Origin of the sequence: Hymenobacter cellulosilyticus (assembly GCF_022919215.1) — a bacterium.
Lineage (GTDB): Bacteria > Bacteroidota > Bacteroidia > Cytophagales > Hymenobacteraceae > Hymenobacter > Hymenobacter cellulosilyticus.
Genome location: NZ_CP095046.1, coordinates 2578997 through 2634305, shown reverse-complemented (window position 1 = coordinate 2634305; position 55309 = coordinate 2578997). Strand labels below are relative to the sequence as shown.

At 59.5% G+C, this 55309-nt stretch carries 58 protein-coding genes (2 of these 58 cut by a window edge); 34 read left to right on the top strand and 24 right to left on the bottom strand.

The features are described from left to right. Together sppA and MUN79_RS12915 are read right to left on the bottom strand one after the other, a co-directional pair. Positions 1-170, bottom strand: the 5' portion of a protein-coding gene (gene sppA, locus MUN79_RS12920; protein WP_244678026.1) for a signal peptide peptidase SppA. It extends 1591 nt beyond the left edge of the window; only the first 170 of its 1761 coding nucleotides appear in the window; the start codon lies at positions 168-170; its stop codon lies off the left edge, out of view. Positions 171-369: 199 nt separating this feature from the next. Continuing rightward, entirely contained in the window at positions 370-1707 is a 1338-nt protein-coding gene (locus tag MUN79_RS12915; RefSeq protein ID WP_244678025.1) for a replication-associated recombination protein A, read from the bottom strand. A 133-nt stretch (positions 1708-1840) separates the two neighbouring features. Between MUN79_RS12915 and MUN79_RS12910 the strand changes: the two genes are divergently transcribed. The 4 genes from MUN79_RS12910 (at position 1841) to MUN79_RS12895 (ending at position 4949) form a co-directional block, all read left to right on the top strand. Then, on the top strand, positions 1841-2770 hold the full coding sequence (locus MUN79_RS12910) for a DMT family transporter (protein ID WP_244678024.1): 930 nt from the start codon (positions 1841-1843) through the stop codon (positions 2768-2770). Between the two features lie 74 nt (positions 2771-2844). Continuing rightward, entirely contained in the window at positions 2845-3798 is a 954-nt protein-coding gene (locus MUN79_RS12905) for an energy transducer TonB (RefSeq protein ID WP_244678023.1), read from the top strand. Positions 3799-3888: 90 nt separating this feature from the next. Continuing rightward, positions 3889-4431, top strand: coding sequence for a hypothetical protein (locus MUN79_RS12900; RefSeq protein WP_244678022.1), 543 nt, complete (start codon positions 3889-3891; stop codon positions 4429-4431). A 68-nt stretch (positions 4432-4499) separates the two neighbouring features. Continuing rightward, the gene (locus MUN79_RS12895) at positions 4500-4949 is read left to right on the top strand and encodes a hypothetical protein (RefSeq protein ID WP_244678021.1); all 450 of its coding nucleotides are present in this window, start codon (positions 4500-4502) and stop codon (positions 4947-4949) included. A 106-nt stretch (positions 4950-5055) separates the two neighbouring features. Here MUN79_RS12895 and lpdA read toward each other — a convergent pair whose 3' ends face one another. Next, the gene (gene lpdA / locus MUN79_RS12890; protein WP_244678020.1) at positions 5056-6450 is read right to left on the bottom strand and encodes a dihydrolipoyl dehydrogenase; all 1395 of its coding nucleotides are present in this window, start codon (positions 6448-6450) and stop codon (positions 5056-5058) included. A 237-nt stretch (positions 6451-6687) separates the two neighbouring features. On the opposite strand from lpdA, the gene MUN79_RS12885 reads away from it, so the two are divergent. Both MUN79_RS12885 and MUN79_RS12880 read left to right on the top strand, forming a co-directional pair. Beyond that, positions 6688-7335, top strand: coding sequence for a tetratricopeptide repeat protein (locus MUN79_RS12885; protein WP_244678019.1), 648 nt, complete (start codon positions 6688-6690; stop codon positions 7333-7335). Between the two features lie 187 nt (positions 7336-7522). Next, complete coding sequence (locus MUN79_RS12880) at positions 7523-8293, top strand: tetratricopeptide repeat protein (RefSeq protein WP_244678018.1); 771 nt, start codon at positions 7523-7525, stop codon at positions 8291-8293. A gap of 248 nt (positions 8294-8541) precedes the next feature. Here MUN79_RS12880 and MUN79_RS12875 read toward each other — a convergent pair whose 3' ends face one another. After that, positions 8542-9786: an NAD(P)/FAD-dependent oxidoreductase gene (locus tag MUN79_RS12875; protein WP_244678017.1), complete on the bottom strand. Its 1245-nt coding sequence runs from the start codon at positions 9784-9786 to the stop codon at positions 8542-8544. 216 nt (positions 9787-10002) lie between these two features. Between MUN79_RS12875 and fabG the strand changes: the two genes are divergently transcribed. From fabG to MUN79_RS12860, 3 genes are all read left to right on the top strand, one after another. Then, positions 10003-10752, top strand: a complete 750-nt coding sequence (gene fabG / locus MUN79_RS12870; protein ID WP_244678016.1) for a 3-oxoacyl-[acyl-carrier-protein] reductase — start codon at positions 10003-10005, stop codon at positions 10750-10752. A gap of 341 nt (positions 10753-11093) precedes the next feature. Next, entirely contained in the window at positions 11094-11741 is a 648-nt protein-coding gene (locus MUN79_RS12865; protein WP_244678015.1) for an HlyD family secretion protein, read from the top strand. Between the two features lie 95 nt (positions 11742-11836). Further along, positions 11837-12535 carry a YiiX family permuted papain-like enzyme gene (locus tag MUN79_RS12860; RefSeq protein WP_244678014.1) on the top strand — a complete coding sequence of 233 codons (699 nt, stop codon included), beginning with the start codon at positions 11837-11839 and terminating at the stop codon, positions 12533-12535. A 17-nt stretch (positions 12536-12552) separates the two neighbouring features. On the opposite strand, the gene MUN79_RS12855 is transcribed toward MUN79_RS12860, so the two are convergent. Beyond that, the gene (locus MUN79_RS12855) at positions 12553-13347 is read right to left on the bottom strand and encodes a hypothetical protein (protein ID WP_244678013.1); all 795 of its coding nucleotides are present in this window, start codon (positions 13345-13347) and stop codon (positions 12553-12555) included. Between the two features lie 643 nt (positions 13348-13990). Then, positions 13991-14491 carry a hypothetical protein gene (locus tag MUN79_RS12850; protein WP_244678012.1) on the bottom strand — a complete coding sequence of 167 codons (501 nt, stop codon included), beginning with the start codon at positions 14489-14491 and terminating at the stop codon, positions 13991-13993. Positions 14492-14689: 198 nt separating this feature from the next. On the opposite strand from MUN79_RS12850, the gene MUN79_RS12845 reads away from it, so the two are divergent. Together MUN79_RS12845 and MUN79_RS12840 are read left to right on the top strand one after the other, a co-directional pair. Next, a complete protein-coding gene (locus tag MUN79_RS12845) occupies positions 14690-16732 on the top strand; it encodes a VWA domain-containing protein (protein ID WP_244678011.1) in 2043 nt (680 codons plus the stop codon). Positions 16733-16855: 123 nt separating this feature from the next. Then, positions 16856-17257: a hypothetical protein gene (locus MUN79_RS12840; RefSeq protein WP_244678010.1), complete on the top strand. Its 402-nt coding sequence runs from the start codon at positions 16856-16858 to the stop codon at positions 17255-17257. 17 nt (positions 17258-17274) lie between these two features. On the opposite strand, the gene MUN79_RS12835 is transcribed toward MUN79_RS12840, so the two are convergent. After that, positions 17275-17967 (bottom strand): ABC transporter permease, encoded by a 693-nt coding sequence (locus MUN79_RS12835; RefSeq protein WP_244678009.1) that lies wholly within the window; start codon positions 17965-17967, stop codon positions 17275-17277. Between MUN79_RS12835 and MUN79_RS12830 the strand changes: the two genes are divergently transcribed. The 6 genes from MUN79_RS12830 to dnaK all read left to right on the top strand — a co-directional run bounded on the left by MUN79_RS12830 (position 17896) and on the right by dnaK (position 25346). Then, the gene (locus MUN79_RS12830; protein WP_244678008.1) at positions 17896-18630 is read left to right on the top strand and encodes a sensor histidine kinase; all 735 of its coding nucleotides are present in this window, start codon (positions 17896-17898) and stop codon (positions 18628-18630) included. The two genes, MUN79_RS12835 and MUN79_RS12830, sit on opposite strands and share 72 nt — an antisense overlap. A 1-nt stretch (position 18631) precedes the next feature. After that, on the top strand, positions 18632-19366 hold the full coding sequence (locus MUN79_RS12825; RefSeq protein WP_244678007.1) for a LytR/AlgR family response regulator transcription factor: 735 nt from the start codon (positions 18632-18634) through the stop codon (positions 19364-19366). 223 nt (positions 19367-19589) lie between these two features. Next, complete coding sequence (locus MUN79_RS12820; RefSeq protein ID WP_244678006.1) at positions 19590-20420, top strand: pseudouridine synthase; 831 nt, start codon at positions 19590-19592, stop codon at positions 20418-20420. 135 nt (positions 20421-20555) lie between these two features. Next, complete coding sequence (locus MUN79_RS12815) at positions 20556-22190, top strand: S1C family serine protease (protein WP_244678005.1); 1635 nt, start codon at positions 20556-20558, stop codon at positions 22188-22190. Positions 22191-22194: 4 nt separating this feature from the next. Then, complete coding sequence (locus MUN79_RS12810; protein ID WP_244678004.1) at positions 22195-23178, top strand: alpha/beta hydrolase; 984 nt, start codon at positions 22195-22197, stop codon at positions 23176-23178. A gap of 233 nt (positions 23179-23411) precedes the next feature. Further along, positions 23412-25346, top strand: a complete 1935-nt coding sequence (gene dnaK / locus MUN79_RS12805) for a molecular chaperone DnaK (protein WP_244678003.1) — start codon at positions 23412-23414, stop codon at positions 25344-25346. A 72-nt stretch (positions 25347-25418) separates the two neighbouring features. On the opposite strand, the gene MUN79_RS12800 is transcribed toward dnaK, so the two are convergent. Beyond that, positions 25419-25721, bottom strand: coding sequence for a hypothetical protein (locus tag MUN79_RS12800; RefSeq protein WP_244678002.1), 303 nt, complete (start codon positions 25719-25721; stop codon positions 25419-25421). Between the two features lie 332 nt (positions 25722-26053). Here MUN79_RS12800 and MUN79_RS12795 point away from each other — a divergent pair, with 332 nt between their 5' ends. Next, positions 26054-27199: an FAD-dependent monooxygenase gene (locus MUN79_RS12795; RefSeq protein WP_244678001.1), complete on the top strand. Its 1146-nt coding sequence runs from the start codon at positions 26054-26056 to the stop codon at positions 27197-27199. Here the strand turns inward: MUN79_RS12795 and MUN79_RS12790 are convergent, their stop codons facing one another. Continuing rightward, positions 27200-28366: an endonuclease/exonuclease/phosphatase family protein gene (locus MUN79_RS12790; protein ID WP_244678000.1), complete on the bottom strand. Its 1167-nt coding sequence runs from the start codon at positions 28364-28366 to the stop codon at positions 27200-27202. A 47-nt stretch (positions 28367-28413) separates the two neighbouring features. Further along, positions 28414-28965, bottom strand: a complete 552-nt coding sequence (gene purE, locus MUN79_RS12785) for a 5-(carboxyamino)imidazole ribonucleotide mutase (protein ID WP_244677999.1) — start codon at positions 28963-28965, stop codon at positions 28414-28416. A gap of 156 nt (positions 28966-29121) precedes the next feature. Between purE and MUN79_RS12780 the strand changes: the two genes are divergently transcribed. The 3 genes from MUN79_RS12780 (at position 29122) to hemE (ending at position 32222) form a co-directional block, all read left to right on the top strand. Further along, positions 29122-29739, top strand: a complete 618-nt coding sequence (locus MUN79_RS12780; RefSeq protein ID WP_244677998.1) for a MarC family protein — start codon at positions 29122-29124, stop codon at positions 29737-29739. A gap of 127 nt (positions 29740-29866) precedes the next feature. Then, positions 29867-30919, top strand: a complete 1053-nt coding sequence (locus MUN79_RS12775; protein WP_244677997.1) for a UDP-glucose--hexose-1-phosphate uridylyltransferase — start codon at positions 29867-29869, stop codon at positions 30917-30919. 253 nt (positions 30920-31172) lie between these two features. Beyond that, entirely contained in the window at positions 31173-32222 is a 1050-nt protein-coding gene (gene hemE / locus MUN79_RS12770) for a uroporphyrinogen decarboxylase (RefSeq protein ID WP_244677996.1), read from the top strand. Positions 32223-32414: 192 nt separating this feature from the next. On the opposite strand, the gene MUN79_RS12765 is transcribed toward hemE, so the two are convergent. The 3 genes from MUN79_RS12765 to MUN79_RS12755 all read right to left on the bottom strand — a co-directional run bounded on the left by MUN79_RS12765 (position 32415) and on the right by MUN79_RS12755 (position 37024). Beyond that, complete coding sequence (locus MUN79_RS12765) at positions 32415-33434, bottom strand: bifunctional heptose 7-phosphate kinase/heptose 1-phosphate adenyltransferase (protein ID WP_244677995.1); 1020 nt, start codon at positions 33432-33434, stop codon at positions 32415-32417. Between the two features lie 207 nt (positions 33435-33641). Beyond that, complete coding sequence (locus MUN79_RS12760) at positions 33642-34865, bottom strand: pyridoxal phosphate-dependent aminotransferase (RefSeq protein WP_244677994.1); 1224 nt, start codon at positions 34863-34865, stop codon at positions 33642-33644. Positions 34866-35023: 158 nt separating this feature from the next. Beyond that, positions 35024-37024 (bottom strand): glycosyltransferase family 2 protein, encoded by a 2001-nt coding sequence (locus MUN79_RS12755; protein WP_244678328.1) that lies wholly within the window; start codon positions 37022-37024, stop codon positions 35024-35026. Between the two features lie 199 nt (positions 37025-37223). Between MUN79_RS12755 and MUN79_RS12750 the strand changes: the two genes are divergently transcribed. The 5 genes from MUN79_RS12750 to MUN79_RS12730 all read left to right on the top strand — a co-directional run bounded on the left by MUN79_RS12750 (position 37224) and on the right by MUN79_RS12730 (position 41782). Beyond that, positions 37224-38003 (top strand): sporulation delaying protein family toxin, encoded by a 780-nt coding sequence (locus tag MUN79_RS12750; protein WP_244677993.1) that lies wholly within the window; start codon positions 37224-37226, stop codon positions 38001-38003. A 209-nt stretch (positions 38004-38212) separates the two neighbouring features. Continuing rightward, entirely contained in the window at positions 38213-39010 is a 798-nt protein-coding gene (locus MUN79_RS12745) for a sporulation delaying protein family toxin (RefSeq protein WP_244677992.1), read from the top strand. A 118-nt stretch (positions 39011-39128) separates the two neighbouring features. After that, entirely contained in the window at positions 39129-39920 is a 792-nt protein-coding gene (locus tag MUN79_RS12740; protein ID WP_244677991.1) for a sporulation delaying protein family toxin, read from the top strand. A 345-nt stretch (positions 39921-40265) separates the two neighbouring features. After that, positions 40266-40811 carry an SdpA family antimicrobial peptide system protein gene (locus tag MUN79_RS12735; protein ID WP_244677990.1) on the top strand — a complete coding sequence of 182 codons (546 nt, stop codon included), beginning with the start codon at positions 40266-40268 and terminating at the stop codon, positions 40809-40811. Between the two features lie 8 nt (positions 40812-40819). Beyond that, positions 40820-41782: a sporulation-delaying protein SdpB family protein gene (locus MUN79_RS12730; protein WP_244677989.1), complete on the top strand. Its 963-nt coding sequence runs from the start codon at positions 40820-40822 to the stop codon at positions 41780-41782. Between the two features lie 11 nt (positions 41783-41793). Here MUN79_RS12730 and recR read toward each other — a convergent pair whose 3' ends face one another. Together recR and MUN79_RS12720 are read right to left on the bottom strand one after the other, a co-directional pair. Further along, the gene (recR, locus tag MUN79_RS12725; RefSeq protein ID WP_244677988.1) at positions 41794-42402 is read right to left on the bottom strand and encodes a recombination mediator RecR; all 609 of its coding nucleotides are present in this window, start codon (positions 42400-42402) and stop codon (positions 41794-41796) included. Between the two features lie 91 nt (positions 42403-42493). After that, entirely contained in the window at positions 42494-42775 is a 282-nt protein-coding gene (locus tag MUN79_RS12720; RefSeq protein WP_100334938.1) for an ATP-dependent Clp protease adaptor ClpS, read from the bottom strand. A 232-nt stretch (positions 42776-43007) separates the two neighbouring features. Here MUN79_RS12720 and MUN79_RS12715 point away from each other — a divergent pair, with 232 nt between their 5' ends. The 4 genes from MUN79_RS12715 (at position 43008) to MUN79_RS12700 (ending at position 46078) form a co-directional block, all read left to right on the top strand. Continuing rightward, the gene (locus MUN79_RS12715) at positions 43008-44396 is read left to right on the top strand and encodes a DPP IV N-terminal domain-containing protein (RefSeq protein WP_244677987.1); all 1389 of its coding nucleotides are present in this window, start codon (positions 43008-43010) and stop codon (positions 44394-44396) included. A 50-nt stretch (positions 44397-44446) separates the two neighbouring features. Then, on the top strand, positions 44447-45229 hold the full coding sequence (locus MUN79_RS12710; RefSeq protein ID WP_244677986.1) for an alpha/beta hydrolase family protein: 783 nt from the start codon (positions 44447-44449) through the stop codon (positions 45227-45229). A gap of 44 nt (positions 45230-45273) precedes the next feature. Beyond that, the gene (locus tag MUN79_RS12705) at positions 45274-45789 is read left to right on the top strand and encodes a hypothetical protein (RefSeq protein WP_244677985.1); all 516 of its coding nucleotides are present in this window, start codon (positions 45274-45276) and stop codon (positions 45787-45789) included. 133 nt (positions 45790-45922) lie between these two features. Continuing rightward, on the top strand, positions 45923-46078 hold the full coding sequence (locus MUN79_RS12700) for a hypothetical protein (protein ID WP_244677984.1): 156 nt from the start codon (positions 45923-45925) through the stop codon (positions 46076-46078). Between the two features lie 118 nt (positions 46079-46196). Here the strand turns inward: MUN79_RS12700 and MUN79_RS12695 are convergent, their stop codons facing one another. The 4 genes from MUN79_RS12695 to MUN79_RS12680 form a co-directional block, all read right to left on the bottom strand. Continuing rightward, on the bottom strand, positions 46197-46526 hold the full coding sequence (locus MUN79_RS12695) for a DUF7737 domain-containing protein (protein ID WP_244677983.1): 330 nt from the start codon (positions 46524-46526) through the stop codon (positions 46197-46199). After that, positions 46478-47785, bottom strand: a complete 1308-nt coding sequence (locus MUN79_RS12690; protein WP_244677982.1) for a DUF4132 domain-containing protein — start codon at positions 47783-47785, stop codon at positions 46478-46480. The genes MUN79_RS12695 and MUN79_RS12690 overlap by 49 nt, the downstream gene beginning before the upstream one ends. Positions 47786-47949: 164 nt before the next feature. Then, positions 47950-48720, bottom strand: coding sequence for a hypothetical protein (locus tag MUN79_RS12685; protein WP_244677981.1), 771 nt, complete (start codon positions 48718-48720; stop codon positions 47950-47952). Positions 48721-48809: 89 nt separating this feature from the next. Then, a complete protein-coding gene (locus MUN79_RS12680) occupies positions 48810-49205 on the bottom strand; it encodes a hypothetical protein (protein WP_244677980.1) in 396 nt (131 codons plus the stop codon). Between the two features lie 169 nt (positions 49206-49374). Here MUN79_RS12680 and MUN79_RS12675 point away from each other — a divergent pair, with 169 nt between their 5' ends. Further along, positions 49375-49932, top strand: coding sequence for a hypothetical protein (locus MUN79_RS12675; protein WP_244677979.1), 558 nt, complete (start codon positions 49375-49377; stop codon positions 49930-49932). A gap of 155 nt (positions 49933-50087) precedes the next feature. Here the strand turns inward: MUN79_RS12675 and MUN79_RS30045 are convergent, their stop codons facing one another. From MUN79_RS30045 to MUN79_RS12665, 3 genes are read right to left on the bottom strand one after another with little or no spacing between them, the layout of a single operon-like run. Then, on the bottom strand, positions 50088-50264 hold the full coding sequence (locus MUN79_RS30045) for a YceI family protein (protein ID WP_262923062.1): 177 nt from the start codon (positions 50262-50264) through the stop codon (positions 50088-50090). A gap of 35 nt (positions 50265-50299) precedes the next feature. After that, positions 50300-50731: a YceI family protein gene (locus MUN79_RS30040; protein ID WP_262923032.1), complete on the bottom strand. Its 432-nt coding sequence runs from the start codon at positions 50729-50731 to the stop codon at positions 50300-50302. A gap of 48 nt (positions 50732-50779) precedes the next feature. Beyond that, positions 50780-51235 (bottom strand): MarR family winged helix-turn-helix transcriptional regulator, encoded by a 456-nt coding sequence (locus MUN79_RS12665; RefSeq protein WP_311136734.1) that lies wholly within the window; start codon positions 51233-51235, stop codon positions 50780-50782. A 149-nt stretch (positions 51236-51384) separates the two neighbouring features. On the opposite strand from MUN79_RS12665, the gene MUN79_RS12660 reads away from it, so the two are divergent. Continuing rightward, a complete protein-coding gene (locus MUN79_RS12660; protein WP_244677978.1) occupies positions 51385-51975 on the top strand; it encodes a DUF6799 domain-containing protein in 591 nt (196 codons plus the stop codon). Positions 51976-52042: 67 nt separating this feature from the next. Here MUN79_RS12660 and MUN79_RS12655 read toward each other — a convergent pair whose 3' ends face one another. Both MUN79_RS12655 and MUN79_RS12650 read right to left on the bottom strand, forming a co-directional pair. Beyond that, positions 52043-52429 carry a hypothetical protein gene (locus tag MUN79_RS12655; RefSeq protein ID WP_244677977.1) on the bottom strand — a complete coding sequence of 129 codons (387 nt, stop codon included), beginning with the start codon at positions 52427-52429 and terminating at the stop codon, positions 52043-52045. A 19-nt stretch (positions 52430-52448) separates the two neighbouring features. Then, positions 52449-53492, bottom strand: a complete 1044-nt coding sequence (locus MUN79_RS12650) for a dipeptide epimerase (protein WP_244677976.1) — start codon at positions 53490-53492, stop codon at positions 52449-52451. 132 nt (positions 53493-53624) lie between these two features. Between MUN79_RS12650 and MUN79_RS12645 the strand changes: the two genes are divergently transcribed. Both MUN79_RS12645 and MUN79_RS12640 read left to right on the top strand, forming a co-directional pair. Continuing rightward, complete coding sequence (locus MUN79_RS12645; protein ID WP_244677975.1) at positions 53625-55061, top strand: dicarboxylate/amino acid:cation symporter; 1437 nt, start codon at positions 53625-53627, stop codon at positions 55059-55061. Between the two features lie 139 nt (positions 55062-55200). Further along, on the top strand, positions 55201-55309 hold the 5' end (the start) of the coding sequence (locus MUN79_RS12640; RefSeq protein ID WP_244677974.1) for a hypothetical protein. The gene runs 578 nt beyond the window's last position; 109 of the gene's 687 nt are visible here — the first part of the coding sequence; the start codon lies at positions 55201-55203; its stop codon lies off the right edge, out of view.

Genomic DNA, 55309 nt, shown 5'->3' with positions numbered 1-55309 from the left:
GCCACGGGGCGGTCCAGCTTGAGCTCCAGCACCGAGTCTTTGGCTACCGTGGCGGTGTTGTCGCCGCTCACGGCCGACACAATCAGGCCCAGCCCGATCAGCAGGGCCACCACGCCGAACAAGACCAGCCCGGTAAGCGTGGCCAGCACGTACTTCAAAAATTGTCTCATGGAAAAAGGAAAGGAATAGCGAGTTGGATAGTAAGCAAATGTAGAAGGCTTTTGGCACTCCTGCATAGAGGAGAAAAAGCTGGTTAGCGTTGCTTGTACTATAGCTGACGAACAAGCAGGTGAAATGCTTTGAGGTTGGTTGTGACTGTCATGTCTCCCGCTGGTCGACATGACTTTCTTTTAAAACCAGAGCAATTAATTAATATCCATACTTCTCGCCCCACCACTGGCGCAGGCGCTCCTGCATCTTGTGCTCGGCGGGGTTCTGGCCGGGGTGGTAGAACACGGTGCCGCTCAGGGCGTCGGGCAGGAATTCCTGGTAGGCGAAGCTGCCCTCGTAGTCGTGGGAATATTGGTACTGGTTGCCGTAGCCCAGCTCTTTCATCAGCTTGGTGGGCGCGTTGCGTAGCGGGATGGGCACGGCCTGCACGCCCTGCTGCCGCACCAGGGCACGGGCCTCCCGGATACCTTTGTAGCTGGCATTGCTCTTGGGCGAGGTGGCCAGGTACACCACCGTTTGCCCCAGAATAATGTCCGACTCGGGCATGCCGATAACTGTTACGGCCTGAAAGCAGCTCTGGGCCAGCATCAGGGCATTGGGGTTGGCGTTGCCCACGTCTTCGGAAGCCAGAATGAGCAGGCGGCGGGCAATAAACTTGGGGTCTTCGCCGCCTTCCAGCATTACGGCCAGCCAGTAGAGGCCCGCGTTGGGGTCGGAGCCGCGGATACTCTTGATAAAGGCCGAAATGACGTCGTAGTGCATTTCCCCGCCCTTGTCGTAGCGGGCCAGGTTTTGCTGGGCCAGCTGCTGCACCACGGCGTCGGTAATGACGATTTCGCCGGTAGCGGGGTCGGGCCGGCTTGATTCCACCACGATTTCGAGCAGGTTGAGCAGCTTGCGTGCGTCGCCGCCCGAAATCAGGAGCAGGGCTCCGTACTCGGCCACGCGCACCTTTTTCTGCTTGAGCACCTCGTCCTCGGCCAGGGCTTTATCCACCAGCTCGGTCAGCACGTCCTTGCTCAGGGGCTCCAGCACGTATACCTGGGCCCGGCTGAGCACGGCCGGAATGACTTCGAACGAGGGATTCTCGGTAGTCGCCCCGATGAGCGTGACGATGCCCTGCTCCACGGCTCCCAGCAAGGCATCCTGCTGGGACTTGCTGAAGCGGTGAATTTCGTCGATAAACAGCACCGTGCCCCGCTGCCGCTTGGCTTTCTCGATGACGTCGCGCACGTCTTTTACCCCGGCATTCACAGCGCTCAGGGCGGCAAAGGGCTGACCCAGGGCCTCGGCCAGCAGGTGGGCCAGGGTGGTTTTGCCCACACCGGGCGGGCCCCACAAAATCAGGGAAGGCAGGCGCTTGGCGTTGAGGTAGCGGCGCAGCACCCCGTCGGGACCGATGAGGTGCTGTTGCCCGGCGTACTCGTCGAGGGTGCGGGGGCGGCGGCGCTCGGCCAGCGGGGCGCTGGCTGACACGGGCGGGCGGGTGGGCGCTGCGGAAGAAGGTTCGGAGTCGAAAAGGGAGCCGGTAGCCATAAGAAAGGAATGAGGCCTAAAGGTACGGCGCCGGGCGGCGTGGCGTTTGGGACGAGCCCAGAAGAAAACTCCCAAGCCCGGCCGTGGTTACTCGTGCATCTCACGCACGGTTCCTGTTCTACCTTTGCCGCTGATGAAAAATACGCTCCGCGTCCACGCGGCTTTATTCGTGGTGGCCGTCATTTACGCGGCCAACTACAGCTTGTCCAAAGATGTCATGCCGCACTACATGGGGCCCTTCGGCATTGTGACCCTGCGGATTCTGGGCGCGGCCCTGTTCTTTGCTGTCGTCAGCCGGCTGGTGGCACCCCACGACCGTATCGTGGGTCGGGCCGACAACATCCGGGCAATTCTGTGCGGGCTTATCGGCATTGGCGGCAACCAGCTGCTGTTCTTTTCGGGCCTGAACCTGACCTCGCCCATCAATGCCTCCCTGCTGCAAACCATTGCCCCGATTGTGGTGGTCATTGCCTCGGCCGTGCTGCTGGGCGAGAAAATAACCCTGCTGCGGGTGTTGGGCATCGGGCTAGGCGGCATCGGGGCCGCGACGGTGATTCTGAGCCGGGCGGCGGGTGGCATTGTGTACCCGAACGCCATGCTGGGCAACCTGTTTATTCTGCTCAACGCCACGGCTTTCGGGGTGTATCTGGTCATCGTCACGCCGCTGATGCGCAAATACCACCCGTTTACGGTGCTGGCCCGCATTTTTCTGGTGGGCGCTTTCCTGGCCGTGCCCTTCGGCTGGCGTGGTGCCCTTTCGGCCGACTACAGCAGCTTCCCGCTCTACATCTGGGCCGAAATCGTGTACATGATTGTCTGCCTGACCATTCTGGCTTACCTGCTCAACAACTGGGCGTTGAAATATGCTTCCCCTGCCCTGCTGGGCGTCTACATCTATCTGCAGCCCATTCTGGCGGTGCTTATTGCCGTAGGTCTGGGCAAAGACCATTTCACCTGGGCCCGGGCTGGGCAGGCGGCGCTTATTTTCGCGGGTGTGTTTCTGGTGAGTCGCAAGCCCAAACCCGCACCCGCCGCTGTGCCCCTGGAAGCCATGCAGGATTAGACAAGAGTAGTTGGGTAGGTTTGTGTAAATTTGAAGTTACGCTCGGTTTACGGCTCATCTGTAACCTACCATCTATGTTGTCTTTCCGCGGCGGCCTGTTGCTGCTTATTCTCTCCTGCTGCTCGACCTTGACCTTTGGGCAAACCAAACCAGCCAACCCTGCCACGGCGGCCCCCAAGCCTTATACCTACACTGAAGCAATGCCGGTGTTTCCCGGTGGCCAGCCCCGGCTGCTGGCTCTGATTCGCGACAGTCTGCGCTACCCGCCCCAGGCTCTGCGCGACGGGCTGCAGGGCAAGGTTGTGCTGTCTTTTACCGTAGACTCGACGGGCGCATTTACCAAGCTGAAGCTGGACAAAGGCTTGCGGGCCGACTTGGATGCGGAGGCGCTGCGCCTCTTGCGGCAGCTGGCGCCTATCCGCTGGCAGCCGGGCACCCAGAATGGGCGGCCGGTGGCGGTGGTGTACACGGTGCCCGTCACCTTTAGTCTCACCCAGGAGCCCCAGCCCCTAGCCGCCGATTCGCTCGACCTGGCCCCCGGCCGGGCCATTGTATTTCCAACCTCCAGCTGGCCCGGCGGCCGTACTGCCCTGCCCGCCGATAAAGGCGTGATTTACGGCAGTTTCGTGCAGCGCCTAGGCTTCAGCAGCGGCGGCCTGGCCCAGTACGTGCGTCTGCACAACCTGACCACCCATAAAGTAGTCCGCATCCTGGTGAAGCCGGTGATGCGCAGCCGCCAGGAAAACGAGTTCTGCGTGGCCCTGCCGCCGGGCCGCTACGCCCTCTACAGCTATGAGTATAGCTACGGGGTAGAGCAGATACGCAAGCCCCGCAACGGCCCTACCCTATCCGACACTCGCTTTATCTTCGAGGTGCGGCCGGGGCAGCTGCACTATGTGGGCACCTGGAACATGCGCCAGCCCCTACAGCCGGAGTTCAAGCCGGATAAAGCCACCCTGGATCAGCGCCTGCAACCCGATAACCCCGGCCTGCCCTTGCCACAAGCCATAGTGGCCCTGCCCAGATAGCCATTGGTAATAAGCTGGGGTTGCGTTGCTTACCAGACTGCCTTATTTTACGTATAGGGTAAGAAGCAACACACTATTTCGGCTGAAGGCATGAATCTGGACGCGGAATTACAGGGTTTACCAACGCGGGAAGCCGCCTACTACGTGCGCCTCGGGCTCCTGCTGGAGCTATTCACGCTGGCCGAGGTAAGCGACTGGGTAGACGAGGTGCTGTGGCGCGAAGAAGAGCCCGAAGAGTTTTTCATCACCCTCTACGGCTTGCTGCGCACGGGCAAACCCCGGGTGCCAACCTACCTGAAAACGGCCTTTGCTGCCGAAACGTACTCAGCCCGGCCCCTGTTGGGCTGGCTACAGCAGCAGTGGGCCACGGGCCGCTGGCCGCTGAGTCAGCTGATTCGCTCCCTGTACCGCCTGCGCACCCTGGTGCACTCCGACCAGGAAGTGGGCTGGATTTACGCCCTGGCCGCCGACTACGAGCAGGCCGCCGGCGGCCCAGCCGAGGAACTGCTGCCGGTGCAGCAGGAAACCGAAGCCTTTCTGGCCTGCTACCGCGAGTACACCTTCGCCAACCGCGGCAAGTGGCAGCAGCTGGACATAAAAGTGGAAGGTTATCTGGCTAACTTGCGCCAATAGCAGCCGGCGGCTTAGTCCTTGCAAAAGGTTGGGCGCGGGGTTGCCCAGGCAGCTCCAAATAGCCCCGAATGACGCCCGAAGAAGTAACGGAATTTGCGAACAAGCTAGCCGCGGAAACCCCGGCTTCCGAAGCCTATTTTGGCATTTTTCAACAAGGCGACGGGCCCGACGAAAGCTTTATCCGGGCCAACAAGCAGGGCCTGCGTCTTTTTGCCGCCGGGCTCCTGCGCGCTGCCGACCAGGTAGACGAAACGCTGGCCCACGAGACGAAAACCCTAATCCCGCTTGAATTTCAAGAGAATGACTGGCTGGATGGCGACACGTCCATCGACTATGTGGAACCGGTAACCTACAGCGCTGCCTCCCAGCCCCCGGCGGAGCCGAACTCTCTGGCCGATAATCTACAGGCATATAGCTGGCTTGCAGTTGGACTCTTCTTGCTAGTGTCCCTGCTGGTAGGCATTGGCATTGGAATCAAAACCGGTATCGAAACCATTTTCAACTGGTTTTTTGGCTAATCTGCGCTATTTTTCTACTCGCTATTAGAGAGGCCAACGCCATAAAGCAAAAAGGCCCGTTGCATTGCTGCAACGGGCCTTTTTGCTTACGCTGAATACGAAAACCTTACAGGTGAATCACCTCGCCGTAAGCAGCAGCAGCGGCTTCCATCACGGCTTCCGACATCGTGGGGTGCGGGTGCACCGACTTGATGATTTCGTGGCCGGTGGTTTCGAGCTTGCGGGCTACGACTACCTCGGCAATCATTTCCGTCACGTTGGAGCCAATCATGTGGGCGCCCAGCCACTCGCCGTACTTCTTGTCGAAGATAACCTTCACGAAGCCGTCCTTGGCGCCGGCGGCCGAAGCCTTGCCCGAAGCCGAGAAGGGGAACTTGCCCACTAGCACGTCGAAGCCTTTGTCGCGGGCTTCCTTCTCGGTGAGACCTACCGAGGCAATTTCGGGCTGGGCGTAGGTGCAGCCGGGAATGTTCTGGTAGTTGAGCGGCTCGGGGTGGTGACCGGTAATCTGCTCGACGCAGATGATGCCCTCGGCCGAAGCCACGTGGGCCAGCGCCGGGCCGGGCACGATGTCGCCGATGGCGTAGATGCCGGGCACGTTGGTCTGGTAGTAGTCGTCCACAATTACGCGGCCCTTCTCCACCTTGATGCCCAGCTCTTCCAGGCCCAGGTTTTCGAGGTTGGTTACTACGCCAGCGGCGCTCAGCACCACATCGCAGGCAATCTGCTGGTCGCCTTTGGCCGTTTTGATGGTCACGTTGCAGCCTTCGCCGCTGGTGTCCACCTTCGTTACCTCGGCCGAGGTCATAACCTCAATGCCGATTTTCTTGAACGACTTCTCCATCTGCCGCGACACTTCCTCGTCTTCCACGGGCACGATGCGGGGCAGGTATTCCACCACCGTTACCTCGGTACCCATCGTGCGGTAGAAGTAGGCAAACTCGACGCCAATGGCACCCGAGCCTACTACCACCATCTTCTTGGGCAGCGAAGGCAGCACCATGGCCTGACGGTAGCCGATGATTTTCTTGCCATCAATCGGCAACGCGGGCAGCTCACGCGAACGGGCGCCGGTAGCCAGGATGATGTGCTTGGCCTCCACGGTTTCTTTCGAGCCGTCGGCCTTGGTTACTTCCACCTTGCCGGGAGCCAGCAGCTTGCCCACGCCCGCTACGGTGTCGATTTTATTCTTTTTGAACAGGAAGTTGATGCCCTTGCTCATGCCATCGGCCACGCCGCGGCTGCGCTTAATCACGGCCTCAAAGTCGAAGCCCGTTTCGCCTACCTTCAGACCGTAGTCCTGAGCGTGCTGGAGGTACTCATACACCTGGGCCGTTTTGAGCAGGGCTTTGGTTGGGATGCAGCCCCAGTTCAGGCAGATTCCGCCGAGCGACTCCCGCTCTACCACGCCTACTTTCAAGCCGAGCTGGGAAGCCCGAATAGCGGCTACGTAGCCTCCGGGGCCGCTGCCGATAACGACCAGGTCGTATTGCAATGCCATATTAGTTTGTGTTTTATAAAGAATTGTTTTATCCTTACCGGGAGAACAACTCTTTTTGTGGTAACGAAAGAATCTGCCAGCGGGCCTTCAGCGGCTCCCTCTGGTGCGGTAAAGATAAGGAGCGAATCTGTCTTCCCGCACTTGGCCGCTGCTTCATCCTGAGCCGTGAGGTTCGCTACCCGCAGCAACGTTTTTCCTCCGCCTGCTTTCTGCTCTGACCCCAACCGTACCTACCAGATGAAACACTACTACACTTTTCTGATTCTCAGCGCCCTGGCTTTGCCGGCCGCCCATGCCCAAACAGCCGCCCCGGCCAGCGCTACGCCCGTGGTAGCCACCAGCAGCTTCGCGGCGGCCACCCCGGCCAAGCGGCTTTCCAACAGCGAATACAAAGCTCAGATTAAAGCCGCTGATGCCACGCTCAAAACCAAGCCCAAGGACGCCGAGGCCCGCCTGACCCGCGCCACAGCCCACCTTGAGCTCAAAGACTACGAAGAAGCCGTGGCCGACTACACGGCCCTGCTGCGGACCCAGCCCACCAACCAGGAGTGGCTGTACCTGCGGGGCACGGCCTACCTGCGCGGAGAAATGTTTCAGCAAGCCGTCAACGACTTCACCAAGATTCTCAAGGTGGACCCCAAGAACAAGTCCAGCCTGCTCTACCGGGGTGTGGCCCGCATGAAGATGCTAAACTTCAAGGGCGCTATTCCGGATTTCGGGGCCATTATTGAGCAGGAGCCCGAGAATGCCGACGCCCTTGAGTACCGCGGCGTGTGCTATTCCCACGCCGGCCAGGACGCCCTGGCCATGCAGGATCTGGAGAAGGCCGCCAAGCTCAACCCCGAAGCCGCCAAGACGCTGAAGCGCTACCGTCCCTCGAAATAGCCCGCCGCCAGCAGCCTAGTCCATTAAGCGCCCCAACCGGCTTGGTTGGGGCGCTTTTTTTATGAAAAAGCACAACCTCTCGGGCAACTTCACGTCTACACGCTGAGCGCGCGGGAACCCCTCCGTTGGAGGCCCCCGACGCCGCGTTGGTTTGTGAAGTCTCTTCTGACTATCTGCTTTTTACGAAATGAAAAACTTCTTACTCTACTCCATAGCGGGTGCCGCTACGGTTCTGCTTACTACCCAGTGCGCCTCCACCGCCGAGCAGGACACGCCCGGCTCCCGCCGCGCCACTGCTACGGAAACCTCGGCGCCCCGTTTGCCCACGGCTTCGGCCATAACTGATGCTTCAGCCAGTGCCTCGGCTTCGGCCGCTACTCCAGCCACGGGGGCTACGAGCCCCGGCGCGGCGGCTACGGTCCCGGTGGTAGAGCCGGCGGCCCGCAAGAACAACGCCGACTACAAGGCCGACATCCGCACGGCCGATGTGACTCTGAAGACCAAGCCCCGCGACGTGGATGCTCTGCTGCTGCGGGCCAAGGCCAAAAGCCACCTGAAAGACTACCGCGAGGCTTTGGTAGACTACAACCTGGCCCTGCGCCTGAAGCCGACCAACGCGGAGGCTTACTACAGCCGGGGCCTGACGCGGCTCAAGCTCAAAGAATATACGCCTGCCATCAGTGACTTCAGCAAGGCCCTGAAGTACCGCCCCGACGACAAGGAAGCTTATTTCGGCCGCGGGGCGGCCAAAATGCAGCTCTTCAACTTCAAGGGAGCTATTCCCGACTTCACCAAGGCCATTGCCATCGACAGCGCCTACGCCGACGCCTGGGAATACCGCGGCATCAGCTACTCGTCTATCAACAAGCCCAAGGAAGCCCAGACCGACCTGGAAAAAGCCGCCAAGCTCAACCCCGATGCCAACAAGAGCCTGCGTCGCTACGCTGGCAAAGAGTAGATTTTAGTTGCTGGTTGTTAGCATACGACTGTCATCCTGAACTCTGCGAAGGACCTTCCTCTGATGAGTAACAAGGTTCCTTAAATGTAAAAAGCCCTTTACCACCTGCTGGTAAAGGGCTTTTGCACGTTGGCAAGAGCTTTAGCGGGATAAAGGAGGAAGGTCCTTCACTCCACTTCGTTCCGCTCAGGATGACAGACGACACAACAAGGCCTAACAACTGACAACCAACAAAGAACAACTAAACTTTATTTCCGGCCGAAGAGCAGCTTGAGGTAGAAGCTGGGCTGGCGCAGCCGCTCCCGCAGGTCCAGGTCCAGGAACATGCCCGAAATGGTTTCGGCCAGCGTGGGGTTGTTGGCGGCGCGGTTGGCCACGAAGTTGAACAGGGCCGGAAACTGCAGCAGCCGCTGCAGCCAGTGACTCAGGCGCAGCTCCTGACCCAGGCGCCGGTACACAGCCGTATCGTACTGCTGCAAAAAGGCGCCAGAAGTGTCGTTGGCGGCCAGGGCGCGGGTAGCCCAGTCGGCCGCGTGCCGCCCGCTGACCATGGCGTGGCTGATGCCTTCTCCGCTGAACGGGTCAATCAGTGAGGCCGCGTCGCCGAGCAACAGGTAGCCGGCTCCGGAAATCACGCGCCGCTTCGAGCCCAGCGGCAGGCCAAAGCCCTTTATCGGCCCCAGGCGTCTGGCCTCCCGAAACCGCTCTTTCAGGGCCGGGTGGGTTTCGAGCATTTCGGTCATTCGCTCCCGCAGGTTTACTTTTTTGGCCGACACAGCCTTGGTCAGCATGCCCGCTCCCACGTTGGCCTGCCCGTTGGGCAGCGGAAAAACCCAGAGGTAGCCGGGCAGAAAATCCTGGATGAAGTGCAGCTCAATGAAGTTGTCGGGGCTCAGGCCGGTCACGCCTTCGTAGTAGGCCCGAACCCCGGCGCAGTGGTGGGCTGGCTCCAGGGCATGACCGGCAATCTGGCGGGCAAAGGCCGATTGGGCACCATTGGCCACGAGCAGCAACCGAGCCGAGGCTATTTCCCGACCATCGGTGGTGCGCAGCAGCCAGCGGCCATCGGTGGTACGCTCGGGCTGGGCCACGTCGGCACCTTCCAGCAGCTCGATTTCGGGCCGGCGGCGTACTTCCTCCACCAGGAAATTGTCGAAGTCGAGGCGCTTCATTACGTGGCCGGCCGATGCATCCACGGTCTTGTCGTAGTGCGGCTGAAAAGGCACGGCCAGCCGCTGCCCATTGGGCGCGAAAAAGTCGATGCCCCAGGACGGCACCTGCGCCACTGAGGCCGAAAGACGACCGGGCAGGTCGGGGCCCAAACGGCGCAGTTCACTGAGCACCTTGCCGCTGAGCGCGTCGCCGCAGATTTTGTCGCGCGGGAACGTGGCTTTGTCCAGCAGCAGCACCGGCTGGCCCGCGTTGGCTAAGTGGAGCGCGGCGGTTGCGCCACCCGGCCCGGCTCCCAGAATACAGATATCGACGTGGCGCATGGGTGATTTTGGGTATTCGTGGTCGGTTTTTAGAGCGGCAAAGCCAAACCGGGCTACGAAGATGGGAACTTTGCCTTTAATGCGGAGCTTCCCTTAGCATCCGGGGCGGGCCCTAGGCCACTGCTCAGAGGGCCCGGGAAGGGAAACTGTGGGTTAGCCGCCTTGGGTCAGTAGCCAAAACGAATTACCATAACCCAAAAAACCTATCTTCGCCGCATGACGAAACTGCTCGACGGAAAAGTGGCCCTCATTACGGGTGCTTCCAAAGGAATTGGCCGCGCCATTGCGGCGCATTTCGCCCAGCTTGGGGCTAATGTGGCATTTACCTACCTCTCCAGCGTGGAGCAAGGCCAGCAGCTGGAACAGGAGCTGGCGGCCCACGGCACTAAAATCAAAGGCTTCCGCTCCGATGCCTCCGACTACGCCCAGGCCGAAAAGCTGGTGGAAGACGTGGTGGCCGAGTTTGGCAAGCTGGATATTCTCGTAAACAACGCCGGCATTACCCAGGACGGCCTGCTCATGCGCATGAGCGAGCAGCAGTGGGACCAGGTGCTGGCCGTCAACCTCAAGTCGGTCTTCAACCTGACCAAGGCCGCCACCAAGCCCATGATGCGCGCCAAAGCCGGCAGCATCATCAACATGAGCTCGGTGGTGGGCATCAAAGGCAACGCCGGGCAGGCCAACTACGCCGCCTCCAAAGCCGGCATCATCGGCTTTACCAAGTCGGTGGCCCTGGAGCTGGGCTCGCGCAACATCCGCTGCAACGCCATTGCTCCCGGCTTTATCGAAACTGAAATGACCGATGCCCTCGACCCCAAGCAGGTAGACGAGTGGCGCAAGGCCATTCCGCTGCGCCGCGGTGGCACTCCCGAAGACGTAGCCAAAGCCACCGCCTTCCTGGCCTCCGACGACAGCAGCTACATCAGCGGGCAGGTGCTGCAGGTAGACGGCGGCATGCTGACCTAACATCAATTTATTCTTGAAAAGCGTTGCGGGCAGCGCGGAGCTTCGGTTCCGCGCTGCTTTTTTTATGGAGTGCAGTTTCCCGCCGCAGGCGTGTCGGCCCTCAGAGGCTGACCTAGCCCCGGGCCTCGGGGCGCCCAATCCGCGCGGAGCCGAACAATCCTCCTCGGTGGTGGTTAGTAGCCGTCCTGACTTTTCAGGAACGGTTCACAAAAGATTAATCCAGCCTTTTTAAAGTAAAGCCCGTTCTTGTTCGTCTATCTGACTAGCCTTTTCTGGCTAGGTTGAAATACTTTACCGTTGGCTGCCCGACTCCTACCTATTGTGCGCCAACACCCTTGCACATGAAATTTCTGGTATCCTCTATCCTGCTTGCCCTTCTTACCACTGGCCTCGCCTCTGCTCAGCTGCTTCCCCAGACCGCGTATTTAGCCAAGGCCCCGGCGGCGCAACCCATGACCAAGCTGCGGGTGAAGGCCACTCCCCAGACGGCCAGCCGCCTGGTAAGCTTCGTGGCCAGCCCCATTGCAGTGGTGGCACCCAGCACGCTGGTGGAAAGCTACTTTTATGAGGGCCAATACGTGCGGCGGGGTCAGGTGCTGGCCAAACTGCGGGTACGCTCCTCTAACGCCATTGCCTACCTCAACGCCCCACACGACGGGGTGCTGGCCCGGGCCCAGGCCCAGGTAGGCGAAATGCTCACGCCCCAAACGCCCTTGACCACCCTCACCGACCAGACCCGTCTGCTCGTGCGCCTGCACCCGGCCGCGGCCCAGCGGCTGCATCCCGGCGACAGTGTGCAGGTAGCGTTGGCCAACACGCTGGGGGCTGCGGTACGGGGCAAAGTAACGGGCTGGAGCGGGACTACGGCCAAGCCCGAGCTACAGCTGCAGTTGCGCAAATCGGTGATCGGTGCGGCCGTGGGCACCGCCCTGAGCGTAGCGGCCAACCCGGCCGGGACCGCAGCTACGGTGGCCGAGGCACAGAAGTAGAAGCCGCCAAGCACGGCCCGACCGGCGGCTTCAGCGTGACGTTCTTGCCGAAACGCGGGTTTGTAGGTAGGTTTAACGGCACTTCCCCGTTTTGTATGGCCCCTGCTGCCCCGTTGAAAATTACCACCAAAGGCGCTGTAGCTGCCTTGCTCGTTCTTTTGCTAGTGGCTGGGGCCGCCTACCCCCGCGTGGCTCGCCGCCTGGGCCGCTACCAGGCCGCCCGCCGGGCCACTGCCGCCGTGGCTCAGGCAGCGCCTAAGCTTCACGACGGCGACCTTATTTTTCAGACTTCCCAATCGGCGCAGAGCCAGGCTATTCAGCTGGCCACCAAGTCGGCCTACAGCCACTGCGGCATCCTGTTTCGGCGGGGCTCGGAATGGCGGGTGTTTGAGGCCGTGCAGCCGGTAAGCGAAACCTCGCTCACGAAATGGGTAGCCCGCGGCAAGGATGGCAAGTTTGTGGTAAAGCGCCTGCGCGACGCCGAACAGGTCTTGACTCCAGCGACCTTGCAGCGCCTGCAAGCGGCTGGCCGGCAGTACGCGGGCAAAAACTACGACCTCTACTTCGGCTGGAGCGACGAGCGAATCTATTGCTCGGAGCTGCTCTGGAAGATGTATAAAACCGCCACCGGCCGCGAAATCGGCCAGCTCCAAACCCTGCGCGAGTTTGATTTGAGCCACCCGGCCGTGCAAGCCAAGCTGCGGGAGCGGTACGGGAAGACTATTCCGCTAAACGAAAAGGTTATTTCCCCCGTCCGGATGTTGGAAAGAAAGGAACTAGTGACGGTGCGGTAGGCCGGCAGCTCCGCCACCTAGTGGCTGGGTGGGATGTACCAGCCGTACTCGGGCTTGCTCTCGAAGGCCTTTATTTTGAAAACGCCCCAGCGCGTGCCGATGTACAAGTCCGGCCCGTCAATCACCATCGACGACGGTTGCAGCATGCCCCACTTATACGGCCCCCGTAGTACGGTTGTCAGCGTCAGGTCACTGTTTAGAATACCCAGATGTTCGTCGGTTAGAATATAGACCCGGTTGGCAGACACTACCGTAAGCTTGGGAGCCTCGGCCAGACGTATCATGGTTTCCGATTCCCACTGGCCGGTGGCATTCCGGGTAATTTCCAGAATACCGCCGGAGCCCAAGCCTGCACCTGCTCTACCCCTACTATGTATGGCGTATAGCTTCGACTGGAATTCGAATATCCACCGGATTCGGTAGGTGTTAGCCATCCGGTACTGCACTGTAGCATCATTGCTGAGGAACCACAGTCCGCCCCCGTTCTCCCCGTCATCGATGCCGACTAAAAAGCCGTCCGAGACCTTTTTAACTACTTTCACCCCGTATCGATAGTTAATCTCGGGTTTCAGGCGGCCCATAGGGATGGTCAGCGAGTCACCGCGGACGGGCACGTATCTGGCTTTCGGCCGGCTCACCATAATATCGGTGCCGACCTTGCAAACCACCCAGTCGTCACTCGAATAGGTGATGTCAAATACCTTGTCATCAAGAGACCCTGCCTCTTTTTGCCAGGCAGAAAGTTTCTGCTGCTGAGCCCTGGCAAAGGAACTGGCCAAAAGCAACAACGCAATGAGGATCAGTTTACTCATTCTTTAATACTGGCAGATTCGGCCACGGATAATCTATACCGGTGCGTGCTTCCGCTTTTTCTACCTATTTGTCTTTAAATATCTTACGCCTTAGCGGTTCAAACCCACTCCATTCATATCTACTGTCATAGAACACAAATTCCAGATGCTTTCTTGTTCCGGCATATAATCTGACAGAATATATGCTACTCTCGGAGAAGGGCATGCTTAATTTCAAGCTATACGGCAGGAGCTGTTGCATATATCTAACTACAGCAGCTTCATCAGTAAGGCGAAGCGGTACGGAACCGACCAAGACCGGTGGCGTCTTGGTCTTGGTGCCTGGATTCGGACAAATCGTATCCCGAAACAACGTAGCAATTCGGGGCGCCAGATAACCCTGGTCATAACCTAGCCCCTCACTCCGCCCCTGTCTGTAATCTAAATAGATCTTTATAACTTCCCGGCGTCCGCCCCACTCCGTACAGGGTGGCCCTGCCGCGTGCAGAACCAGGGTATCTTCCCAATCCAGGGCCAGAGGGTGCTGGCTCGCAGAAATAACCAGGGGCTTTGGTTCTGTGACAGACAATTTAGCCCAAAGCAACACCAACACGCAGGCAACGACGAACAGCACCGGGAATAATCTCTGCATAGCTCTTTATTCCTAGTGTCGGCGGGCAAAGCGGGCGGCAACCAGACTATCGTACTTTTCGTGAAATTTTATCGGAATTGAGTGCAGCTTGTAGGTTCCCTCATTCGTGACTAGCGTCGCATTATCAAACCCGTCGGAAGCCAGCACCTCGTAGCGGCCTTTATGTAAAGTTATTACCGTTAAGTGCCTGATGTTGGAGTTATACTGGCTATTAATCTTCTTCACCGTGCGGGCCAGTACAACACTATCCAGCTGATCCTGTCCTACGCGTTTTAACTCCTGCACTAACTCTTTTTGAAATTGCGTGGCTATGTGCAGACTCGCCTCGGGCACGCACCAAGTGGCTCCTGGCGGGGGCGGCTCCCGAATAATTTCTTTAGGAACAGTTTCGTACGGACCGGCCAGCCAATTATACTGCATGGCCAGCGCGCCACCTGCTAGGCCCATTACCAGCGCCAGCAAGTGAGTAGTCCAGCGGTTCCAAGTGTGAAGCTTCTTTCTGTTTGCTTCCATAGCTTGCCAACGCACTTTTGCCCAATATAGAAACCGGACGGTACGGAACCCATTCTGTGCCTAACTTCGCCCTGATCTGTTCGTCAGCACGACGCTATGCTGCTTAGCAAGCAACTTCCCGGCTGGTTTTCGGGTTCTTAGTGCTCCATTCTTCGCCCTTCGCCTTTGCTGTCCACCGCTGCTTCTCCCTGGTTAATCTTGCTGTGCCTGGCCGTGGGTGCGGGTTACGCGGCCCTGTTGTACTCGGCTAAGGCTCCCTGGAGCAAGCCGGTAAACTACGCCCTGGCCGCCCTGCGCTTCGTGGTTGTGAGCTTTCTGTGCTTTCTGCTGCTCTCGCCCTTCATCAAAACCACCACGACCACCAAGGAGCAGCCCACCATCGTGCTGGCCGTGGATAACTCCCAGTCGGTGGGCCTGTTTACGCCCCAGCCCGTGCTCAGCCAGGCCACAACGGGCCTGACCCAGCTGGCGGCAGCCCTGCGCGACAAAGGCTTTCAGGTCGAAACCCGGACGCTCAACTCCGGGGCCCGCCCGGCCCGGCCCGATTCCCTGCGGTTTCAGGCAGCGGCCTCCGACCTCGACGGGCTGCTCACCGGCATCGGGGAAAGCTACGACGGGCGCAACTTGGCCGGGGTGGTGCTCGTCTCCGACGGCATCGTGAACCAGGGCCGGAGCCCGGTGTATTCCGAGTTCAACTTCCCGATTTACAGCGTGGCCGTGGGCGACACCCTGCCCAAGAAGGACGCGCGCCTGGCCCAGCTGACTTACAACCGTGTGGCCTTCAGCGGCAACCGGTTTCCGCTGGAGGCCGAAATTGACTACAGCGGCTTTAGCAGCGGGGAAGCTTCGGTGCAGCTGCGCGAAAACGGCCGGGTGCTCGAAACCCGGCGCGTACCACTTACCGGCAGCCGCCGCAGCCAGAAAACGACTTTTCTGCTCACGGCCAATGCCCCAGGCAAGCACCGCTACGAAGTGGTAGTACAGCCCCTGGCCGGCGAGTTTACCACGCTCAACAACAGCAAAAGCGCCTACATCGACGTGGTGAAGGGCAAGCTGAAAGTGCTGCTGGCCGGCGCGGCCCCCCACCCCGATTTGAAGGCGTTGCGGGCCGCCATTCAGCAAAACGACAACTTCGCCCTGACTACCTACCTGCCCGGCATCACGCCCCTGCAGGCCCAGGACTTCGACGTGGCCATTCTGCACCAGCTGCCCGCCCGAGGCGGCGTGGGGGCCGAGGTGCTGGCCGCCGTGAAGAGCCGCAAGATTCCGACCCTCTACATCGTGGGGGCCCAGTCCGATTTCAACGCCTACAACACCTTCGGCTCGGGCCTGACCATCACGCCCCGCGGCTCCCAGACCGACGAGGTAACCCCGGTACTCAACCCCAGCTTTTCGCGCTTCACCTTCGAGGAAGATGCCTTACGACGCTTCGCGGCGTATCCGCCGGCCGCCGTGCCCTTCGGGGATTTGCGGGTAAACAGCGGGGCTGAAGTAGCCTTGTATCAGCAGGTGGGCCGCCTCAAAACCCAGAAGCCCCTGCTGGTGTTGGGCGGCAGTCCGAGCCAGCGCCAGGCTACGCTGCTCACCGACGGCAGCTGGCAGTGGCGCCTGCAGGAAGCCGCCGACCACGCCGACCGGCCCGAGGCCTACGACCGGCTCATCATCCGGACCCTGCAGCTGCTCACGGCCAATGCCAACAAGAAGCGCCTCGACGTGTACCCCACCCAGGACGCCTTCAGCACCGCTGACGACGTGACCTTTGCCGCCGAAACCTATAACGCCATCTTCGAGCGGATTTACGGCCAGCAAATCAAGCTGACGCTAACCGACGAGCAGAGCCGCACCCGCACTTTCAGTTTTACCAACAGTGAGGACGGCTCCCCGCTGCACCTGGGCAATTTGCCCGGCGGCCTATACCGCTACGCGGCCAGCGCCACTCTTGGTGGGCAGGCCCAGCAGGACCGCGGCGAGCTGCTGGTACAGGAGCAGCAGCTCGAAACCCTGGAAGCCCGCGCCGACCACAACCTGCTCTATCAGCTGGCCCGCCGCAGCGGCTCCCGCCTGTATTATCCCAGCCAGTTTGCCCAGCTCACCCAGGATATTCAGAAGGCCAATGCCAAGCCGGTGCTCTACAGTCAGGATGATCTAAAGGATCTGATTAACCTGAAATGGCTGTTTTTCCTGCTGCTGGCCCTGGTTACGGCCGAGTGGGCCACCCGCAAATACTCCGGCGGCATCTAATTCTGTAACGTGAAGCTGCCCTTCGCGGGGCGTTGCCGCGGTTGTTGTAGGCCAAGCAACCATCGTTCAACAGCTCGCGAAGGGCAAATTCGCCTTACTTTTAACGGTACTTTCGCATCTGCTATGAAACACGGATTTTTCCTTTTTTCCGCTCTTTCGCTGCTGGTCGGCTGCAACAACTCCCCGGAAAAGCGCGCTGAATCGGCTGTATCCGAATACGTAAGCAACCGCATGGGCGACCCGGCCAGCTACCGGGCCGGCAAATTCGACACCAAGCCCTATACCCGCCAGGATTCCGTAGCGTATCTGACCAGCCTGGCTCAGCTTAACGCCGACAGCGCTGCCCAGCCGGCCGCCCCTCCCAAAGTAGCCAACGGCGCGGCTCAGATTGGCACCTTCGTGCGCCACGACTACCGGGAGCAAACCAAAGGCGGGGACGTAAGCCGCGACAGTGGCGAATTCGTGGTGTACCCCAGCGGCGACGTGGTACAGCTGATTCCAAGCCACCGGCTCAAGCGACGCTAGGCAATGCCTGTGCTCGGTTAGTCTGCCCGCTGGCGAAATAACAGCAGCGCGTAGCCTACAACTACAGCCGCCGCAAACCAGCCCAAGCTGGTCCACTCGGCTACGCTCACACCGGGTTGAATCAGGAGTGTACCATCGGGCTGCTCACTAATGCCGTGCAGAACCCGGACCGGGGCTGCGTAGGGAACCCAGTCGATGTACTCCCAGCGCAGCAGCGTGAGAGCCGCCACCAGGCCCCCGATTCCCAGGGCCAGCGGTACGGCAAAGCTCCGCCACCACAAAGCCGCCACGTACTGAATACCGAGCACGCCCAGCGTTGCCACAAACGTGTGAGCCAGCAGCAGCAACACGCCAGTTAGGGGTGCGGCGTGTTGCTGAAACAACAGCTCGGGCCGCACCGAGCCCAGCAGCTTACCCGAAGCCAGCAGCAGCACCACGTATACCACCTGGGCCAGCAGGTTCAGTTGCAGCAGCACCAGCAGCTTGCTGCCCAGCACCGCGCCCCGGCCCACCGGCAGTGCATATAGGTGCTTCCAGGCCGTGGCTTTGTTTTCGATGGCCACCAGCAGGCTGGTCAGCAAAATCAGAAACAGCGGCAGCAGCAGCACCGAGGCCGACTGCCAACTCATGTACACGTAGTGCGCCCACGGATTCTGGCCGGGCCGCAGCAGCTTGTCGCCCTTGAAGTAGAAAATCAGAAAGTTGAGCACTACGGGCAGGGCGCCCCCGCCCAGCGCAACCGCCGGGAACTGGAGCGGCAAAACCTGCTCACCGAGCTGGCCTTGCTCAAGGCCCAGGTCAACCCGCACTTTCTGTTCAATACGCTCAACAACATCTATTCCCTAACCAAGCAGCAGTCGGCCCGGGCCCCCGAAGCGGTGCTGCGGCTTTCCGAAATCATGCGCTACATGCTCTACGAGTCGAACGTGGAGCAGGTGCTGCTCCACAAGGAGCTGGCCAATATCCGCAGCTTTCTGGACCTGCAGCGTCTGCGCCTGCCCGGTGAAGCGGCCACGGCGGTTGCCTTTCAGGAGTCCGGAATTCCGGCTGATTCTTCCTACCCCATTGCGCCCATGCTGTTGCTGCCCCTGGTCGAAAACGCCTTTAAGCACGGGGATTTATCGGTGCGGCCCCAGGCCGTGCGTTTGGCCGTTGCGCTGAGTGAAGCCGGGGAACTGCGCTTTGCGGTGCACAACTTCGTAGATGCCCTGGCCCAGCAACTGGAAGGCCAGCCCGGCGGCCTGGGCTTGGCTAACTTGCGCCGCCGCCTCAATCTGCTCTATCCCAACCGTCATACCCTAACCGTCGACCGCCAGCCGCAGGAGCACACGGTGGTGCTGACCCTGGCCCCGCCCTCCCCGATGCCCCGCTAACATGGAATCAGAAGCCTCGCGCAAAATCAACTGCGTCATCATCGACGACGAGCCCCTGGCCCTGGACGTGCTGGCCGACTACTGCGCCCAGGTGCCCTTTCTGCACGTGTGCGGCCAGTTTCACGACGCCCTGGCGGCCCTGGCCTACCTGCAGGATCATGCCGTAGACCTGGTATTCCTCGATATTCACATGCCCCGCCTCACGGGTTTGCAACTAGCCCAACTGCTGCCCGCCGGCGGCCCGCGCATCGTGCTGACCACGGCCTACGACGCCTACGCCGTGCGCAGCTACGAGCTCAGCGTGACAGACTATCTGCTCAAGCCCATTGCCTTCGAGCGGTTTTTGCAGGCCGTCAACAAGGTGCGCCAGTCATTTCTGCCCCTGCCTGCCCCACTGCCGGAAGCCCCGTCGGCTCCCGAAGCCATGTACGTGAAGCACGAAAACCGGCTGCAGCGCGTGGCTTTCGACGACATCCTCTACATAGAGGGCAGGAAGGAATACCTGCTTATTTATACTAATCAGGGCAAAATCCTCACGCTCCAGTCGTTTCGCCGGGTAGAGGAAGTATTGCCCGCCGAACAGTTTGCCCGCATTCACAAGTCTTTTCTGGTGGCCCTCAACCGGATTGAGCACGTGGAGCGGGGTAAAGTGCAGGTGGACGGCCGGCTGCTGCCCATCGGCGACACCTACCGCGACTCTTTCGTCGCCCTGATCCGGACCCACAACCAGCTCTAGAGGCGCCGGAGTGCGCACCGCCACGCACGAATTTTGGATAATAGCAGGTCCGGTGCTGCCGGTTATTGGTACCTTTGTCGGCTAGCCCCGCGTCGGGTGCGCCCCGGAGCCCGTTGCGGGCCAAACGGGCGGCACTTCCCGGCCCATGGCTCCCGACCCTTGGGGTGGAGCTGCGGCCAGGGGCACCTTGTCTTCTGCTTTTTCTTACCCCGTTTTTCTGCTGATGCGCTACGTTCTTGTCAACAAACCCTTCGAAGTTCTCACCCAATTCACTGATGAGAACGGCCGCGCCACGCTCAAAGATTTCGTGCCCGTTCCCGGTGTGTATCCCGTCGGCCGCCTCGACTACGACAGCGAGGGCCTGGTGCTGCTCACCGACGATAAAGGCCTGCAGCACCGCCTCTCCGAGCCCCGTTACAAGGTGCCGAAAACCTACCTGGCCCAGGTAGAAGGCGTTCCGACCGAGGAAGCCCTGGCCCAGTTGCGCCGCGGCGTCGATATTAAAACCAGCTATACTGCCCCAGCCGAAGCCGAGCTGCTGCCCGCACCGCCCGCCGATTTGTGGGAGCGTAGTAAGCCCATCCGTTTCCGGGCTGCCATTCCTACTTCCTGGCTGAAAATCACGATTTCGCAGGGCATGAACCGGCAGGTGCGCAAGATGACGGCCGCCGTGGGCTTCCCTACCCTGCGCCTGGTCCGTACCCAGATTGCCCATTTGCCCGTGGATGGCCTCAAGCCCGGCCAGTGGCGCGAGCTGACCGAAGCCGAAGCAGCCAAGCTGCGCTCGGCCTACTCGGCCACCAAAATGCCCGGTGAGCGAACCACAGCACCCAAGTCGGCCGCTGGCGCCGCCAAAGCCGAGCCTACGGATAAGCCGGCTGCTTCCTCCCGGAAACCGGCTGCCGGGGGCGCAGGCTCCCGCCCGGCCGGGGCCGGCAAACCAGGCCGCTTCAGCTCCGCCGACAAGCCCAAGGGTAAGTCGGGCTTCAAGCCTACTGGAGGCGGAGGCGGCCGAAAGCCCGGTACCGGTGGGGGCCGCAGCAGCGGCCGCTAAAGCCTGTCCAGCCTCTTTCGCATTTGTTTTTAGGCCTGGGGTACGGTTGTGCTCCAGTAAGTGGCAACGCGTGTCTATATCCAGCTAAATAACCCCTATCTTATTGCCCGGTTTTCATCGTCTCACTGTTTTTATATGAATTTAACCAGTACCCGCTTGGTCTGTGGCTTGCTGCTGACTACTACTTTTTTACCCAGTTGCGCTACGATCATAAGCACGCCCTCCCAAACGGTGCGGGTGGTGGGCCAGCCAGCCGGCAGTACCATTTACGTAAATAATAAGGAGGTAAAAGCCAAGCCAATGGCCGGCCGCTCGGACGCGATGCGCATTCGCCTGCGCCGCAACAAAAGCGCGGAAATTACGGTGAAGCACGAAGGCTACAAGGAGTACACCGAAGTACTGACGCCCGACAAAACCAACGCCCTTATCTGGCTCAACTACCTGCCCCTGCCGCTGGTATTCACCGGTATCAACTCAGAAGACGCCTCCACTGGCATTACGTCCTTGGTGGCCGGACTCACGCTGCCGCTGCTCGGCTACGGGGTTGATGCTCTGAGCGGAGCCAACCGCCGCTTTAGTAAAAAGGAAATCAAGCCCCTCATGCCGCGGCAGCCCAAGGCCGTAGCGGGCAGCCAGACCGTGCAGGCCGGCCCCATCAACGTGCGCATCAAGGGCGGCGACAAAATGGGCAGCACCTACATCGTCAACCAGCCCAAGGACATCCTCTACTTCGGCAAGTCGCTGGACGTAGATTCTGACAACCTGCGCAACAGCATCAATGGCAGCCTGAAAGACCTGGGTTACAGCGTACCGGAAACGGAAAGCAAAAGCGTGTTTGGTGGCGGCCCCATGGCGCGCTACAGCCTGCAGGGCGAAATGCGCAACGTTAAGTACGACGTATACGCCTCCCACTATTACGCCGCCATGGCTCATTACGAGACCAAATGCACGGTGGAAGTAACCTGGAAACTGGTCAACCAGAACCGGCAGACCGTTGTCGAGCAAAAAACCAGCGGCTCCAGCATCAAGTTTGAGGAAGGCGGCAACGCCGTGTTTGAGGACGCCTTCGAAAACGCCCTCTACGGCTTTTTGGAGCAGAAAGAAGTAGTTGTGGCCCTGGCCAAGCCCGCCGGCAACAGTGCGGCCACGGCCGCTACCGATGAGAAGCTGCCCGCCATTGCCATTCACCGTGCGGCTGCCCTCAAGGTTACGGGTGACAACGGCGTGGGTGCTGCGGCCAAGTGCGTGGTAACCCTCGAAACCACGGACGGACACGGCAGCGGCTGCATCATTTCCGCCGACGGCTACCTGGTGACCAATGCTCACGTGGTAGGAGAAGACGAAACGGTTAAGGTGCGTATGGCCGACGGCATCGAAGCCAAAGGCAAAGTAGTGCGCGTGAATACGGCCATGGACCTGGCCCTGGTGAAGCTGGACGTGGATGGCCTCAGCGCCTTCCAGCTCCCGCTGCAAGCCACCGGCGACCTGGGTTCCGACGTGTTTGCTATTGGCACCCCGGCTGACAAGGAGCTGGGCCAGAGCATCACCAAGGGCATTATCAGCGGCCGGCGCAAGATTGAGGGCCACTCGTTCCTGCAAACCGACGTGAGCATCAATGGCGGCAACAGCGGCGGTGCTCTGGTGGGCCGCAGCGGCCAGCTCGTGGGCATTGTCAATGCCAAGCTCGTGGGCCGCGGCATCGAGGGCATCGGCTTCGCCATTCCCGCCGAGCAGGTTTCCGACGCTCTGCAGCTCAAGTTTGTCGACTAGCCATATGGCCTGGTTTCGTTTCCACCGTACTTCTACCGTAGCGCGTCCCTCCCGGACGCGCTACGTGCTTTGGGCCCTGCTGCTGGGCTTTCTGGCTTTGAACGCCGTAGCCTTTCTGCACGCCTGGCGCTTCACCCACTTCACCGACGAGCCCGGCACCCATACCGACAACCCCGAGCAGCTTTCCCCCCTGGATAAGACCTGGGTGCTGCTCACCGGCATCAAAAACCCCAAGCCTCGCAACCTCGTCGTCCCGGCTTTTGCCTTTCGCACGGTTACTATCCCCAGTCCGAACGGTAAGTTAGAGGGCTGGTATAGTCCGGTAGACAATGCCCGGGGCACCGTGGCCCTGTTTCACGGCTACACCAGCAACAAGTCCAAGCTGCTGACCGAGGCCGGCACGTTTCGCCAGCTGGGCTACTCCGTGCTGCTGGTTGATTTCGCCGGCAACGGTGGCTCCGAAGGCTTCCAAACCACGGTCGGCTTCCGCGAATCGGCGGATGTAAAAGCGGTATTCACGTTTCTGCAGGAGCAGGGTTCTACCACGCCTATTGTTCTTTACGGGGCTTCCATGGGCGCCGTGGCCATTCTGCGGGCCGAAAGTGAGTTGGGCGTCCGGCCCGCAGCCAATATTGTGGAGTGTCCTTACGGCAGCATGCTCCAAACGGCCCAGAACCGCTTCGGCTCCATGCACGTGCCGGCTTTCCCCATGGCCAACCTGCTCGTGTTCTGGGGCGGGGTGCAAAACGGCTTCTGGGCCTTCGACCTCGACGCCACCCAATTTGCCAAGAAGGTAACCGTTCCTACCCTGCTCATGTGGGGCGAAGCCGACCCACGCGTAACCCGGACCGAAACCGACGCTATTTTCGCGGCCCTGCAAGGCCCCAAGCAGCGCCACATCTTTCCCGGCGCCGGCCACGAGCCGTACTGGCGTAGGTACCCGCAGGAGTGGCAACTGACAATCAGCGGGTTTCTGCAGCAGTTATAAGGTTGCGGCTGCAACCATGGCCTGTTTTCCTGCCCCGCTGGCAGAAAATCCGGCGGCGACTTTCTTCGTAAAAGTCAGTCCGTCGGGAAACCTGCCTTGGGGGCCGGTTAAAATGACAATGTGTCACAGGAAAACCCCGTTTTCAGGGCTGGTACGCTGCTTGTCAGTAGTCCGGCGCGAGTGATTCGCAACCTGAAGCAGACACATCCAACACATAAAATACAACCAATAAAATGGGAAAAATAATCGGTATTGACCTCGGCACCACCAACTCGTGCGTGTCCGTTATGGAAGGCAACGAGCCGGTGGTGATTCCAAATAGCGAAGGCCGCCGCACGACTCCGTCGATTGTGGCGTTCCTCGACAACGGTAAGGGCGAGCGGAAAGTCGGTGATCCGGCCAAGCGTCAAGCCATTACCAATCCCCAGAACACGATTCAGTCGATTAAGCGCTTTATGGGCCGCGGCTTCTCGGAAGTAACCGAAGAGTCGAAGCACGTGTCGTATCAGCTGGAGAAGGGCTCTAACAACACGGTAGCCGTCAAAATCGGTGACCGGCAGTACACGCCCCAGGAAATTTCGGCCATGGTGCTTCAGAAAATGAAGCAAACGGCTGAAGAGTATCTGGGCACCACCGTAACCGAGGCCGTTATTACGGTTCCGGCTTACTTCAACGATGCCCAGCGCCAGGCTACTAAAGAAGCCGGTGCCATTGCCGGCCTCGACGTGAAGCGCATCATCAACGAGCCCACGGCCGCTGCCCTGGCCTACGGCCTCGACAAAAAGCATACTGACCAGAAGATTGCCGTCTACGACCTCGGTGGTGGTACCTTCGACATCTCGATTCTGGAACTCGGCGACGGCGTATTCGAAGTTCTGAGCACCAACGGTGACACCCACCTCGGCGGCGACGACTTCGACCAGGTTATCATCAACTTCCTGGCGGAAACCTTCGCCAGCGAAAATGAAGGCCTCGACCTGCGCAAAGACCCCATGGCTCTGCAGCGCCTGAAAGAAGCTGCTGAGAAAGCCAAGGTGGAGCTGTCGAGCTCTTCGGAGACCGAAATCAACCTGCCCTACGTAACGGCTACCGCTTCGGGCCCCAAGCACTTGGTGGTAAAGCTGAGCCGCGCCAAGTTTGAGCAGCTCGCCGATTCGCTGGTGCGCCGCTCGATGGAGCCCGTGAAAAAGGCCCTGCAAGATGCTGGCCTGAGCACGTCGGACATCAACGAGGTAATCCTGGTAGGTGGTTCGACCCGTATTCCCCGCATCCAGGAGGAAGTAGAGAAGTTCTTCGGCAAGAAGCCTTCGAAAGGGGTTAACCCCGACGAAGTAGTAGCCATCGGCGCTGCTATCCAGGGTGGTGTACTGACCGGCGAAGTAAAAGACGTACTGCTGCTAGACGTAACCCCGCTGAGCCTGGGCATCGAGACCATGGGCGGCGTAATGACCAAGCTGATCGAAAGCAACACGACGATTCCGACCAAGAAATCGGAAACTTTCTCGACAGCTTCCGACAACCAGCCTTCGGTAGAAATTCACGTGCTGCAGGGCGAGCGTCCGCTGGCTTCGCAGAACCGTACCATCGGCCGCTTCCACCTCTCCGACATTCCGCCAGCACCCCGCGGCGTTCCCCAGATCGAGGTAACCTTCGACATCGACGCCAATGGTATCCTGCACGTATCGGCTAAAGACAAAGGCACCGGTAAAGAGCAGAAAATCCGCATTGAGGCTTCCTCCGGCTTGTCGGATGCGGACATCGAGCGGATGCGCAACGAGGCCAAAGCCAACGAAGAAGCCGACAAGCAGGAAAAGGAGCGCATTGAGAAAGTCAACCAGGCTGACTCGATGATCTTCCAGACCGAGAAGCAGCTGAAAGAGTACGGCGACAAGCTGAGCGCCGGCAACAAGACGGCCGTTGAAAATGCTCTGGCGGACCTCAAAAAGGCCCACGAGAGCAAAGACCTCGGCCAGATTGATACCGCTATGGAGGCTATCAACGCCGCCTGGCAGGCCGCTTCGCAGGAAATGTACGCTCAGGGTGGCGAAGGCCAGCCCCAGGGCTACCCTGGCGGCGACGGCGCGGCCCAGGGCGGTAACGGCCAGCAAGGCCAGCCCCACGACAACGTAACCGACGTGGACTACGAAGAAGTAGAAGGCAACAAGTAATTGTTGACCTGAGTGCATAAAAAAGGCCGGAAGCATCTGCTTCCGGCCTTTTTGTTTTGCGTTAGGGTCTTGTCATATTTTAAGCTGGGTCAGCCACACTTTCGCCTCTATCTCGTTGTCGAACAGCCGGTACGTGAGAGCCGACTCCTGGGCCTCACCCATAACCAGGTTGACGGACAAGCGGGCAAAGACGTCGCGGGGCAGTATTACTGCTCCGTAAATTGAATGGCCTTGGGCCGTACTATTGACCCAAAAATTCTGAATCCAGGCCCGCTCTTCCTCCGTGAAAGGCGACATTTGATGCTGGTCGCCGAGCATCTTGCGCCAGCCCCGCACCCGCAGTAGTTGGCTAGCGTGGGTTAGAAAGGCCTGCATGTCACTTAGCTTGCGCTTACCAGAGTTATAGGCAACAATAGCATAGCCGTCGGGGTGTTCGAGGAGGCGGCCAACCGGGTTTTCAAAGTAGAGCCTAGGGCTCGTCTGTTCTGACATAATGCAACTACGTGTAAGCGGGCAGCAGAAAGGCAACCAATCTGCACTTAACTAATACGCGAAGCTGGTTAAAATTGATACATATAAAAAACAAACCCCACTTTTGTCCGGGTAAACAAATACCCTTAGCCGGTGAACCAGCCTTATTGCTGTTTTTTCGAAATACTATATTGATTTCAACCAATATAATTTTCCAGGACCACATCACCTGACTTATGGAGTCGTTTCTCATCATCGGTGCGGGCATAGGCGGTTTGGCTACCGCCCATGCCCTTCTCCAACAGGGCCATACCGTGCAGGTCCACGAAGCGGCTGCTGAGCTGCGGGAAGTAGGTGCAGGCGTGGTATTGGGGGCCAATGCCATGCGGGCCTTGGCCGGGCTGGGCCTGCACGAAGCCGTTCTGGCCCAGGGTACAGCCATTACCCGCCTCTCCGTCTGCGCCCAGAATGGCAGCGTACTGCAAGCCGTTGACCCGGAGTATTTCAGCCGTAAAGTCGGATTTGCCAACGTTGGGATTCACCGGGCAGTGCTGCAACAGGTATTACTAGCCAGTCTGCCGACCGGAGTCTTGCGGCTTAATTCGCGGCTGGCCAGCTTTCAGGAAACGCCGACGGGCATCACGGCGCAGTTTGCCGATGGCACCACGGCTACGGCCACCGCCCTGATTGGCGCCGACGGCCTCCGCTCCCGCGTCCGGCAGCAGCTCCTGCCCCAAAGCCAGCCGCGGTATGCGGGCTATACCTGCTGGCGGGCCGTGGTGGAAGCCGCTGCGCTGAAATTGCCCGAAGGCCAGACCGTTGAAATCTGGGGTAGCAAAGGGCGGCGCTTTGGCTACGTTCCCGTAAGCCAGGGCCGGGCGTACTGGTTTGCTTGTCTCAATAGCGCCCAGCCCCAGAACCCGCGCTTCCAGGCGTATGAAGTGCCGGATTTGCAGCAGACTTTCCAGAACTTCCCGGCCCCTGTTCCGGCCTTGCTGCAGCTCACCCGGCCCGAACAGCTGCTCTGGAATGACATTCTGGACTTAAAGCCCCTGAAGCGGCTGGCTTACGGGCGGGTCCTGCTGCTCGGCGACGCGGGCCACGCGACTACGCCCAACCTGGGCCAGGGAGCGGGGCAGGCCGTGGAAGATGCAGCCGTGCTGGCCGAATGCGTAGCGGCCGATGCTAGCCTGGAAACAGCATTCCAAGCCTTTGAGCGGCGGCGTCTGCCCCGCGTCACCCGCATCGTAACTACCTCGTGGCAATTGGGACAGGTGGCGCAGCTAGAGAATCCGGGGCTGATTGGGCTGCGCAACTTAGCCATGCGTAGCCTACCCCAGGCCGTGGGCCGGCGGCAAATGGCGTGGCTCTACGAGAGTTAATCAGGTAGTCAGTTCCTTACGCGGAGCCGGGGAAGTTTTTTCTTCGTCTTCCTCCTCGTCTTCTTCCTCAAAACCCTCCTGGATTTTCTGCTCGGCTTCCTGGAAATCTTCTATGTCGGCCTGCTCACAGTTTTCTTCCTGCAGAGCCTTATCCTGGGGCTCGTAGCTGAGTTTGAGGTAGATGGGAAAATGGTCGGAGCCCACGTACGGCAGGCGCTGAATATCATCTACCTTAAAGTCGGGCGACACGAATACATGGTCCAGCGGCCAGCGCAGCAAAGAGTACTCGGCGTGAAAAGTAGGCAGCAGGCCGCGGCCCACGCGTGGGTCGAGCAGGCCGCTGATGCGCCGGAACAGCTCAGAGGTGTGGGACCAGGCCACGTCGTTCATGTCGCCGAACACGATGGTGGGCTCATCCTTACGGTCAATTTCCTTGCCTACCAGTAGCAGCTCAGCGTCGCGCTTGGTGCTGGTCTTTGATTCGGCCGGCGCCGGGGGCTTGGGGTGCAGGCCATAAATCCGGACCCAGGTTTTGCCGTCGGGCAGCTGCACCCGGCCGTGCAGGGAGGGTACGTCATCGTCGAGCAGGTATTTCACCTCGCAGCCATCCAGGGGTAGGCGCGAGAAAAACAGCAGGCCGTAGGTGTTGTCCAGGGGCTCGTGGCAGGTGTAGGGGTGGGTGGCTTCCAGCGGCTTAAGCTGCTCGTACCACCACTGGTCGGTTTCGACGGCCATAATCAGGTCGGGGTCGATTTCCTGCAGTACGGCCAGGGCGCGGGCGCCTTGCTTGTTGTATTGCAGCACATTCATCACCGCTAGGCTCAAATGACGGGAGCCATCGGGCCGGGTGCTGTCGGCAATCTGCTTGCTGGCCACCGGCGTGTAGGGCACAATACGGATGGACTGATATACCACCGCCGTACCCAGACCGGCCAGCAGGCCCAGGCCCCAGTAGCCATCCAGTTGGTGCCAGCCCAGCAGCAGGGCGCCCACAATGGTGAGGAGGGTAACGGCCACAATCTGGAGGCGGGGAAAGTCGAAGATGCGGATCCACCAGGCAGTTTCGCGCAGCAGTGGCAAGAACGTGGCCACCAGCGCCGCTACTGCCAGTAGCAGCGTCAGCCCGTGGGCCAGCAAAATCCAGAGGGGAGCGTCGAGGTCAGGCACTTACGTGTGGGGTTGGGTGGGAAGGAAGGCAGAAGCAACAGTAGTGCCTATTCGTCGTTGAAGCCACCTTTGCGCAGCTCCTCAATCGTGCGCATCACTTTGTCTTTGAGCGCAGTACGGTACTTTTCCAATACATCGGCCAGCCGCGCGTTGCTCAGGGCCAGCATCTGCGTGGCCAATACGGCGGCGTTAGCCGCGCCATCAATGGCAACCGTAGCCACGGGCACCCCGGCCGGCATCTGCAGCATAGAAAGCACCGAATCGATGCCGTGCAGGGAAGTGACAGAGTTGATGGGCACCCCGATTACAGGCAGTGTAGTAAAGGAGGCTAGCATACCGGGCAAGTGGGCGGCCCCGCCTCCACCGGCAATAATGACCCGCATACCGCGCTTACGGGCCGTTTCACCGTATTCAATGAGACGGTAGGGCGTGCGGTGGGGTGATACCAGGGTCATTTCGTGGGGCACCCCGAACTGCCGCAGCACTTCGGCCGCCGCGGACATGATTTTCAGGTCGGACTGGCTGCCCATAACGATACCCACCAGCGGAGTATCACGGTAGTCTTCGGCGGGAGTGGCTGCGGGAGATGCAGTTGTCATGTAAATAGGAAGAAAAAAAGGCGGGCCACTGGCCGTATAAGCGCTTGTACGCGACAGTAACGCCATGGTTGACTTTCCAAACATACCACTTTAAGCTCTTTGCTGATATTCAATCCCTCGTACCTTTACCCGCCTTCCAACTCCCCGCTCCGGTACATGGAAATCCTACTTGCCACCTTCACCACGCTGTTTTCGGTTGTAAACCCCTTCGGGGCGATGCCCGTCTTCCTGACCCTGACCGAGGAAGACACGCCCAGCCACCGCGCCCAGATCGGGCTGCGGGCCTGTATGTATATGGTGGGCGTGCTGTCGGTGTCGTTTTTTGCGGGGCAATACGTGCTTAACTTCTTTGGCATCAACATTCACCACCTGCGCATTGCCGGCGGCATTCTGCTGATGCGCTCGGCCTTCGATTTGCTCACGCCGGGTGGCAACCGGGCTAAGGTTTCGGAGGCCACACTGGAAGAGAGTATGCACAAGGAGGATATTTCCTTTACTCCGCTGGCCATGCCCATGCTGTCGGGCCCCGGCTCTATGGCCGTGTGCATTGGCTTGTTTACCGAAAAGCTGACCTACCTCGACATGGGCCTGATCTTCTTCGGCTTCGTGCTGGTGGCCCTGGCGGCGTATGTCATCCTGATGTCGTCCTTGCGCCTGACGCGGTTTCTGGGCCGGCCCGGCATGGCGGCCCTGGCCCGCATCATGGGCTTTCTGACCCTGGCCATCGGCGTCAACTTCCTGGCCACCGCCATCAAGGCCTTGTTTCAGGAGTAGCCAACCACGCTGGCCAAGAACAGCTTTCGGCTGCACGGCCGCCTGGCAATGGCCAAAACCCGAACTCTGCCCGTAGTACCGCTACGCTATTTTCTGCGTAAGCCGACTTTCCACCTTCCCTCCCGCTATGGCTGCTTTTGATACGACCGAACACTCGCACCGCCGCTTCAACCCGCTGACCGGCGAATGGATCCTGGTGTCGCCCCACCGCTCCAAACGGCCCTGGCAGGGCCAGCAGGAAGAGCCCGAAGCCGAAACCCGCCCCGCTTACGACCCGACCTGCTACCTCTGCCCCGGCAATACCCGGGCGGGCGGCATCGTGAACCCTAGTTACGACAGCACCTTCGTATTCGACAACGACTTTGCCGCCCTGCAAGCTGATGTGCCCCAGGGCAACCTGAATGTGGGCGGCCTGCTGCGGGCCGAAGCCGAATCGGGCGTGGCCCGGGTTATCTGCTTTTCGCCCCGCCACGATTTGACCTTGCCCGAAATGGAGCCGGCCGCTATTCGCCGGGTGGTGGACGTGTGGGTGGAGCAGTACCAGGAACTGGGCGCCCGGCCGGACATCAACTACGTGCAGATTTTCGAGAACAAGGGCTTTATGATGGGCTGCTCGAATCCCCACCCGCACGGGCAGATCTGGGCCCAGCGTACCGTGCCCGCCGACCCGGCCAAGGAAACCGTACAGCAGGCCGCCTATTTTCAGGAGCACAGCCGCAGCCTGCTGCTCGACTACGTAGAGCTGGAGCTCAAAGAGCAAACCCGGGTAGTATACCAGAATGAGCATTTCGTGACCCTGGTGCCGTTCTGGGCGGTGTGGCCCTTCGAAACCATGCTCCTGCCCCGCCGCCACGTCACGTCCATTGAGCAGTTGACCGATGCCGAAAAGGACAGCTTTGCCGAAGCCCTGCGCGACCTGACCATCCGCTACGACAACCTGTTCCAGATTTCCTTCCCCTATTCGGCCGGCCTGCACCAGCGCCCCACCGATGGGCAGCAGCACGAAAGCTGGCACCTGCACATGCACTTCTACCCGCCCCTGCTGCGCTCGGCCACGGTGCGCAAGTTTATGGTGGGCTACGAAATGCTGGCCAATCCTCAGCGCGACATCACCCCCGAGTGGGCCGCTGAGCGCCTGCGCAGCCTGCCCACGGTGCATTATAAGCAGGCCGCGCAGTAGAGGCGGCACGTTTCGTCATTGCGAGCAGCGCGAAGCAATCCGTCCTCTGCTGGTGATAAACTTCCTTTTACCAGAAAGCCCTGACGTTAGCGCAACGTCAGGGCTTTTCAATTTAGAACACTTGGCACATTTCAGAGGACGGATGGCTTCGGCTAGCGCCTCGCAATAACAGCCGAAATAAATCCTCCGCGCAAGCATTGCTGAGCGGCAGGCCGTAACTTGCGGCCGATTTCCGGCATCCCTGCCTTTTTCTATGCTCAAGAACGACCTCCTGCTCCGCGCCGCCCGTGGCGAAGAAACCGAACGTACTCCCGTGTGGCTCATGCGCCAGGCGGGCCGAATTCTGCCCGAATACCGTGCCCTGCGCGGCCGCCTGAGCGGCTTTAAGGAGCTGGTCGAGACGCCGGAGCTGGCGGCGGAAGTAACCATTCAGCCCGTCGACGCCCTCGACGTGGACGCGGCCATCATCTTCTCCGACATTCTGGTGGTGCCCGAGGCCATGGGCCTGACCTACGAAATGGTGGAAGCCCGCGGCCCGCTGTTTCCCGAAACCATCAAAACGGCCCAGGACGTGGCCCGCATGCGCGTGGCCGACCCCGAGGAGCACCTGGGCTACGTGCTCGAAGCCATTCGCGTGACCAAGCGCGCCCTGGGCGGCCGGGTACCCCTCATCGGCTTTGCCGGCGCGCCCTGGACGATTCTGGCCTACATGGTGGAAGGTCACGGCTCCAAGACCTTCTCCAAGGCCCGGCGCATGCTCTACACCAACCCGGAGCTGGCCCACGAGCTGCTGGATAAAATCACGCGCACGACCATTACCTACCTGCAGGCCCAGATTGAAGCCGGCGCCAACATCGTGCAGGTGTTCGACTCCTGGGCCGGCATCCTGCCCCCCGACCATTACCAGCAGTTCTCGGCCCGCTACATTGCCGCCATCTGCGACGCCATGCCCGCCGGTGTGCCCGTCACGGTGTTTGCCAAAGGCGCTTGGTTTGCCGTGCAGGACTTTGCCCACTTCAACTGCCGCACCATCGGCCTTGATTGGAACGAGGACCCGCGCCTGGTGCGCGCCGCCATCGGCCACGAGAAAACCCTGCAGGGCAACCTCGACCCCTGCGCCCTTTACGGCAGCCGGGAGCAGGTTCAAACGGCTACCATCGAGATGCTGCGCCGCTTCGGTCCACAGCGTCACATTGCCAACCTGGGCCACGGCGTCTACCCCGACACCGACCCCGACAACGTGCGCGTGTTCATCAACACCGTCAAGGAGTTCAGCACCTTGGCCCGCGAAGGCGCTATTTAGCACCGTCTATTACAAGGAGGCCGGTTTTGTCATTGCGAGGAACGAAGCAATCCGTCCTCTGCTGGTGATAAACTTCCTTTTACCAGAAAGCCCTGACGTTAGCGCAACGTCAGGGCTTTTCACTTTAGAACACTCCGCACATTTCAGAGGACGGATTGCTTCGGCTAGCGCCTCGCAATGACACGGGAAACATTAGCCCATCAGAACATTAGCCGCCAAGGCTTCTTCCAATAGCCGCTGCTTTTCAATCGGTACCACGCCAACCTGCTCGCAGACCAGGCCACCACCGAGGTTGGCCAGGGCGGCCGTCACAGGCGGCTCCAGCCCCAGGGCCACGCAGAGGGCGGCAATGCTGATAACCGTGTCGCCGGCGCCGGATACGTCGGAAATCATGCGCAGGTGGGCCGGTATGTAGCTGCGGCCACTGGCCTCGGACTCGCTGAACACACCCCGCTCGGAGAGGGTGACCAGCACGATTTCGGGCTTGAGCAGTTCGCGCAGGCGCTCTACGGCGGCTTCAAACTGAGGCCGGTCGGCGTCGGTGTCGCCGAATTCGAGCTTCAGCCCTTCGCGCAGCTCTTTCAGATTGGGCTTGAACAGCGTGCAGTGCTGGTAGGCCAGAAAGTTCTTCTTCTTGGGGTCGACGACGGTGGGAATGCCTTTCTGCCGGGCCAACGCAATGTAGTGGGCAATGCTGCCACTGTTGAGCACGCCCTTGTCGTAGTCTTCGAAGATAACCACGTCGGCGCGGTCAATCAGGGCTTCGTAGCGGGCCTGCAGCTGCTGGGCTTCCGGCACGTTCAGGTCGGTTTCCACTTCCGAGTCGATGCGGAGCAGGTGCTGCCCGGCGGCCAGAATGCGCTGCTTCACGGTGGTAGGCCGAAACGAGCTGCGCACGATGCCCTCGGCCGAGAGGTCTTTGTCGCGCAGCAGGTCCAGCAGCTGGTCGCCGCCGGTGTCTTCACCGATGACGGCGCACAGCAGCGGGGTGGCGCCCAGGGCCTGCACATTCAGGGCTACGTTGGCGGCTCCGCCCAGGCGCTGCTCGGTCCGGCTCACGTTGACCACCGGCACCGGCGCCTCGGGCGATAGGCGGCTGGCCTTGCCCCAAACGTAGGCATCCATCATTACGTCGCCCACGATGAGCACGGTCAGGCGGTTGAAGGCATCAAATACGGCGGGCAAAGTAGCAAGCGAAGCGGCAGTCGACATCAGAGCAGTTCAAAGGGAAGCCGCAAAGGTAAACAGGCGCGGCGGATTGGGGTGCAGCAAGCGTAGAAGTAGCCTGGTCCTGTCATCCTGAACGCAGTGAAGGACCTTATCACAGTAGAACGACATTCGTAACAACGACTCGTTCCAGCGTGACAAGGTCCTTCACTGCGTTCAGGATGACAGGACCAAAAAATAATTCAGGATGAGCTACGCCAGCTTGTCCAGGCTTACTTTGATGCGGCGGAAGGCCTCCTGCAGCTTTTCGTCGGCGGCGGCGGTGCTGAAGCGGATGCAGTTGGGGGCTCCGAACGCTTCGCCGGTCACGGCGGCCACGTGGGCGTCGCTGAGCATGTACAGCGCCAGATCCGTAGCCGTGTTGATAACCGAGCCATCCGGAGCGGTGCGGCCGAAGTAGGCACTCACGTCGGGGAAGATGTAGAAGGCCCCGCTGGGCGTGGGCGTTTTGAAGCCCGAAATGTCTTTTACCTGCTCCAGCACCAAGTCGCGGCGGCGGCGGTAGGCGGCCACCATTTCATCGGCCGAGGTGCGGCCTCCTTCCAGGGCAGCCAGGGCCGCGCGCTGAGCCACCGAGCAGGTGCCGGAGGTAATCTGGCTCTGCATTTTCTCGCAGGCGGCGGCAATTTGCTTGGTAGCAGCCAGGTAGCCCACGCGCCAGCCCGTCATGGCGTAGCCCTTCGAGAAGCCGTTGACGGTAATAACCCGGTCTTTTACTTCTTCAAACTGGGCCAGGCTGGCATGCTCGCCCACGAAGTTGATGTACTCGTAAATTTCGTCGGCAATGACGTGAATGCGGGGGTGGCGGGCCACTACCTCGGCAATCCGGCCCAGCTCCTCGCGCGAAAACACCGAGCCCGTGGGGTTGCAGGGCGAGGAGTACATAATGAGCTTGGTGCGGGGCGTAATGGCCGCTTCCAGCTGCTCGGCCGTCACTTTATAGTCGTTTTCCAGGGTACCCAGCAAGGTCACGCTCACGCCCTCGGCCAGGCGTACCATTTCCTCGTAGCTTACCCAGTAGGGCGCAAATACGATGACCTCGTCGCCGGGGTCTACCAGACTTAGCACGGCATTGGCCAGAGCCTGCTTGGCGCCGGTGCTCACCACGATGTTCTCACACTGGTAGTCGAGGTTGTTTTCGCGCTTGAGCTTGTCGGCAATGGCAGTGCGCAAATCCACGTAGCCGGGCACGGGCATATACTTGGTGTAGCCTTCGTCCATGGCCTTTTTGGCGGCCTCGCGGATGTATTCCGGCGTAGCAAAATCCGGCTCGCCGAAGCTCAGATTAATCACGTCGATGCCCTGGGCCATCAGCTCCCGGGCTTTTTTGGCCATGGCAATGGTTTGGGACTCCTGCAGGGCACTGATGCGCTCCGACAAAATGGAAGTAGTAGGCACGGCGGTAGTAACAGACATACAAAACAGGTTGGGGGTGGGAGGCTGCAAAAGTACGATTTACCCCGGAGTTGGGTCAGACAATAGCTTCGATTTGGGAAAGCTGAAACACTTTTAGCTGAAACATTTTGAACTGTTTCAGCTAAAAGTGTTTCAGCCTTGAGGAGTGAGCAAAGCCCTTACTCCTGCCGGCCCAGCTCCCGCAGACAGCGCAGCATAATGCTCACGTCCATGGAAGGCTCATAGTCTTTGGCGTAGAGCAGCTCCAGACGGCGGCGGGTGGCTTCGGGCAGGGCCGCGACGGCGTGAGCGGCATCGGCGGGCGAAAGCACGGCGCGGGCCATACGGCGCGGGCCCTCCGCCTGCCGCAGTCCTACCCAGGTGCTGCCCCCGGTGAGCACACGCAGGCAGTTGCGCAAAAACCCGGTTTTCTCTTTTTGTACCCAAATCAGCAGCGGGGCCGTGACCAGCAGCAGCAGCGCGACCAGCACGTCGAAGATGCGCTTATTGCGGGCCTGCTGGGGCTGGTAGAGATTCAGGGCAATGTCCAGGGCGTAGTAGTCGCCGGGCGAGTCTTTCGAGGAGCTGCCGATGATGTACTGGCTGTCTTCGGGCAAGATTTTGTAGGCCACCGGTGGGTCCTGGGGCAGGGTTACCATCAGGGCAATAATCTGGCTGGCCGACAAGTCCTTGCCGCAGAAAATGAGCTCATCCAGGGCGTAGATGCGGATAATATCGTCGAGTTGCCGCACTTCGCCCAGCGCGTCGTCCGGCGAGGAGGTGGTGAACTGCTGAGAAGGTGAGCTGTGAGCTTCCGCTTCAGCGTTGGGCGTCACGTAGCCGATGATGCGGGCCTGCACGGCGGCCGTTTCCAGCAGGCGGCGCACCCGGCGGCTTTCCTGAGCCGAGCCCACGATGGCCACGTTTTTCTGGCGCCGCTCGTTCAGGCGCAGGTCGCGGTAGCGGTAGAAGTGCAAAGCCAGCCGCCGGCCCACCAGGGCCGCAATGCTCCACACTCCGCCCAGAATAATTAGGGCCTTGGAAAAGCGGTAGGCGTCGAGGAAGTTGGAAAAAGCCGAAATCAGGACCGTGCCCACGAAAATACCCCGCACGATGCGGCCGGTTTTGGTGGGCTGGTCGTAGGCCCCGCTGAAAAAGGCCGAGGTAAGCCACACCACGATATACGCCGGCACGGCCACCAGCATAAACTCCGGCGGGTAGTCGGTGCGCACGTACTTGTGGTTCTGCTCCCAGTAGGATTTCAGAAAGTACATGCCTGCGTAAATCAGACCGGCATCGAGCAGCACCGGGGCCACTCGCAGCAGCAGGCGCTGCCCCACGGCCAGGCCCGCCCGGAGCCAGATGGCCAGGTTAATGAGCAGGGAAAACGTGCCGGCACGCTCGGGGGCGAAGTGCTTGCGGGCAAAAATCACCATGGCCCGGTAAAACACGAACACGTAATTGACGCTGGTCCGCTTGGTGCTCTCGCCCTTGTAGTGAATGATGCGGGTGCCGGGAAAATAGTAGTTTTTCCAGCCGCCCTGGGTCAGGCGGTACGAGAGGTCAATGTCCTCGCCGTACATGAAGTAGTCCTCGTCGAGCAGGCCTACCTGGTCGAGGGCGGTGCGGCGCATGAGCATAAAGGCCCCGCTGAGCACTTCAATTTCGTGGGCCTGGTCTTTATCGAGGAATCCTAAGTGGTAGCGCCCGAAGGTGCGCGACTTGGGAAACAGGCTGGCCAGCCCGAAAATCTTGTAGAAGGCCACGGCCGGCGTGGGCAGGCCCCGCTTGCTTTCGGGCAGAAACTTGCCCTGCCCGTCGAGCATCTTCACGCCCAGTCCGCCGCCATCGGGGTGGGCGTCCATGAAGTCGCAGCAGGCCCGGAAGGTGTCTTCCTCCACCACCGTGTCGGGGTTGAGCAGCAGGATGTACTCGCCCTTTGCTACGCGCATGGCCTGGTTGTTGGCCTTGCTGAAGCCCGGATTGTCCTTGTTCTCAATCAGAATGACTTCCGGAAACCGGGCCCGCACCATGGCCACCGAGCCGTCGACGGAGTTGTTGTCGACGACGAAGACCTCGGCCGGGGCCCCGAGTTTTTCCACCGCCCGCCGCACCGACAACAGGGCCTGCTCCAGAAAATAGCAGACGTTGTAATTAACAATAACGATGGACAGCTTCACGGGGCGCAAAAGGGGCGGCAGATTTAGGCGGCGAAAGTTACGCACTTAACCTTGTATCCCGGCTTGGCGGCCCTTTGGTCCCGACAATCCCGGAGTTTATCCCATAAGTATGGTCGTGTGCTACAGGTGCCGTACCCTTGCTATCGAACCCGGCACTAACGGACTTTATCTTCTTATTCTATCCTCATTTTTATTTAGCATGGCACCACCAGTGTATTCGCTATCCTCGCTCAGAACTCTGGGTCTGGCAACCGCAGTCAGCTTTTTAGCCCCGAGCTGCTCCCCCAATGACGTAATTGCGCCCGACGCACCCACCTCCAAATCCCAGCAGGAAAGGGCTGACTACTCGGGCGAAGAGCTGTTCCGGGGAATCTTCTTCTTCGAGGGCCGGGTAGCCGAGCAGATTCCCTCCTTCGACGCCTACCGGGCCACCATCCGCAAGGCCGGCGTTCAGCACCCCGAGGTGCTGGTGAAGCGGGCCCAAACCGTGGACGCCCTGGTGAGAGGCGTGCGCAGCATCTACCCCACTTACTTCATGGAGCTCAAGCTGGCCATTGCCTCCCAGAACTTTGAGCGTATCAAGGGCGCTATCCGCAAGGGTACGGCCCTGAACGAAGCCGCTGCCCTGTCTTCCCTGAATACGCCCGAAGACAAGCAGGCCTTCCTGCAGCGCCGGCAGGTGATTCAGTCGCTGAACATGGCCGAGTACGACTTCAAAAAGGAGCAGGACCTCAAGCGCTTCGTGCAGGACTCCAAGCAGGCCCTGGCCGACGCAGGCTACGAGTCGAGCCAGCCCATTCAGGACGAGGTAGAATACGCCTTCGTGTACCAGCAAACCGACGTGTTTGCCTACCAGTACACCTCGGTCTTCATTGCCGAGAGCGTGCACGCCTGGTTTGAGCAGCTGGCCGACCAATCGGGTGCCAGCCAGCTCGAAGTAGAACTGCTCATCAAGGAGCTTTCCTACAAGCTCAACTAAGCAGGGCCGCTTGCTTTCGCCTAGCCAGCCCTGCGCTGCTGTACTACTTATCGGCTTTATCGATACGCCTACACTTACCTTATCTAGTAGGCGCCAGCGGGCCACACCGGCTGCTGAAAACACAATTAACTATCTGTAAACCAGCAGACAATTATCAACTAACATCTTTTTAACTTTTTCATTATTCTACCTTTTTAACCTCTATTGTTATGATTAACTCCATCCGCAACTCGAAATTCACTAAGTCGGCCATGATGCTGGGCCTCACCTCTTTCCTGGCAGTAAGCTGCGCCAAGGACGAACTGCGGGCCCCCGCTCCGCTAGCCTCCACCGCCAAGGCCGATGTTTCGGGCGAGACCCTGTTTCGCGGCATCTTTCTGATGGAAGGTGAAATTGCCAAGAAGCTGCACACCCTCGACTCGTTCCGCCTGGCCATGGACAAAGCCGCGAAGAACGACCCGACCTACGCCCAGAAGCGCCAGAAGGGCAACGATTACCTGATTGAGCTGGTGCGCAAGCTCGACCCCAACTACTTCAACGAGCTGAAGGGCGCCGTGGCCTCGCAGGACTTCGCCAAAATTGACGGCACGATGCGCAAAGGCGGCATGCTGATTCAGGCCGCCACGGCCGGGGCCCTGTCGTCCAGTGCCTTCCAGCAGCGCAAGGCCGTAATCGACTCCATGGACATGACCAAGTACGACTTCAAAAAGGAAAGCGACGTCACCCAGTTCATGCAGGATGTCAAGCTGAAAGTAGCCGAGGCGGGCGGTGACGAAGCTTCGGTGCAGCAGCAGGAGCTGGAGATGTGCGTAGCGCTGGCCGTGGCCGCCGTCGTAGCCGCCGTGGCCTGGGAAGCCGTAGCCGTGGTGAACGTAGCCGTGGTAGCCACGGTGGCCGTGTACGCCGCCGCTCTGCTGTGGCGCCCCGCCGGCACCGACGCGGCCGATGGACAGGGCAGCCTGGAAAAAGAGCAGTTCATCAAGGAAATTGCCTTGAGCCTGAACTAGGCTTCTAGGTACCGAAAAAACAATGGAGGCCTCCTCGCCACGCACAGGAGGCCTCCACCGTTTTGCAGCAGCACTTTACATTATATAGCCTTATACCCTACGCCTTATTCTTTATTCTATGTTCGCTTATCTCCGCAAATCGACTTCTGTTAAGGCCTTGAGCTTATTGGCCGTGGGCACCTCCCTGATGATGAGCTGCAGCAAAGACCAGGTGCAGCCCTCCGCTCCCATTGAGCACCACTCCGCCAGCGCGGCCGCCTACAGCGGCGAGGAGTTGTTCCAGGGCATTTTCCTGATGCAGGGCGACGTAGCGACCCATATTCCGTCTTTTCAGGCCACCCGCACAGCGTTGGCCAACAACGATAAGCAGCGTCCCGCTCAGCTACAAAAACGCCAAGCCATGACTGCCCGTCTGCTCGCAGCGGTTCGCAGCCTGGACCCAGGGTACTTTGCGGAGCTACGCCAAGCCGTCGTCTCGCGAAATTTCAGCCAAATCGAGCAAAGTCTGCGCAAAGGTGCCGCCTTACAGCATACGGCTCTGCAGCAGGTGGTATCTGCTACGCGGCTGGCCAAACAGCAGCAGCAGCGCAGCGAGGCACTCAAGCAAATCGACTTTGCAAAGTATGACTTCGCTAAACAGGCCGATTTTGAGCAGTTCCTCCATGATTCGAAAGCAATTGGCGGCGGCACGGGGACGGAAAGTTCGGTTGCAGCCGAAGATGAGCTGCTTATAATTGATAATGGTGGTGTAGTTATCACCTATGCGCTGTTATGGTACTTTGATATGTACCCATGGATTATTCTGGGCAATGAACAAGAGGGAATAAGTGCGCAGGTATCGACAGTAATGCAGAAGCGGGCTGATCTGGAGAAGGAAAAACTGGTCCGGGATATTGCCTTCCTACAATAAACACTGGCTGCTTATTTGGCCGGCTGAGGCAGGCTATTCTGTTGACCCATCTTATCATTTGCTACAAGGAGCCATTCTGACGAAGGCTCCTTGTGTATTTTATGGAGTCCAGGCCAGGTTGAATTAGCGCTATCTGCGCTTTATACCGCTTCCTACCAGCAGTTGGCCAGAACTACGCCTTAGTGCAATACGTCAGCAAACGCCCTGTTTATCCCGATAAACAGGGCGTTTGTGTAAAAGAATTTAGCTCCTGCAAGCCGCCGTCTATCTTCCATTCACTAAATAAAACCCACCGCTACGGGGCTTGCTGCAGTTATTTCTACCACACTCTATTACCCGCTACTTATGGAAATTAAACGTTTCTCTTTCTACCTCACCGTACTGCTGCTGGGGTTTGTCCTGGTTTCGAAAGCCGTGCAGGCATCCGTGGGCGTCAATGCCACGGAAACGACTTTTCAGGAGCGCTACGCCTTCAGCGTGCTGCTGCCCGAAGGCTGGGGCTTTTTCACCAAGAGCCCGCGCGACGAGAAAAACGTGCTCTACCGGATTATGCCCGACAAAACCCTGGAAGTAGCCGTCCACAAAAATGCTGATCCGGAAAACCTGTTCGGCTTTTCGCGCCGGAGCCGGCGCACGAGTATGGAATTCAGCCGGGTCATGGCCCACGTCAAGGCCAAGGACTGGGAGAAGTACCAGTCGTATTCCCTGCGCGACCTGCTTACCTCCGATACCATTGCGGCCGTGCGGGTGCCCTACTCCACCAAGCAGTTCAACCAATTGGAGAAGGGAACATATATCGTGAAGCGCTACTCCATCGTGCCCTGGGCCTGGGCCCAATACCCCGAGCACTATACCAACCCCGAGCAGTATCTCAAACTCACTATCAACTAAGCAGAGCCATGTATAAGAACACGTTACGCGCCCTCGACGATTACGCCTCGGTCAATCCTTTCACCTGGGTCTACGGGCTGGGCCGCAGCCTGATTGCGCTGGGCACGCTGATTACGCTGGTGCTGAGCAGTCCGGCCATCCTCTTCGACGAGCAGCTATTTGGCAAGATGAGCCTGGATTCGTCGCTGGAAAACTTCAACATCTACTTTCTGTTCGGCTTCGCTAACCTTACCTATGCCTACGCGCTGAGCATCGTGGTACTGCTGCTGGTCATTTCGGGCGTGTTTCCGCGCTACACCGGCATTCTGCACTGGATAGTGACCTACAGCTTTTTCCAGTCGGGCAGCATCGTGGAGGGCGGGGACCAGATAGGCTCGATTATCACCATGCTCCTGATTCCGGTGACCCTACTCGACGGCCGCAAAAACCACTGGGTGAATGCGCCCCAGGCAAACCCGAATTACTACGCCAACTTTATCGGCCGCGGAATGCTGGCCCTGATTGCCCTGCAAATGGCCGTGCTGTACTTCCACGCCGGCATCGAGAAAATGTACAAGCTCGACGAGTGGAAAAACGGCACCGCGGTGTACTATTTCTTTAACGATCCGCTGTTTGGCTATCCTGCCTGGATGCACGGCATTCTGGGCCCGGCTCTGACCAACAGCTATGTGGTGACGACGCTTACCTGGGGCACCATGATTTTTGAGGTAATCTTGTTTGGGTCGCTGTTTATGGCCCCGCAGAAGCGCAAAAAGCTGATCTGGCTGGCGCTGGGCTTTCACCTGGGCATTGCCCTTATCTTTGGTCTGGTCAGCTTTTTCTGCGCCATGGCGGGCGGCCTGGTGCTGTATATGATACCGGTAGAAACAAAAATTCCGGTTCTGCGCCGCCGCAGAACCGGAATTTCACAGCCGGCTACTCCGTATGAATTCGCGCAGCGCCACGCGGTGCTTGAACCCGCTACCGCCTGATAAAGGCGGCGCTACTTGGCCTGTCGGGTGCGCTCCACAATGGAGCGGCCCAGGGTAATTTCGTCGGCGTACTCCAGCTCCCCGCCCATCGGAATGCCGCGGGCAATGGTGCTGATGTGGACGTCGGGAAACTCCCGCAGCTTGCGGGAGAGGAAAAACGCGGTGGTGTCGCCTTCCATCGTGGGGCTGATGGCCAGGATAATTTCCTTGATTTCCGACTCCGGAATGCGGGTCAGCAGGGTGTCGATGTGCAAATCAGAGGGGCCGATGCCCTCGATGGGCGAGATTACGCCGCCCAGCACGTGGTACACGCCCTTGTACTGGCCGGTATTCTCAATGGCAATAACGTCGCGGATATCCGACACCACGCAGACCATGCTATGGTCGCGCAGCTTGTTGGCGCAGATGCTGCACTCCTCCGTGTCGGAAATGTTGTGACAGGTTTGGCAGTAGGTTATTTCGAAGCGCATCTTAGCCAGGGCCTCAGCCAGCGAACTGGTGGCTTCGGTTTCGGCTTTGAGCAGGTGCAGGGTGAGGCGCAGAGCCGTTTTGCGCCCGATACCGGGCAGCTTGGCCAGCTCACCGACTGCGTTTTCTATTAGTTTGGAAGGAAACTCCATTCGTGCGGTTAGGACGATAAAAAAATAGTGTCAGGCCAGGGAGAGCAAACAACTTTCCCTAGCCTGACAACACTTTTTGACAGCTAAAAGGTCAAAGCACGTCGGCAGAAATACCCCGGTCGTGGATGGCGGTGCACATGTCGGCCAGCTCCTCGTAGGCACCGTGCTTGACGGTGCATTGGCCTTTGTGGTGAATCAGTAGGGTGCACTGCTCGGCTTGTTCCGGCTCGTGGCCGCACACGTCGATAAGGGTCCGGATGACGTGCTCGAAGGTGTTTACATCATCGTTGTACACGATAAGGTCGCGCACGTCAATGGTTTCTTCCAGCAGGAGTACATCCTCGTCGTAGTCGATTTGTGGTTTGGTGGTCATGGCACAAAAGTACGGAAAATCGGGTAAAAAACCGTGTTTACCAGGCTTGCCCTGGGCAGTATAACCCACTAGGGGCCAGAATCGTTTCCGGGCCCGGGGCGAATATTTTAGCCGGCCTATATGCGGCCAAATCCGGGTAAAACGGGAAAGAGCAAGCTGGATAATTACCGTGGGGTTCTTCGCAAATCCGGCGTAATTTCCTGCCCTGAACCTTCCCTCCTTTCCGTAGTTTATGCTCCATTTCACTTCGCGCCTGAGTTTTGTGCTCGTGCTGGCGCTGGTGAGCCAGCTGCCGGCCCGGGCCCAGCAGCAGCGGCTCACCATGGAAGATGCCTTCCTCAACCGCAGCCTGCAACCCCAGAACCTGCGGCAGCTTACCTGGATTCCGGGTTCGGCCTCTTACTCCTATGTGCGCCCCAACGCTTTTAAAGGACAGGATGAACTGGTAATTGGCAATGCACAAAGTGAAAAGCCCACGGCAACAGTTCCGCTAGCCTTCCTGAACAGTGCCCTCAAAGCTGCCGGTAACAACCTGGAGGCAAGCAGCTTCCCGACTGTGCAATGGACGAAGCCAAATGAGTTTGTTCTCCTCTCCGACCATCAGGCTTGGCGGGTTGAGTTTGCCAGCAAGTCGTTTCAGGGGGAAATGGGAAGCGGCACCAGCACCTCTGGCCCAGTGCCAGTTCGCCTGTTTGGCTACGACTCGGCCGCCGAAAACGTGGAGCTGGACCCAACCAAAACCCGGGTAGCTTACACCAAGGCGCAGAACCTGTACATCTCGCTGCCGGGCCGCGAAAACGAGGCCGTGACTCAGGAGTCTAATCCCGGCATCGTGAACGGGCAGGCAGCCCACCGCTCGGAGTTTGGCATTACCAAGGGCACATTCTGGAGCCCCCAGGGCCAGAAGCTGGCCTTCTACCGCATGGACCAGACGATGGTGACCGACTACCCCATCGTGACGGTGCTGCCCGCCCCGGCCCAGGCCGTGCCCATTAAGTACCCCATGGCCGGCGACAAAAGCCACGAGGTAACCGTGGGCGTGTACGATCTGAACACCCGCAAAACCGTGTTTTTGCAAACCGGGGAGCCTCGGGAGCAATACCTGACCAACCTGAGCTGGAGCCCCGACGAGAAGTTTATCTACGTGGCCGTGCTCAACCGGGCCCAGAACCACATGTGGCTGCGGCAGTACGACGCGGCTTCGGGCGCCTTGGTCAAGACCTTGTTTGAGGAGCAGGACGACAAAACCTTCGTCGAGCCCCTGCACCCGGTGCAGTTCGTACCCGGCCACGCGGGCCAGTTTCTCTGGCAAACTCAGCGCGACGGCTACAACCACCTCTACCTCTACTCGACCAGCGGCAAACTGCTGCGCCAATTGACGAAAGGCCCCTGGCAGGTAACTGACGTGCTGGGCTTTGCCGATAACAACCGCGAAATCGTGTTTCAGAGCACGGCGGCCAGCCCTTTGCAGCGCCGCATCTACAGCGTGAAGCTCAGCGGCGGCAAGGTGCGGGAGCTCACGCCCGAGGCCGGCACCCACACAGCCACCCTCAGCCCGACGGCAACTTCCTGCTTGACAACTTCAGCTCGGCCACCACACCCCGCATTATCCGGACCGTAAGCGTCAAAACCGGTAAAGCCGCGCAAACCCTGCTCACGGCGCCTAACCCCGTGGCCGACTACCAGCTGGGCCAAACCAAGCTGTTTCCCATCAAGGCCGCCGACGGGCAAACCGACCTGTACTGCCGCCTGATTACCCCGCCCAACTTCGACCCCAGCAAGAAATATCCTACGGTCGTCTACCTCTACGGCGGTCCGCACGTGCAGCTCGTGACGGACTCCTGGCTGGGCGGCTCCAACCTGTGGATGCAGCTCATGGCGCAGAAAGGCTATGTGGTGTTTACCCTCGACTCCCGCGGCTCCGGCAACCGGGGCTCGGCTTTCGAGCGGGCCACCTTCCGGCAGCTGGGCACCCAGGAAATGCAGGACCAGCTCAAGGGCGTAGAGTATCTGAAAAGCCTGCCCTACGTGGACGCCGCCCGAATCGGTATCCACGGCTGGAGCTTCGGCGGCTTCATGACCACAACGATGATGACGCGCAGCCCCGGCACGTTTAAAGTGGGTGTGGGCGGCGGCCCGGTTATCGACTGGCGCCTGTACGAGGTAATGTACACGGAGCGCTACATGGATACGCCCCAGGAAAACCCCGAGGGCTACAAGCAAGCCAACCTGCTCAACCATGTCGACAAGCTTCAGGGCCGCCTGCTGCTCATTCACGGCACCGTAGACGACGTGGTGGTGTGGCAGCACAGCCTGAGCTACCTTAAGGCCGCCGTAGACAAGGGCATACAGCTCGACTACTTCGTGTACCCGGGTCACCCGCACAACGTGGGCGGCAAAGACCGGGTCCACCTCTACACCAAGATTACCCAGTACTTCGACGAGCATTTGTAGGCCCGTCGGCCGCCTTTCCTATTTCCCGCCCTAGTATTTTGCCGATGAAGTCTTTTCTAATGGCCCTGTGCGGCCTATTGCTGGGTTGGCCAATGATGGGCCGCGCCCAGGTGGCCCAGCCCGGCCCGGTGCGCTTGCCTTACCGCAGCGGCCAGACCGGCGACGCACTGGAAGTTCGGGTGGATTCGGTTGATTTTATCAAGGCCACGGCCATCAATGAAGCCGGGTTTCGGAACTTCAGCGGGCAGGCTTTCGTGGGGCTAGGCTATGCAGCGGCCCGCTACGGTGGCCTCAACGACCTGCTCCGGCAGGCTGGGTTTCCGCAGGTAGACAACGGGCAGTTCGGCTACGGCGGGGCGGCAGTATCCGGTTTAAGCACGTGGTGCTGGGCATCGAAGGCGTGGTATACGACACCAAGCGGCGCGACAAAAACCTTCGTACCGAGCTTAAGTCGTCTAACGCACTCAACTACGTGGGTTACGCATTTTTCAACCGCAAACATTCGCAGTCCTTCACTCCCACGCTGGGCGTCACCTACGCCTCGGCCGATATCACGCTGACAGACTTCGACCCGAACGGCACTACGGGGGCTGGCGGCTTGCTGACCGGCCCGGCCTTTGCCCGCACTCTGAATTACCGCAGCACGGGCCTGGCGTTGGGCGCACACTACGAGCTCTACCCTTCGACGCGGCCGTGCTCAAGCGCTGCGTGGTGGGGCTGCACCTCAACTACTCGCCCCGCATTGGCAAAGGCCGCTACCACGCCACCGATTACAAGCAGGAAGTAGCCGGCCCTGCCCTCAACCCCCTGCTGTTCTCCGCCCGCGCGGTATTTGGCTTTGTCTTCTAAGCGTAGTGCTTATTATCCGAGTCTGACGGCGTAGCATCAGGCGAGCTTCAGGAGTAACCCAACAAAAAAGCCACTTCCCGCGTCGGAAGTGGCTTTTTTGTTGATGCTCAACTTCTTTTTACCGCCCAATCTGGCGGTTGATGGTCTCGTCAGTAATCTTGTCGTCGTCCATCAGCAGCAGAGCTTTGCTCAGGATAATGGACAGCACCGCGTCGCCTTCGAAAGGAAGAAACACGTCGGCCGCGCCCGGAGTTTTGGCGGAGCGGTCCGGCACGATGCACAGGTACTGGTCGTTGGGCTCCATCAGGATATTGCCCGAGCCCAGGTGAATTTTGTAGGTACGCCGCTTGCCGCGCACCACCAGAAACCGGTCCTGAATTTCGCTCACCTTCCCGATTTTCATGCGGGGCACCAGCCGCTCCAAAGCCAGCTTGCGGTTTTTGGCCACTTCCCCAATTCGCCGAAGCTGTAGCTTTCCCAGTAGTTGCGGTAAGCTGGCAGGCCGCCGTTGTCGCGCCACTGTGGGTCGTTGCCCACGCTGCCCACGCCTACAAACAGGTCTACGTCGCGCATCACTTCGGAGAAAACCAGCGGCGGCACCTCCGTCAGCGGCACGGGCCCGTGGTTATTGACGAAGCGGACCTGGTCGGTGCTGACGTAATTCCAGATACCCGTGGCGTTGAAGGCGTCATCGGCATTGACTTCACTCACCCAAAACTCCGCCTCCAAGTCGTGGCCGGGCACCGGCAGCGTGGCCGAGTCCGAGTCGTACCCCTTGTCGTAAGCCCCCAGGAGGCTATAACGCCAGCCGCGCAGCTTGGCCAGGGAATTGAATTGGTGCTGGCGCAATACGTGGGCGGCCATGCGGTTGGAATACGTACCGGTACGCTCCTCGGGCGGCGTAAGCAGGTACAGTTCCCGAAACGCCTGCTTTAGCGGTTGCCGCAGCTGCCTGTCTTCCAGTAGTTTGCGCCACGCCTGCACCTCGTTCGTCGGGGCCAGCACGGGGTGCCAAAGCTGCACCCGAACTGCCGTCGTTAGCGGAGGCAACGGCTGGCCCTGGGCATCATGCCAGGCCTCATTCAGCCAAAGGGCATCGGTGTGAGAGCCGTCGGGCTGGTGGAAGCGCCAGATCAACTGGCGGGTCAGGTAACCGAGCAAGCCGTGCTCCAGGTAGTATTGCTCAAACCAAGCCAGAGGCAGCTGCCGGCCCTCCACAAAGCTGCGGTCCAGCCGCTCCCGCTGCGCCGTCAGCGTTTGCTGGGCCAGGGTTTGGGCCTCTCTCAGGTCTTTGAGCTCAGCAGCGTGGCTTTGCTTTAGCGCCGCCGGTGCCGACTTAAGTTGCTTACCATCCTTGGCCCACTGCACTTCGGCTTTACCGCCCGTGAGCAGCAATTCGGCCCGGTACTCGCCCAGTTCGAAACGCGCCCGGCCTGCCACGAGGCCGCAGGTTGGGACGGCCATATCTTCAATCTCGGCGGGCGTCACGCCTAGTTCCCGGGAAGCTTTTTTGATGTGGCTGCCAATCAGGGCTTGCGTGCTGGTTTGCTTTACCCTTTGGCGCAACCGCGAGAGGTGAGCAATACCCGGCAGCCCAGACTGGGCCAGGGCCATTACGCAGGCATTGCCCAGGCTAACGGCCACTGGCCCCTGCCCCGGAACTCTGTGGTAGCACTTCAGGGCCAGTTCCGCAAGGGAGGAATACATGGCCGGCGTAAGCAGAGAAATACTTGTCCAGACAAGCCCTTTGGCGGTGTTCAGATTCGAGTCCGTCAGCAGATACGAATTTGAATACGAGCTAGGGTCGTCGTTGAGATGGAAGGTCTGAATGGGCAGCTGCGTTAGACCGGCCAGCCAAACACCGTAGTGCGCTACCACGATTTCCTGGCCAACTGCGGCAATGGCAGCCTCGGCTTCCTTCTTAAACTTGGCCGTGGGCTGAGCCCCGCTGGCTTTGTGCCAAAGCTGTAACAGCTGCAGCCAAGGCCGGGCCGTAGGGGCTCTAGCTCCTCAATAAACTCATTAAGCGCCTGTCCGAAAGCATCGTTGCCGGAGAATATGACGGTAGGCAGCGCCTCTCGGTCGGTTTGGGCCAGAATGTCCTGAACTTTTATCCGCACTTTCACCAAAGGTGCGTAGCCCGTATAGTCCCCGATTTTAACTAGCAGCTCCTTTAGGTAGGTGGTCAGGGTTTCATCCAACGGCTGCTTTTTGACTTGCTTCTCTAACTGAGTTAGCACCGCCGTCACCGGATATGTGTATAATGAGGCAATAATGGTATCGGGCGTAGCTTCCTTACCGAGCTTGAATTGCTCCAGCAGGCGCACAAATGCCGCATTGCTCAGCTCCAGCGTTGAGCGCAACAGTACCTTGAGCAGCGTATCGAGCAAGTGCCGGGCTTTGCTGTCGTGTGCCAGACCGGGCATGGCTTCGGCCGTGGCCAGCACCAGCCGACCCTTGTAGGCCGGGCTCTGGTTTTTCAGGTTTGCATAAGCTGTAAGTTCCGACAAAGTCAGGTCCCAGTAGCTGCCGGCCTGCTTTTCAAATTCCAGAAGCATATCGAGCAGCACGGGCTGCATTTCCAGCGCCTCCGGGCTGGTGCTCCGTATTTTAGCAATATAAGTCGTGCTCTTGGTAGTCATCGAAAAAGCTGAAATAGCCCATAAAGTAGCAGTTGCGCCACGGCAGGCATCCCGCTAATATTCCGCAGAGGCGTTACGCCGCGTTATGCTCAGCCGCCCACCAGCGGAGTAAGCTTAATAAAGCTGGCCGTAGCTCCGCTTCCCAGCCATACTTCTTCTTCTAAACTATCGACCTGCCGGTCATTAACCAGCACGAAATAGCTGTTTTGCAGGAAGCCCTCCAAGGCTTTATACAACTGGACTTCGGTATCAATTGGCTTAGCTTGGCGCAACATCCGGAACCCGTTGAGCACCCGCTCCGACTCGGTGGGCTGCACTAAGCCCTGAAATATTTCCTGCTGCCGGGTGTTGTACGCAATTACTTCCTGCGCTACACGGCGGGCTATTAACTCGCGCACGGTGAGCATTTCTTGGGCTATTTCCAGCTCCAGCCGGTTGAGGACACCGCCCGCAACGGTTTCATCCTGAATCGTAAGTAAGGCCATAACGAAGAACAAGTAAGTGAATGGAATCAGTAGGCCTGGGCGCCAAACTAACGCCGTTAGCCGAAGCAAGGTACTAAAATTGTTAGCAAACACAATTCTTTAGTACCCGTTTTTTGTCGCGGGCGTATTGCCTGTTTAGTTCTTCGTTTTTTCCTGCGAACTTTCCTCTATGCCCGTTCCCTCCTCTGAATTCAAGAAAGCTCTGAAGCGCCTGCCTGATGCCGACAAGGAAAAGCTGCTGCTGCGGGCCGTGCGCCGCGACGCTGAGCTCTACGAAACCCTGGTATTCGAGCTGCTGCCCGAAGTAACGGTGGAGCAGGTATATGAGCAGACCACCGACCGAATTCATGAGCTATTCAACGTGGCCGTGACCGGGCGCCTGCTCAACCGCAGCCTGAATAAGGCGCTGGGCAAGGCCGTGAAGGAAAGTGCCCGCTCCCGCCGCATTACCAAGGACAAGCGTCTGGAAATTGACCTGAACCTCTACGCCCTGCGCCTGATTTTCGACAACTATACCGGGCAGTTCGACTCGCCCTATAATGGCTTTTACGTGAGTACGGCCCGGCTTACGGCCCGTACTGCCCAGCTTATCCTGGCTAACCTGCACGAGGACCTGTGGCTGGAATACAAGCCCGAGCTCGACGATTTTCTGCAGCAGCTCCACGGCCGTAGCAAAAGCCGCAACCTACGCTTCGAACTGCCCCGGGAGCTGGTAGTGCCGGAATAGCGCCATGCGCTGGGGCCGGGCTTCAGAGAACAACTTTTAGTTCTGCCCGCCGGCGGTGGCAGGTAAGCCAGCTTCGCATTGGGCTTTTTGCCCACAAAAAAAGCCCCCGTCGTGTAGCACGACGGGGGCTTTTTTAGAATTGCTACTTCTGGTTATTACTTGGCAATAACGTTGAAGCTCAGGGTGAAGTCGTTATCAATGGCTTTGTCGCCAATGCTTTCGAAGAACGACTTCGAGCCGTATTTGATGTCAAACTGGGTCCGGTCGATGGTAGCGGTGCCCGAAGCGGCAGCTACGCCGTTTTTCACGCCGATTTTGGCGGGGAAGCTGATTGGCTTGGTGATGCCCTTGATGGTCAGGTTACCGGTTACGGTAGCGTTGTTAGCATCAGCGGCAGCGCCTTTGATGGGGTAATCTTGGTGATTTTGAAGGTCGACGTAGCATTCTTCTCAATGCTGAAGAAGTCGTCGGAGCGCAGGTGGCCCATCAGTTTGCCGTTGGTGTCGGCGTCGGTGATGTCGGTAACCTTCAGCGAGTTCATGTCGATGACGAAAGTGCCACCGGTGATTTGGTTGCCTTTTACTTCCACGTCACCGCTTTTGAACTGGATGGTACCGCTGTGCTGGCCCGTCACTTTTTTGCCAACCCAGCCCAGGGTGCTGAGTTGTGGCTGCACTTTGTACACCGTAGCGGCGGCCTTGGTGCTGGTGGCTGCTTTCGGAGCCGAAGGATCTTTGGCAACGGCCGGAGCAATCATGATAGAAGCAACGAACAGAGCGGAAAGAGCAAATTTTTTCATGACTAAAGGAAAGTAAAAGGGGAACGGTATGGGGTTGACTGAAAAACGTCAGTCGCGGATTTTATCGAGAATGGTGTTGAGCTGCTGGGCTTCTTCCAACGTCAGGGTCTTGAGGCCGTGGTGCAAATCCACGCTGGCATCCATGCGCTGCAACAGCTCCAGGCCGCTGTCGGTGATGCGGATATCCACGGCCCGGCGGTTGCTGGGGCACACGGTGCGCGTCACCAGGGCCTTGGCTTCGAGCTTATCGACGATGCGGGAAGCATTGCTGGTTTTGTCGAGCATGCGCTCAATGAGCAGGTTGACCGTAGCCGGCTTGGGGTGCTGACCGCGCAGAATGCGCAGAATGTTGAATTGGGGCAGTGTAATGTCGAATTCGCGGAAGGAAGCCTGCTGCTGCTGCTGCAGCCAGCCGGCCGTGTATACCAGATTGATCAGGCCTTTCTGGTACTCATCCTTAAACACGGGCTGCTTTATTTCGTCTTCGATTCTCATGGTCTGCATTCAGCCGGGCTGGATTACGTTGCAAATATATGTACATACATTTAATGTCGCAACATAGTTCACCAAATTTATTTTTCGGGGGCCCGGATGCGGCAAAAACTGAATTGCGGCAAACCCGTAAGCTCAGCGTATTAACCAAACACCGCGCCATGAATCGTCATCTCCTCCCCGCCCTTCTATTGTTGGCCCTGGCCAGCCCGCTCAGTGCATTGGCCCAGGCCCCGGCTCAGCCCAAGCCCGCCGTGCTCGGCGCCATTTCGGCCAATACTACCGACCAGTTTCTGATGCGCGAGGGCGAAGTAGTGCTGCGCTCGGGCTCGAGCACCAAGCCCTTAACCAAGAACGTGGTGCTGAGCAATGGCACAAAGGTGAACTATAAGAGCGGGATTGTGGAGCTGCCCGGCGGCAAAAAAACCACGCTCAAGGAAGGTGACTACGTGACCATGCAGGGCGACATTGTGTTTGCCACGCCCGGCAGCGCGGCCGCAGCCCGGGGCACTACCGCCCCGGCTGGCGCCCAGTACGAGCAGTACGTGGACCGCAACTCCCCGCCGACCACTGCCGACATGGAGACGCGCCTGACCAGCCTCAACAACCGCCTCACCCTAATGGCCCAGAAAATCCAGCTTCTCAACGACAAAATCAGCCTTTTGAGCTCCGGCACCCAGCGCCCCGCCGACACCAGCCAGCTCGACCAGCAGATTAAGGCCCTGGATGAGCAGCTGCGGCAGGTGAAGTAAGCTTTCCAATACTGACTTCGTTATAAGGATACAGACAAAGCGCCACCTGCTACGGGTGGCGCTTTGCTTATTGTATAGACGTTGCTCGAGTAAGCCGATTGACGGTAATCTGGGCGCAGAAAGGGTGCTTATCGGCCGAGCGGATGTGGCTTTGCTTTCGGTCAATAATTACTATTCGGGTCAGCTTGGCATTGGCTCCATCCAACTCTTCGCTTCTTTTAACCGTGAACTGCCCCGGCAGGTAGTTCAGCAGAATGGTGTCGCCTTTTACCTGATACCGGCCTTGGGCCGTGTTCAGACCATTATGCAGAATTTCAAATTCGTTGTTTTTCTCGTACAGCTGGAGATAATGCAGCTCATCAAAGGCTGAAAACACCACGTCTTCTCGTACGCTGCAAGACGCCAGTGCCAAGCCCAGCGCTAGTGTCATTCTATTTTTCGCCAGCATTTTCAATACCCTGTAAGTTTGCCCATTAACTCACCACTGGCCGCAACGACTTCCAGCACACGGGCAGCGGCGTGAGCACCCCGTCGGCTTCCCGCACCAGCCCAAACGGCTCGTCGCGCAGAATGAGGAAGCCGTCCAGGTCGCAGACCTCGGCCAGGTGGCTGATCTGCAGGGCCGACCAGATGCCCAACGAGGTTTCGACCATGCAGCCCAGCATCGTTTGAAGGCCGTGGACGCGGGTCTTTTGCAGCAGCCGCAGGCCGTTGAGGTAGCCGCCGGCCTTCATCAGCTTCATATTTACGCCGTGAAACTGCTGGGCAATGCTGGCAAAGTCGGCTGTGTCGGTTACGGACTCATCGGCAAACACGGGCCAATGCGACCGGCTGCGCAGGTAGCGGTAGTCGTCGGGGCAATGGGCGGGCAGGGGCTGCTCCAGCAAGCGCACCCGCAGGCCGGGCAGGGTCTGGGTCTGCTCCAGGAATTGCAACAGCGAGTCGGCGTCGGTCCAGGCTTCGTTCCCGTCGATAAGAATTTCGCGGCCGGGCAAGGCCTGCGTCAGGGCCCGCAGCAAATCGAACCCGCTTTCCTGGTTTACCTTGACTTTGATCTGGGCAAAGCGGCTCATGCGCTGCTCCTGCACAAAGGCGGCCACCGCACCAGGCTCCATGATGGGCAGCGTAAAAGCCGTGGCTACCGGTCGGCTCGGAGCGGGCACGCCCAGCCACGCCGACACCGACTGGCCCTGCAAGGCGGCTTCGCGGTGCACAAACGCCGACTCCAGGGCGAAGCGCAGGGCGTGGGAAGGCGCCTTTTTGGTCAGAAACTCTTCCAGCTCGGGCAAGCGGGTGCACTGGCCCAGCCCGTCCTGCAGCAGGGCCTCAAACTCGGCCATCAGGCCGGCGGGCGTTTCGCCGTAGCGCACGTTGGGCGCGGCCTCGCCCCACCCCGAGCTGGAGCCCTCCCCTACCCGCACGACCAGGTTCGTTTTCGTATCGGTGGCGTTGCGGGAAAGTTTCCAGGTATAACGTAGCGGCAGCTCGTGAGCAGCCAGGGTCCAGGGTAGCGGCACAGGAAAATAGATAGAGTAGAAACCAGTACAGATGTACGGAAAAACAAGATTGATAGGGAGCAATTCACTACGAAACTCAATAACCTATCTTTGCTGAGTTTCCCGCCTCGTTTTCCCTCCGATTTTTCCCGCATGAAGTTTTCCCGCCTTGCTCTTCTGGTCTTGCTGCTGCTCGTGGTAGCCGGGGCCCTCACCGTTTTGCACGCCTACAATCCCGGCAGCCTGCCCGACGTGGTACCCATGGCCGCCCGCTGGGTGGCACTGCTCGCCATGGTGGCCTACGCCACCCAGCGCCGCTCCCTCACCTTCTGGATTGTGGTGAGCATGTTCGTTGGGGCCGAGGCCGGAGCCGACTTCCCGCAGCAGGCCCAAAACCTGAAAGTGCTCAGTGACGTGTTCCTGCGCCTGGTCAAGACCATCATTGCCCCGCTGGTATTTGCCACGTTGGTAGTGGGCATTGCCGGCCACGCCGACCTGAAAAAGGTGGGCCGCATGGGCGTCAAGGCCCTGGTGTACTTCGAGGTAGTAACCACCTTCGCCCTGTTCATCGGTCTGGCCGCCATCAATCTGACCAAGGCCGGCCGCCTCGACCCGGCCGTGCTGGCTGCTGCTCAGGCCAACAACAACGTGAATGAAACCATTGCGGCCGCGCCCAAGCAGAGCGCAGCCGACATCATCACCCACATTTTCCCCGAAAACATTGCCAAATCAATAGCCGAGGGGCAGGTGCTGCAGGTAGTGGTATTCGCCATCATTTTCGCCATCGGCCTGGCTATGGTCCACGACAAGCACCGCCGCCCCATGGTGGAATGGTCGGAAAGCTTGTCGGAGGTGATGTTTAAGTTCACCAACGTGGTTATGTTCTTCGCCCCGCTGGGCGTGGGCGGCGCCATTGCCTACACCGTGGGCAAGATGGGCTTCGGGCCCCTGGTAAATGCCGTGCAGCTGCTGCTGACGCTCTACGCGGCCCTGATTGCCTTCCTGATCCTGATCCTGGTGCCGGTGGCCCTGATTGCCCGCATTCCAATCAAGCGGTTCGTGCAGGCCATTGCCGAGCCGGTCAGCATTGCCTTTGCCACTACTTCCTCGGAAGCGGCCCTGCCCCGGGCCATGGAAGCCATGGAAAGCATTGGAGTGCCGCGCCGGGTGGTAGCCTTCGTCATGCCAACGGGCTACTCCTTTAACCTCGACGGCACCACGCTGTATCTGTCGCTGGCCGCCGTATTCGTGGCCCAGGCCGCCGGCGTCGAGCTGTCGTTTGGGCAGCAGCTGGTGATGGTATTCACCCTGATGCTGACCAGCAAGGGCGTAGCAGGCGTACCGCGGGCTTCGTTGGTTATTCTGCTGGCCACGGTGGCTTCGTTCAACCTGCCCTCCTGGCCGGTGTTCATCATTCTGGGTATTGATGCGCTGATGGACATGGCCCGCACGGCCGTCAACGTTATCGGCAACTGCCTAGCTTCGGCCGTTATTGCCCGCTGGGAAGGCGAGTTCGTCGACAACTACGTGGCCCCGCCCCTCGACGACCTGGCCGAGGCCGACAGCAGCCTGGCTCAGCACGCGCACTAACCCGGCCTTAGCGGCTGACTTCGGCCGCTGGCAGGGCACTGGGTTCTGTCCGCGGCCGAACGGCAAAAACGGAACGTCTGGGCGTAATTCGCGTTGAAAACCCACCTTACTCAGCTTGCTACTTTCTAACCAAATCTGCATGAGGTATTTATTTCAAATTTCCCTGCTTTGCTTGCTGGTCCTGACGGCGGGCTGCCGCTCCCTGGAAAAGGCTCTGTTTACCGTGCCCGAAGCGGCCCTGAATCCGC

Excerpts from the sequence above, each read along its gene's own strand:
- MUN79_RS12825 (WP_244678007.1), top strand. The coding sequence starts at position 18,632 with ATGGAATCAGAAGCCTCGCGCAAAATCAACTGCGTCATCATCGACGAC.
- MUN79_RS12865 (WP_244678015.1), top strand. The coding sequence starts at position 11,094 with ATGAAATTTCTGGTATCCTCTATCCTGCTTGCCCTTCTTACCACTGGC.
- MUN79_RS12730 (WP_244677989.1), top strand. The coding sequence starts at position 40,820 with ATGTATAAGAACACGTTACGCGCCCTCGACGATTACGCCTCGGTCAAT.
- MUN79_RS12840 (WP_244678010.1), top strand. The coding sequence starts at position 16,856 with ATGAAACACGGATTTTTCCTTTTTTCCGCTCTTTCGCTGCTGGTCGGC.
- MUN79_RS12760 (WP_244677994.1), bottom strand. The coding sequence starts at position 34,865 with ATGTCTGTTACTACCGCCGTGCCTACTACTTCCATTTTGTCGGAGCGC.
- MUN79_RS12775 (WP_244677997.1), top strand. The coding sequence starts at position 29,867 with ATGGCTGCTTTTGATACGACCGAACACTCGCACCGCCGCTTCAACCCG.
- MUN79_RS12900 (WP_244678022.1), top strand. The coding sequence starts at position 3,889 with ATGAATCTGGACGCGGAATTACAGGGTTTACCAACGCGGGAAGCCGCC.
- MUN79_RS12645 (WP_244677975.1), top strand. The coding sequence starts at position 53,625 with ATGAAGTTTTCCCGCCTTGCTCTTCTGGTCTTGCTGCTGCTCGTGGTA.
- MUN79_RS12735 (WP_244677990.1), top strand. The coding sequence starts at position 40,266 with ATGGAAATTAAACGTTTCTCTTTCTACCTCACCGTACTGCTGCTGGGG.
- MUN79_RS12860 (WP_244678014.1), top strand. The coding sequence starts at position 11,837 with ATGGCCCCTGCTGCCCCGTTGAAAATTACCACCAAAGGCGCTGTAGCT.
- MUN79_RS12850 (WP_244678012.1), bottom strand. The coding sequence starts at position 14,491 with ATGGAAGCAAACAGAAAGAAGCTTCACACTTGGAACCGCTGGACTACT.
- MUN79_RS30040 (WP_262923032.1), bottom strand. The coding sequence starts at position 50,731 with ATGAAAAAATTTGCTCTTTCCGCTCTGTTCGTTGCTTCTATCATGATT.
- MUN79_RS12715 (WP_244677987.1), top strand. The coding sequence starts at position 43,008 with ATGCTCCATTTCACTTCGCGCCTGAGTTTTGTGCTCGTGCTGGCGCTG.
- hemE (WP_244677996.1), top strand. The coding sequence starts at position 31,173 with ATGCTCAAGAACGACCTCCTGCTCCGCGCCGCCCGTGGCGAAGAAACC.
- MUN79_RS12895 (WP_244678021.1), top strand. The coding sequence starts at position 4,500 with ATGACGCCCGAAGAAGTAACGGAATTTGCGAACAAGCTAGCCGCGGAA.
- fabG (WP_244678016.1), top strand. The coding sequence starts at position 10,003 with ATGACGAAACTGCTCGACGGAAAAGTGGCCCTCATTACGGGTGCTTCC.
- MUN79_RS12780 (WP_244677998.1), top strand. The coding sequence starts at position 29,122 with ATGGAAATCCTACTTGCCACCTTCACCACGCTGTTTTCGGTTGTAAAC.
- purE (WP_244677999.1), bottom strand. The coding sequence starts at position 28,965 with ATGACAACTGCATCTCCCGCAGCCACTCCCGCCGAAGACTACCGTGAT.
- MUN79_RS12705 (WP_244677985.1), top strand. The coding sequence starts at position 45,274 with ATGAAGTCTTTTCTAATGGCCCTGTGCGGCCTATTGCTGGGTTGGCCA.
- MUN79_RS12810 (WP_244678004.1), top strand. The coding sequence starts at position 22,195 with ATGGCCTGGTTTCGTTTCCACCGTACTTCTACCGTAGCGCGTCCCTCC.
- MUN79_RS12745 (WP_244677992.1), top strand. The coding sequence starts at position 38,213 with ATGATTAACTCCATCCGCAACTCGAAATTCACTAAGTCGGCCATGATG.
- MUN79_RS12820 (WP_244678006.1), top strand. The coding sequence starts at position 19,590 with ATGCGCTACGTTCTTGTCAACAAACCCTTCGAAGTTCTCACCCAATTC.
- MUN79_RS12665 (WP_311136734.1), bottom strand. The coding sequence starts at position 51,235 with ATGCAGACCATGAGAATCGAAGACGAAATAAAGCAGCCCGTGTTTAAG.
- dnaK (WP_244678003.1), top strand. The coding sequence starts at position 23,412 with ATGGGAAAAATAATCGGTATTGACCTCGGCACCACCAACTCGTGCGTG.
- MUN79_RS12815 (WP_244678005.1), top strand. The coding sequence starts at position 20,556 with ATGAATTTAACCAGTACCCGCTTGGTCTGTGGCTTGCTGCTGACTACT.
- MUN79_RS12690 (WP_244677982.1), bottom strand. The coding sequence starts at position 47,785 with ATGTATTCCTCCCTTGCGGAACTGGCCCTGAAGTGCTACCACAGAGTT.
- recR (WP_244677988.1), bottom strand. The coding sequence starts at position 42,402 with ATGGAGTTTCCTTCCAAACTAATAGAAAACGCAGTCGGTGAGCTGGCC.
- MUN79_RS12660 (WP_244677978.1), top strand. The coding sequence starts at position 51,385 with ATGAATCGTCATCTCCTCCCCGCCCTTCTATTGTTGGCCCTGGCCAGC.
- lpdA (WP_244678020.1), bottom strand. The coding sequence starts at position 6,450 with ATGGCATTGCAATACGACCTGGTCGTTATCGGCAGCGGCCCCGGAGGC.
- MUN79_RS12905 (WP_244678023.1), top strand. The coding sequence starts at position 2,845 with ATGTTGTCTTTCCGCGGCGGCCTGTTGCTGCTTATTCTCTCCTGCTGC.
- MUN79_RS12720 (WP_100334938.1), bottom strand. The coding sequence starts at position 42,775 with ATGACCACCAAACCACAAATCGACTACGACGAGGATGTACTCCTGCTG.
- MUN79_RS12880 (WP_244678018.1), top strand. The coding sequence starts at position 7,523 with ATGAAAAACTTCTTACTCTACTCCATAGCGGGTGCCGCTACGGTTCTG.
- MUN79_RS12885 (WP_244678019.1), top strand. The coding sequence starts at position 6,688 with ATGAAACACTACTACACTTTTCTGATTCTCAGCGCCCTGGCTTTGCCG.
- MUN79_RS12675 (WP_244677979.1), top strand. The coding sequence starts at position 49,375 with ATGCCCGTTCCCTCCTCTGAATTCAAGAAAGCTCTGAAGCGCCTGCCT.
- MUN79_RS12740 (WP_244677991.1), top strand. The coding sequence starts at position 39,129 with ATGTTCGCTTATCTCCGCAAATCGACTTCTGTTAAGGCCTTGAGCTTA.
- MUN79_RS12915 (WP_244678025.1), bottom strand. The coding sequence starts at position 1,707 with ATGGCTACCGGCTCCCTTTTCGACTCCGAACCTTCTTCCGCAGCGCCC.
- MUN79_RS12750 (WP_244677993.1), top strand. The coding sequence starts at position 37,224 with ATGGCACCACCAGTGTATTCGCTATCCTCGCTCAGAACTCTGGGTCTG.
- MUN79_RS12685 (WP_244677981.1), bottom strand. The coding sequence starts at position 48,720 with ATGACTACCAAGAGCACGACTTATATTGCTAAAATACGGAGCACCAGC.
- MUN79_RS12795 (WP_244678001.1), top strand. The coding sequence starts at position 26,054 with ATGGAGTCGTTTCTCATCATCGGTGCGGGCATAGGCGGTTTGGCTACC.
- MUN79_RS12800 (WP_244678002.1), bottom strand. The coding sequence starts at position 25,721 with ATGCAGGCCTTTCTAACCCACGCTAGCCAACTACTGCGGGTGCGGGGC.
- MUN79_RS12875 (WP_244678017.1), bottom strand. The coding sequence starts at position 9,786 with ATGCGCCACGTCGATATCTGTATTCTGGGAGCCGGGCCGGGTGGCGCA.
- MUN79_RS12680 (WP_244677980.1), bottom strand. The coding sequence starts at position 49,205 with ATGGCCTTACTTACGATTCAGGATGAAACCGTTGCGGGCGGTGTCCTC.
- MUN79_RS12855 (WP_244678013.1), bottom strand. The coding sequence starts at position 13,347 with ATGAGTAAACTGATCCTCATTGCGTTGTTGCTTTTGGCCAGTTCCTTT.
- MUN79_RS12910 (WP_244678024.1), top strand. The coding sequence starts at position 1,841 with ATGAAAAATACGCTCCGCGTCCACGCGGCTTTATTCGTGGTGGCCGTC.
- MUN79_RS12765 (WP_244677995.1), bottom strand. The coding sequence starts at position 33,434 with ATGTCGACTGCCGCTTCGCTTGCTACTTTGCCCGCCGTATTTGATGCC.